Origin of the sequence: Ferrimicrobium sp. (genome assembly GCA_022690815.1) — a bacterium.
Lineage (GTDB): Bacteria > Actinomycetota > Acidimicrobiia > Acidimicrobiales > Acidimicrobiaceae > Ferrimicrobium.
Genome location: JALCZJ010000021.1, coordinates 1 through 48,016 on the forward strand (window position 1 = coordinate 1; position 48,016 = coordinate 48,016).

Here is a 48,016-nt window from a genome sequence, read left to right on the forward strand (position 1 = left end):
GCTTGTTGTGGATGCTTACCCGCCCCAGGTGCCGGCCCCTAGGACCCCACCAATGCCATGCAGTTTTGGTGTCCGCCACCGTGCAATTATTTGTCCGCCACTGTGCAGTTTTAGATGTCCGCTAACAAATGGTGAATGGAGCGACGTCCGTATCCCCCATCACCGGTTTACAATTGTTTGGTCACTACGAAGTCGATGCTTTTGTCGTCGGCATCCTCTTGACGTTTGATCCTATCCACGCCGATAGCTGACATGACACTCGTTTGGCCATGACCAAACCCACATAGCTCTTGACAGCGTCGCCTTACCCAATCAGGGTCTCCATGCCGGCCAACGGAGTACTCAGAGTGCGGGCGAACAATGGCAAGAATGGTTGCTCCGGGCCTGGCCTCATCAACGTCAAGATCACCCTCTGCCTGGGACCCCGCTCACTTCGCTACGAATCAATCACCGGGGGGCTGGCGAGAACCCTGCTATCTTGGGTCCGAGTCGCTAGTGTCCGAATGAAAGTGTCTACAAGCCAACTAGCAGGTGAGACTCATCATGTGACCCGACTAGGCCCCAATACTTCACGGATCGCCATACCCCCGGGCTCCATATGCCTCGGCCCCACTCTGTGGGTAACCCCTCCGAGACCGGCCTGCTGTCGGTGAAACGGGGATTCGATACCATCAGTTGGGCTAGGACAACGCACCGGCTCCGAAGGTTGCGAAGGCCTCAAAGACCTCCGCGCCATCACTGTTTGACGTCAAGGTCGGCCAGATCGGACGCATCACAGCGAATCCAAGCTCTCTGATCAGCAGAACAAGTGCGATGGGGTCCATCCAAAGTCCGGAGTCCATTGCACCAAATGACTCCGTTGGAAGCTCGGGAACCAGCTCCCGAAACACGGCGACACCGCATGAATACCCGACAGGTCCAGACGAAGGTTGCGACGGCACCATGGCAACCGAGCGATCATGTTGTGATCGCTCGACTACCGATCGTGTCTTTGGTTGTCCTGCCATCGTTTGGGTCAAGGGCTCTTGGATGCCCTTGACCCATGACATGAGCACCTCGGCAACGCTCATGTTCCTATGCCGGGCACAGAGCACAAGATAAGGAGTCAGAACGCTGTCACGCACGATCACATCGCTCGTGGTGAGTCCCAGAAGATGGGCGAAGTCCCTGGGCTCACCGACGCGCGCCACTCCTATGAGCGAGTCGATGCGATGTCGTTCCGCGTGCGCCGCGGTCGGCACCATCACGGTCGCCGAGAGAGATCCCACCTCCAGCGTACAAGCGTCATCCTTCCAGCTGATGGACTCGATCAGCGGAAACTCCAATCGAGTCTCGAGATCAAGCGAGGAGGAGGTCCTTATCTCAAGGTCAGAGAGCTTGTGACGCCGTTCCAGTTGGCTACTCATGACAAGTCTCGCAATCGCGTCCTCATCCGAAAGCGCGAGTTTGCAAAACCTCGCCCGCCACAGATCGGCTTCGACGGCCACCAACTCGATCACCGCCTTGATATCCCGATCGACAAGGCGAAACGAGATCATCCGGCGCTGCCCTGGCGACGGGTGCTGATCGGGGATCACGCTGATCGCGACGCCGCTCACGGAGAGATCGCGGATCTCCATCGGGATCCCAACGCTAGGAGGATGAAGATAATAGGTGCCCGCCAGTGAGACCTCGACCCGTGGCGCCGAACGAGCGTTTATCGGAACAAAACCGGTTTCGATCACTACCTCAGCACCACGAACCGCTGGTATCAGGTAAGCGCTGGCCACGAACCGCTCGCCAAAGAACACCACCATGGCCTCACAAGGACCAAATGAGCAAGCGCGCTCGCAAACTCCAACGCGGTTCCCATCGACCTGCGTCACCGTCGTCACCTCGAACGTGGCGTCCTGGTGCAACTCGATCCTTTTGCCCGGATAGCAAAGCGAGCTAGCTGGGCGAGACGCGTCACTCATGCGCTTGCTACGATCGAACTCAGATCTCGTGCCTGACGATCCCCTCGGCTTGCGCCTCCCGGGCCACGGCCTCTGCCACCGCCAGGGCAACACCCTTGTTGAAGACTGAGGGGATGATATAGCTCGGTGAAAGCTCGTCGTCGAGGACCGCCGATGAGATGGCATCTGCCGCTGCGAGCTTCATCCTCTCCGTGATCGCCATGGCGCGAGCATCGAGAGCCCCCCGGAAGATGCCGGGGAAGCACAAGACGTTGTTGATCTGATTCGGGAAGTCCGACCTTCCCGTCGCGATCACCGCGGCGATATCCTGGATCTCCTCGGGCATAACCTCAGGGGTGGGGTTTGCAAGCGCGAAGACGATCGGGTGAGCGTTCATGGTTGCGATTTCGGCGGCCGTCACGATCCCTGGCCCCGACACCCCAACGAAGACATCGGCGCCGACCAACGCGGTGGCAAGATCTCCCATCCTTCGATCCTGGTTGGTGTTCTCAGCTAGCCAGAGCTTTGCCCCGTCGAAGTTCTCCCGATCGGAGAAGATCAGCCCCTTTCGATCAGCGACCAAGATTCGACCCACGCCAGCGTTGGCAAGGATCTTGGCACAGGCCACACCCGCCGCACCGGCGCCAGCGATGACGACCGTCATGTCCGAGATCTTGCGATCGACGACCTTGGCGGCGTTGCGAAGGGCTGCGAGCACCACCACCGCCGTCCCGTGTTGATCGTCGTGGAAGACCGGGATGTCGAGCTTTGACTTCAACGCCTCTTCGATCGCAAAACAGGCGGGGGCGGCGATATCTTCGAGGTTGATCCCACCAAAAACCGGCTCCATCGCCTCGACCGCGGCAATGACCTCCTCGGGTCTGGTGACGTTGAGGCAGATTGGGAAAGCATCGATACCCGCGAACTCCTTGAACAGCTGGGCCTTGCCCTCCATCACCGGGATGGCGCCGTAAGGTCCAATGTTGCCAAGGCCCAGCACCGCCGAACCGTCGCTCACAATGGCCACCGAGTTGGCCTTGATGGTATAGGTGTGTACCGACGCGGGTCGCTCAGCGATCTCCATCGAAACCCGGGCCACCCCAGGGGTATAGGCCATCGAGAGATCGTCCCGGTCTTTGAGTGGTGACTTTCCACAGACCTCGATCTTCCCACCGAGGTGAAGCCTGAGCGTCCGGTCGAGCACGCTGCGCACATGGACACCGGATACCTCCTCCGCCTGCTCACGGATACGTTGAGCATGCTCCGGGTCAGCGGCGAGCACCGTGATGTCACGGACGATACGGTCGGCCTCAACCTCCACGAGGTCGATGCCCAGGATGTTACCGCCCGCATCACCGATCGCGGTGGTGAGTCGTCCAAGGGATCCAGGGGTATTGCTTAACTCGACACGAATCGTGACCGAGTGTGATACGTTAGGTTGTGCCATAGTGCAAGGCTAGTGGGCCAAATTGACGGGTTTGACCCTTCGATACGAAGCGTAGCTGTGTAACACCAAGGGGCACACGGCTCGTACAAGATGAGCGACAACGTTACAAAGCGGCGTTAGGGCAATCTTGGGCAACCTCTTTGATCAGAGCAGTCGATCAGAGCTATGACAACACATGGAGTCAGGCCTCGACGGGCCCCATCAACGATTAGGTCGTGAACCATGACGAACTTTGCGCCCGAACAAGGGCAAGAGCCGCGATCGTTTGCTGGTTCCAGTCCTAGAACCAGACACGACCACATGTCAGCATCGAGAACATGTCATCGCTTTGCCTTCGACAAGCTAGGGCGCTGGTGGTGTGTGGGTGCACAGCGTGTGCGCTGATTGCGTCAACCTGTTGACACCCTTACGACTAGAGCGATTCTCGTTCACCTCGTCGGACCTCGATGGCGATCAGTGACCCACGACACTCGTAATCCAAGGGGATCACTTTGTTCTTGCGGCACGCTCCTCACATCGAGAGCCATTGATCGCAAGCACACCTGTCGGCTGCGCCAACGGTCGGCCTTCAACCCGTCCCCCTGCTGCGAGCAATGGGCACGACTTTGGTGTTCGAGGCCTCAACGGGCCCTTCAAGCCCACCCTGTGAGCGAAGTCGACCATATCGTTGTCGACGAGTAGGGAGCAACTCGTCTGATTTCATCGGCTTGATCCATCCAAGACCTCGGTGTGCGCAGTCAAGTGCCAGATACTCGTCACATATCGGCCCAACAGCACGGGGTAAGCAGTTATGGTTGACCCCTAGAGGCCTCTCACGACACCCAACAGCCTCAACCGCAATCATGGCGAAATGAGATAGCTCCAAGCGAAGGGGTCACGATATGGAACGAGAACAGATCATCCTTCACGGACTCGATCTCGAGCGACCGGGACTTGAGATCGGACCAAGCCACCGGCCAGTGGTTCCAAAGCGCTCTGGCTACGACGTCACAACCCTCGACAGCTGTACCGCCGAGGAGTTACGGCGCAAATATCGCGATGACGTCGACATCTCCCAGATCGAAGAGGTGGACCTGGTCTGGCATGGCGAATCCTATATCGACCTCGTCGGGGATCGACGGTTCGCATGGATCATTGCTTCGCACGTGATCGAACACGTGCCTGATCTGATCGGGCTCTTACAAAGTTGTGAGTCGATCCTGACCGATGACGGAGTCATCTCACTCGTCATTCCCGACAAACGGTACTCGTTCGATTACTACAGACCGATCTCTTCCATTGGTTCAGTCATCGACGCCCATCTCGATCACCGGGTTGAGCCGAGCGTTGGTGATGCCATCGACTACTACCTCTCAACAGTGCGACGCAGCGGCGTCGGTGCGTGGTACAAAGGGTTCCATGGTGACGATGAGATCGTTCACGGTATCGACCAAGCCCGAATCGTTGCTAAACAACAGGACCCCTACGCCGTCTTCGATCAGTTCGACCCCCATCTTTGGATCTTTGTGCCCCAATCTCTCCGGCTGATGTTGGAGGATCTCTTTGACCTCGGTTACCTCGGGGTTAGAGAGTGCTATTTTCATCCCACCACGACGACCGAGTTCTACCTCCAACTGTCACGAGGTGGAGCAGGTAATCCAATGGAACGAATCGACGCTCTCAAACAGCAGCGTTACGAGCTCTTCGACGACTCCTATGTCCTGCCCGAGGGATTCGATCGCGAGCGGTATCTCGAACTGAACCCCGACGTCGCCGAGGCCCACCTTGACCCTACCTTTCACTGGCTCACCTACGGTGCCATCGAGGGACGACCCTATCGATGAACCGACCTCATCGATGAGTCAGCCCACCGATCGGCCAGCCGTCGCCGTTGACTCCAACGCTGGCAGTCAATGCGTTTCGGATCGCACCGGCGGGCTATCGAATGAGGCTGGCAGCCGTTTCCCGGCTAGCGTTGTGGCGCTGACCCAACTCCATGAAGGTCGAGACCCCACAACGTTCAATAGCCTCGTACGGTCGCCGAACTCCTGGATAAGAGAGCATACCAATCTATCTCGGGCGGGACGAGGCGACGCGGCGCTCAATCTTAGAGTGTGATCAATCGCTACGAAGGGGGCCCTTGACCCAGCTTCGATCGCTGCTCCTCGATCCGCTTCAACTGTGCTAGCACCTTCGCATTCTCGGGGTCACCAGCCAGTGCGCGCTGATAGAGGTCACGCGCCGTCACCAAGTCACCACCGACGCGAAACGCATCGGCTAAAGCCGCGTCAGCCTTCCACTCCCAAAGTGCACGATCAGTCGCGACAACGCCGCGATATCGCCCACTTGTCTCCTTCGCCTTGGCGAAGGAGACTCTGGCCGACTGCAGCTTCGCCAATACCTGTTCCAATTCGATCGCACCCACTTGGAACCAGTGGTCTGGGTAGTACGGATCGGCCTCGGTCCCACGCACCGCAACCTGTCGCGCCTCTTCGAGCATGCCGCTGCGCTGATAGGCGATGATAAGGTTTGTACGCACCTCTGGCATCCGTGCAAACCAAGTGTAGACCGCTGACAGCTCCTCTGCGCGCAACAGTGCCTCAATCGCCTCATCAATGCGCCCCAGTGTCAACAACTCACGCCCCAGAAAGCCCCAGGATGCGATGTCTTCAGGGCAGTCCTCGATGGCCTTGCGGAGGCGAACAACCTTGCGTTCAAGCTTGGCGGTCATGTCAACGACCGTCGAATCGTAACCATCGTGAAGAAGTCGGACATTCACCGGGTATTGAGGCAACCCCTTGGGGCTGGTAGCCGTTCCTCCCCGCTCTTCGAGCTGTTCGTGAGCCCTCCCCCGCCAGACGATGTCAGGGCGGACCGGGTGCATTCGCTTCATATCGGTATTGGCACGAAGGCGACCGTCCGCATCGCGGTTGAGGTGAACGATCCTTAAGACAAACGGTCCTTCGACCGTATCGAAGGCCCCCGGCGCGATTCGCAGCATCTCCTCGTTACCAGGCTCGAGCCACTCATCGCCATCGATCCATAGCACCCAATCGGTCTTTACATGACTAAGTGCAAAATTTCGAGCCTCAGCAAAGTGATCGGTCCATTCGAAGTGATGGAGACGTAGATCAAATTCGCTCGCTATCTCCACTGTGCGGTCCGTACTCCCCGTGTCGACTAAGACGATCTCATCGACCACCCCAGCAACGCTTGCAAGACAACGTCGGATGCTCCGTTCCTCGTTGCGTACCACGATCGCCGCGGTGAGGGTGCGCTTTGGCACCTCGAGCAACCTTGCCAGCCATGGAGCTGGTTCGGTAGGCGGCGTATCGATAAATCGTTGGCGCACCTGGTCAAACCAGATTCCAAGCGGGTCAAACAATGCTCCTCGCTGATAGGCAAGCCAGCTCTCCGCTTGACGATTGAGTCGGCTCAGTGCCTCACCGAGTAGGATCCACCCCTGGACAGAACGGGGCTCTTGGCGCACAAGTCGCTTCGCTAGCTCCAACGCCTGTTGGAGCTGCCTTTCATCAAGCAGTCTCCGGAACGCTGCGAGGTCCTCTTGGTTCACGCCAGTCACACACCCTTTCGCGTACGCTTATGCACAAAATAGCTGACCTACAGTGGAACTCATCTGTTGTGGAGCTAGGTCCTCACCCGGATCCACCTGGCTGTCCTTGCACCCTTGATACCGCTAGCTCCTCATTTGGTGCAGGCCACTCATTCTATCCTCCGACGCCACTTCGGCCCACCTCTTGAACAGCTGATTCTGGCAACCCCACGATCCGATCTGCGCCGCTTGCGGATGCGTCAGATTGATCGCCTACACCCCGTGAATCGCAGGCAGCACCCACCACAGCCACGCAATTCACGACCCAAGAAGCAAGGCAAGCGGCCGAATCGCAGGGCGCTTGGTGAGGGAACCAGGAGTGTGAGCGAGTCACATCGGCTCCAGTTAGGATATCTGCGTCACCAGAGGAGGAGCCGAACGCAGATGCCATCGTCGAACCGAGGGGTCCAGATGGACAAAGCCTGTTGGCGTGTCATTGGCTCAACGGCTGGCCAACGACACATGACGGAGATCGGCCTCGCTCAAGATCCGAGCCTCCCTCACATATGGTTTGATCGTTGGGTCCACAACTTGTGAGAGAACGGCTCCAGCACAGCGCCAAGAGGGTTCTTCCTGCTCGCTTGCGCCACCAACTCAGCGCGGCTCGCGAAGTGGCTCAAGACAACAGAGCACTCCTCGATCGGACGCTTGACTTTCTTCCCGGCGCCACTAAGGTCTGGACGCCGCTGGCCGATCGTCTCTTGCCAGGCAAAGCGACCGAGGCGAACGAGTACGAGCAATGGTGTCAACGGTTCGTCGACAGCGACAGCCCCGAGGCGATTCGGAACTACGTGTTAGGCCTTGACAACCAGCCAGTGATCTCAATCATCCTTCCGATCCATCAACCCAGTGCCTACGACCTCACGGCGGCCATCGATTCGGTCACGTCCCAGCTCTATCCCAACTGGCAGCTCTGTCTCATCGATGACGCATCCCACGACGACCGCATCAGTGCCATCATCGCTCGTGCGGCGCTTGACGACCCACGCATTGTGGTTCGGGTGCACGCCAAACGCAGGAACGTCGTCAGTGCGATCAACCACGGCATCGACGCTGCCTGGGGTGAGTACGTGACCTTTCTCGATCACGATGACCTGCTGACCCCCGATGCGCTGTGTTGGGTCGTCGCCTCCTTGAATCAGCACCCCAGCGCAAAGCTCCTCTACACCGATGACGACAAGCTAACTCCAGATGGAGAGAGGGTCGACCCTTACTTCAAACCCGATTGGGATCCGGTGCTGCTACTGGGTCAAAACTACCTAAATCATCTCCTCATCGTTGAACGCAACCTCCTCCTCGCCCATAACGGAGTGCGCACCGGTAGCGACGGTGTTCACGACTGGGACCTCGCCCTACGCCTCACCCACAACCTCGCTCCAGACGAGATCGTCCACATCCCAGCGGTCTGCTACCACTGGCGTGTCAAGGGATCCGCCCCAAGGCCTCTTATGGCCTATCCCTCGACGCTCGAGGCGGCCACTGAGATCCTCAGCGATGCGATGACACAACGTCAGCTGAACGGGACGATCGAACCCGTCGGTGCCCTCGATCGTCTCATCCACTACACCCACGAGCACTCACCCCCAACCGTGCTGATCATCGCCTACCTCGACGACCAGAGCCAGCCGATGGCGCCCGATGAGCTGTCGCGGGCCCTCGCCTTGATTCAGGCCATCGACTACCCGGAGCCCACCATCGTTTTGCTGCTCCCTTCAGAGTCTCGTGCGAGCATCGAAGGAAGAGGCGAGCACTCCTCGACACCCCTCGGGGGTTCAGACAGATCACCCAACGTCGGACGACTCCAGGGGGCCAGAGGGCTTCGCATCGTTGACTATGACACAACGCATGGGATTGGCGCACAACTCAACCAGATCGTTGCCGATTCCGATGCCGAATGCGTCTGTCTTTTCCCGCTCACTAGCATGGCCCGCACCACGACGTGGCTACGCGAGATGGTTGGCTTGACTCAACTCGCCGACGTTGGGGCGGTCGGTGGACTGGTTGTCACCCCCGAAGGCACCATCGATAACGCAGGAGTAGTCCTTGGTCTCGACGGCACTATTGAGCGTCGCTACCATGGCGACCCCGACCTGTCGACTGGACATCGGAACCGCCTTCGCGTCAACCAGAGCGTCACTGGCGTCACCGGTGGCCCCATCCTCACTCTACGTCAGCGCTTCATCGAGGTTGGGGGAGTAGATGATCGACTTGGTGGGGAACTCCGAGATGTCGATCTTTGTCTCAAACTCAAGGACCACGGGTACCGGTGCTGCCTGACACCAATGGCTAGCTTCGTTCTTTCGGCCACCAGCGCGACGCAGATCGGCGACCCAAAGGTGCCGTCAAGCCAAGAGGCCATGACGCAACAGGGGCGATTTCTTGCGCGTTGGTCATCAAGCATCGGTTACGACCGTTACTACAATCCGAACCTCGACATCGAAGCTGCGACCTTCTTTCCGAACCCTGCACCACCGCCCCATCGTCCGTGGTGTCCGACACCGCGATGGCAGGAGTTGCCAATGGCCCGGCCTGAGCGTTTCTTTCCCCTCCACTACGAGGCACTCGAGCCCAACGAATCGATCGCCTGTGAGCTCACCCTCGATGCGGCGAGCCAACTTACGATCTGGATCGAGGCCTCAACCCAGGGGGCATGTCGCATCGATCTGATCGACCCAGCGGATGAGGTGGTCGCCAGTTTTGCCGCCTCGATCTCGGGGTCTCGGGCCACACAACTCACCGGCGAGATCTGTAAGCCCCATCACGGGTCAACACGCTATCGCTTGGTGAACGCCTCGTCGATGACTGTGGCCATCGAGATGGTCCGCATTGGGGTCGAGGAGGTATCGCTTCACGCTCGACTTAAAAGACTGGAGTAGCCCGTGGACAACGACATGATCGACCTCTTCACCAGCGAACAACGTGCTCTCTTCGATGAAGTCATCAAGGCCAATCCACCCATCACCGCCATCATCACCGATGAGAGCCAACGCGTACTGGCCGATGTTTTGAGCGAGTACCTCCAGCTACCAACGCTCACACAGCCACCCAATGAACGTGACTCACACATCTTTGTCCTTGCGAGTTATCGATACCTCGGCCCTGGCCTCTACCTGGTCGCCGACCAGCAGCATCTTCTGGGCCAGGTGAGAGTACTGAGCGGCCCGAGCGGCTCTCTCTTCCAGTCACCGCATCCACCCTATCTCGAGTTAGCCCTCGAAGATGGTACCCGATGGCTCTGTGGGCTCGCCGCTGATGGAGAGCAACCACGTACCGATGTACGCGCAGCTATCAGCCTACGCGAGAAGATTCCATCGGCTGTGTCGATCGCACTCGTCGGTGATGACCGACTCTGGGGAGTGCGTCTCGAGAGAGTCGAGCTCGCCGCCGATTCACTGGTGATCTTTTCGTGGCGAGCCCGCGAGAATCTGGAGATCAGCTCTTGCGACGGGATCGAAGTCGGCAATGCGGCTGGCGACGGCCTGGGTCAGTGCTTTCGCTTCGTTGCACCACATGCGACGATGACCCTGGCGATCAGCTCCGACATAGTAGCTGCTGCCGACACCCTCTCAATCACCTACGAGCTGCTTGACCAAGCGATCGATTCACCAACACGATGGCCACTCATCCATCGCGGTCTCGGGGCCAAAACCCTCGCCAAGCTCGAAGCCTCACTGCGAGACGAGCCCGAACGTGCCCGTGGCTTTGACATCGAGCACGCCAACCAGCTCAAGCGCAGTGCGGCTACACTCGCCGAATCGGGATCACGCCTCGCACGTCTTGGCTCACTGGGCCTTCATCAGATCGGCGAGCGCATCGCCACACACCTTGCTCCGACGTCACCGACCCAATACGATGAGTGGCTTGCCCACTATGACCATTACGGCAAGACCGAGGTCCTCGGCTACCTCGCAGAGGCCGCCGACGTGCCGACCCTGAGCATCGTCATCCCAATCTTTGACCCCGACCTCGTCTATCTACAGGCCGCCATCAACTCGGTTGTCGAGCAACGCTGGCCCACAGCCGAGTTGATCCTCTCACTCGATGGCCCACAACCCGTTGACGTCATGGACTACCTCGATCACCTCACGCATACGATCCCCTACCTGAAAATCGTCACCTCCACCCAGCGCCACAACATCGCGATCGCCACCCAGTCGGGCATCGATGTCGCAACGGGGGACTTTCTCTGCTTCATGGACCAAGACGATACGCTAGCCCCTGACGCACTCGCATGGGTGGCTGCCTATCTCCATGCCCTTCCCGACACCGAGTTGCTCTACACCGACGAGGATAAGATCGACGACCACAAGCGTTGTGAACCCTTCTTCAAACCGGACTTTTCACCCGAATATCTGCTCTGTGTCAACTACATCAATCACCTGAGTGTCCTGCGTCGCGAGACCTGCAACCGAGCAGGTGGCCTCGTTGCCGGCACGGAGGGGGCCCAAGACTGGGACCTACTGCTCCGGGTAACCTCGATGATCGCAAGAGAGCAGGTGGTACACATCCCGAAGGTGCTCTATCACTGGCGCTCACACGCCGGCTCAACGGCACAGAGTTATGCCGCAAAGCCCCAAGTGATCGCGGCCCAAGAGCGCGCCGTCAGCTCCCACCTAGCGCGCCAGGACTACTCCGTGGCCTGGCTTGAGCGCCCGAGGAGCGCACCGATCTTCCTACTCCCTCACCTTCGTCCCACTCGTTCTCATCGCATCTCGATCATCATTCCTACCAAGGACCACCTCAAGGACCTTCGCACCTGTCTTGACTCGGTGATGGCAAGCTATTATGGCGACATCGAGGTCGTCGTCATCGACAACAACTCGACCGAGCCCGAGGTGCTTGACTATCTCGATGGTGTCTCGGATCCAATCAGAGTCATCCACTATCGAGCACCGTTCAACTTTGCGGCCATGGTCAACTATGGTGTCGCCAACGCCACCGGGGATCTGGTCGTCCTGCTCAACAACGACACCCGCGTGATCAGCCCAAACTGGCTTGCCGAGATGGCCGCCCTCGCTGAGCGTCCCGACATCGGTGCGGTCGGAGCCAAGCTTCTCTATCCTGATGGCAGCGTCCAACACAACGGCGTCTGTCTCGGCATCGCCGGTAGTGCTGGCCACTACGGATGGTCCAAGGACCACAGCGACCCTGGGGACCATGGTCGTGGCGTCGTCTTGACCAACTCCGCCGCCGTGACCGGTGCAGCGCTGATGGTGGAGCGGGACAAGTACCTCGAGGTGGGGGGACTGCATCCTGAGCTTGCGATCTCCTTCAACGATGTCGATCTCTGCCTCGCCCTCGGTGCAGCCGGTTATCGCTCGGTCGTCGTCCCTTCTGCGATGCTCTATCACTATGAATCCAAATCGCGCGGTTACAATGTCACCCGATCACAGCATTATCGCGAGGACCTGGAGTCATCACTCTTCTATCGGCGGTGGGCCAGCCTTATCCCCAATGATCCGTACTACTCGCCAAATTTGAGCCGCGAACTCTTGCATATGTTCGAACCCGACGAGGAGCCACCACGTCTTCGACTGCCATTTGGCGAACGAGAAGAGATTTTCGAGTATCCATCGCCGCACGTCTCTGCCCATGAATCCTGGTATGAGCTCGCTCCTGATCACCAGCTACAGATATTGATTCCCCTCACCGAAGACCAGCTCCAGCGTGCCACCTACCTCAGCCTCACCGCGGTGTCGCCTAACTCAGCGTCGCCCAACTGTAAGGTCGAGCTCATGGGACCCGACCCCCAGGGCAACCCAGTGACCACTTCGTTTGTCAACGATGTCATCATGATCGATCTCACACCTTATCGAGATCTGCGCCCACCACTGTGCCTGCGGCTGACAAACAAGGGCGCTCGCCCGCTGCTGCTTGGGTGCCTCGATCTACCATCGGGAATGGCAGCCCTGGGTTCGGCCAATGTCGTTGTACGGCTTTCGTACGCTCACGTCCGCTCGGCAACTGGTTCACACCGCTCAGTCGCCGAGCAGATCACCGACTAACTCCGGACGCGCTCGCCGAATCAGCTGGGAATGCGCACGACCCCTGGGGCTACCATCAGCTCAGTAGCCCCCATTCGAGGTGGGGGCACTCAGCTAGAGAGGTGGCGGTCCGTGGCACTGCACATGCCGTGACGCCCTTCTGATCGGCTCGCCCGTGGTCGATGGCTTAGGCAGGAATCGAAACGTCTACGACACAGAATAGAAGAAGGACGCCGCCCCCTCGCGACTGCCCAATGAGCTGTCGGACATGCATCCCCCCAAGAGGAGTCGTTGCCCCTGCGGGATGAGTCGAGTTTGCGGCAGAGTCACCAACTCATGAAGCTCGTTCCATTGAAGGCATCGCCACACCAAGAGGCGCTCTTCTGGCTGGCTTATGAACCTGAGCATTGCCTCGGCCCTCAGGCATCGACGAGCCTGCAAAGCCGCTGTCTGGTAGTGGTGGAGTACCCCATGAGGTCTGCAACCGTTCGAGCTAATGGAGCACCCCCCGATAGAAACGACCTCTGCTTCAGAGTCATGGGGATGCAGCGACAAGGGTTGGGTGTAAGAGATCATTACCTTTGGTGGCACGAGTCGTGACGATGCTTTGGCGTAGAAGTGGCGTCAACGGTAACTGTTGGAGGCAGACGCCGTCAATGCTTGGGGACACCAAAATTTAGCCCACGGCTTTGAGTCTCTGACTGGTATCGCGTTCAGCTGAGAAATGCGCACAGTCTTCTTGACGTAGGGGAGGCACACGTCACCGAGTACCAGGGAGGCCCTGTCACTGTTGTGTCGGAACAATCACTCATTGACGAGAAGGACCTGACGAGAACATGGGGGTGTGGTTCGCACTTTGGTGGGTTGCCCGTCAGGGTGCCACCCATTCGGGATGATCCTCCCATGCCGGTGATCTGGTACGCCGGGAGGGCTCGGTCTCGTGGAACAAGAGCAAAAGGGCGAATCCTGAAGCACCCATCAGCGCGGCAGCGGCCCAGAACGCGGCGGTGATCCCGCCTACGACGGCAATGCCGCCGAGCACCAGCGGCCCGACGGCGTAGCCACCGTCACGCCAGAGTCGGTAGACGCCAAGTGCCCCGCCGCGCCAGGAGGGATGGGCGGTGTCGCCGACCGTGGTGATGAGGTTCGGGTAGACGAGCGCCATCCCGAGACCCATAAGCGCGGCGCCGAGGAACCACACCCCGTGTGGGCCACTCGATACGATCACGACGATCCCGATACCGATGACGAAGGTACCCACGGTGATCGGCCCCTTACGACCGATCCGATCGGCGAGTGCTCCACTTGCGACCTGGCCGAGCCCCCACACCCAGGCGTACACGCCGACTAGGAGCCCCACCTCAAGAAGAGATATCCCCCGGCGGAGGAAGTACAGGGGGAAGAAGGCGGCCACCAGCGAGTCGGCGAACTTGTTGATGAACCCGGCCTGACAGACCGCCAGCATGCTGTGATCGTGAAAACTCATGTAGCTGGCGAGCCGGAAGAGCTTTGGCTTTGGCTCTGGGGTGGCGGTCGGCCAACGATGGCTGGCTGCTTCTGCCTGGGCGAAGGGGAGGGTCTCTTTCGCGACGCCGAAGGTGACTAGGGCCCCGAGGGCCACCACGCCGAGGGCAAGCAGGTACGGAGACGGGCGAAGCCCGTAGGAGGCGACGAGCAGACCGGTGACAAACCCACCGATGCCCACCCCGACATAGCCAGCGGACTCGTCGATCCCGACCGCGAGCCCCCGATTGACCGGTCCGACCAGGTCGATCTTGGCGGTGACGGCCATCGTCCAGGTGAGCGCCTGGTTGACGCCCAAGAACAGGTTGGCGACGATCACCCACCACCAGGCCTGGGCGAAGATGATGAGCAGGGCGTAGGGAACGGCGAACGCCCAGCCGACCAGGAGCAGGGTCTTTCGTCCGTGATGGTCTGAGAGCCGACCCGACACCAGGTTCATCACGGACTTCACCGCCCCGAACGCCGAGATGAACGCGACCGTGTAGAGCACCGAGGTGACGCCGAAGGCCTGCTTGGCCAGCGGTGGAAGTGCCACGCGCTCGACCCCGATGGTCATCCCGATCATGAGCGTAATGAAGGTGAAGACCGAGAACTGCCACCAGTTCTGGCGAAGCCCTAGGCGATGGTGGCCGAGTCCAGCCAGGTCAGCCGCTGGTGACGATTCGCCGGGATCTGGTGTTGATGACGTCGGGGTGGGGAGTTGCGAATCTGTGGGCTCGGACACCGCTAGCTCCAGTCGTCCAAATCAAGAGCGGCCCAGCCCTCCCAACCGTCTTCGAGGACCACGAGGTCTGGATGTCCGGCTCGCTCTGAGAGGCTGGCGCCGAGCGTGGCTCGGTAGTCGTGCCCACAGTGCACGGCGAGCGCCACGCCCCGAGGTAGCTTTAGGGATGCAGTCTCGATGTCGTGGGCCGGGAGGTTGACGCTGCCGGGGAGGTGGTCGGCGTACCACTCGAATGGCTCGCGCACGTCAATGACGGTCAGGAACCTTTCGGCGTCGAGGCGCTCGGCGAGGACCGCCGCGCTGATTGTCTCATAGCCGGTGAGTGTACGGCCAGACGTCTGCCAGATATCGATGCCACCGTCGAGCACTCCAACGACGCGTCCCGCTGGCCGCGACGAACTCACGGGTGCCGGAGACGAAGTCGTTGTGCACGTGGGTCTCGAGCGCCCAGGCGAGGTGACTGACTCGCTAGTTGTGACCTCGAAGTGCTGGTCAACGTCACGGACCGGGTCGATGACTACCGCTACTCCTGACTCGCGTTCGATCACGACGTGGGTGGCGTTGCCCAGCTCGGTGGTTTTCAGTGAACGGATTTCGATGGTCATCGTGCGCATCCCCCTCTTTAGCTCGTCAGACTTATCAACTAATCATATCAGCATTTGAATATATTGAATATAGCGCGGCGTTGCCTGAGATACTCGGTCACCGAGCGTTCTCAGTGGTCTCGCGGGGGAAGCGAGCCCGGCTCTTCACCCACCGCCACGGGGAGCCCAGCGCGACGCCACTCGGGGAAGCCGTCCTCTAGGCGGATTGCATGCAAACCTCGATGGCGCAAGACACGCACGGCGGCGGGGGCGAAGACACAGTAGCGGCCGCGACAGTAGGCGACGATCTCGGTATCGGAGGGGAGGTTCTCGATGGCCTCTTCCAGCGTGGCGATCGGTACCGAACTTGCTCCTGGAATGTGCCCCGCACGGTACTCAACCCCCGGTCGTACGTCGAGAACCGTCACCGCCCCTGTAGCGATGCGAGTCAGGAGTTCATCTCGTTCGATGACCTCAAGGTCCTCGGTTGGGCCGAGGTAGGTAGCCGCGAGGCGCCCGAGATCGTCACGGTTAACCTCTGCAACCGAGCGCAACGCCGCATATAGCTGCTCGACTTCATCGCTGGCGAGGCGGTAGTAGATCCGGGTGCCGTCTCGGCGCGAGCGCACGAGGCCAGCTCGGGCGAGGGTGCGCAAGTGGTGTGAGGCGTTGGCCAAGCTCTGGGCCGTCTCGGCGGCCACCTCCTCTACTGACCGCTCACCCTGGGCCAGCAGGTCGATGATCTCTACCCGCCGGCCAGCTGAGAGCGCTCCGGCTACCTCGGCCAAGGCGTCGAACAGCGCCGCCTTGGCGGCCCTTGAGCCCGGCCCGGTATCATCGCTGTCGTCATCAAGTATTCGCACGAAGACTGTATCTTAGAGTCGTGCACCGTAGCGCGGCTCACTCCTTGGGGGGTCTGAGGCCTAACCGTAGACACCACATCTCGTACCCCATGAATAACCTGCAAACCCTTTCAAAGTTAAACTCAGCATAACCTCGATTTCCCGGGGTCGGCGAAATACAAAGGCCTCATCGTCTGTAGGGCAACGGCATGAACCAGCGGGTGCGTTGGCAGTTGCTAACGTGACGTCCGCTCGCGTTCTCGTGAGAGTCGACCGGCACGGTTCATGGAGGCGGCTGGCGTGCGGATATCTCGCCTTGGGCTCGCGACCTTGCTTGAAGGAGCAACACCGTGCGTGTAGTTGAGGCGTATGCGAACGCGTACCCCGGGTGTAATCAGCGTGTCACCATCGTAAATGTGCGGTGCTACTCATGGCTCCACTGCATAGCCGCTAACAGCAGCGAACCCCGTGAACGCCTGGTTGACAGGCATGAGAGAGGTGAACACCCAGTTCAGTTCCCGCCGGACAAGGTAGACGCGAGCCGACGGTGTGGGGTGTTGATCACGGAACGGGCGAATCGCTAACGCATTTGCACGCTATCTTGTGCACATGCGATGACGAATAGATGACACCCAAATGAGTTGGCACCTAGTTTGCTTTCTCAGAAATTCCTTCGATAGGGAATTTTCAACCCTTACGCCTGGTTATCCCAGCTGGCATCTACTCTCTGGGGGTAATCAGTTGTCTGAGAGCAGGCAGAGTACATCACCGCAGTGGAGCCTATACCGAAGGTTGGTGGACGTAGGATCCTCGATCACGTGACGCTCGCGCAAAGAGGGACACTAGCCGCGCGGATCTAGGACCATTACCGCAACTACCGAGCGTATGAGGAGCCAACCCGCGCGCCTATCCCATCGCCTGCGCACAAGAATGTGTCGAGGCTGGTGGAAAGGCGCCGAATCCTGTCGTGCTTGAGCGCTTCTCCCTCTGGGCGGCGAGTGAGGCCGATCTTGGTATGTGGCCCACGACCTGGCCCGATGACTGAACCTTACAGTCGCCAGGTGGATAGACCCTCACGGCCGGTGCTACCGGTCGGCAATGGCTCCCGTTCTCCAGCGTGTCAGTCCCTACGTGAGACGTTGGGTGGGGAACAACTACCGGCGATGACGAACCGACGAGCGGTTCAAGCGGTGGCAAACCGGACTGTTCGAACGAGTACTCGGGCTGTTCGCCCAGTGGAAGTGGGTCCATGCCTGCATACTGACTGACCGACGGATGAGAAGAGCCTGGTGAATCGAGCGATTCACGCCAGAATCTGTGGGAGCCTGGGGGTGCGATTCCCACCGGCCACTTGACCACTACCTTTGCCGTGCTCAGCAGCGCTATCGTATCGAGAGCTCTTCTGGAACCCTTGGCGGCATCGGTTTTGCTGCCTCAGCATGGAGCTGTGCACTACGCGACACCCATATCAGCTGGGAAAAAGCGACCCGCGAAGCACGACTGTACCTCGTGGTGGGAAACACCCGCTTTCTCATTCTGCCCCAGTTGCGTGTCGTGAACCCCGCCTCGTACACCCTATTTCGTGTCGCTCGCCGTCCCCTTAGCGACTGGCAGCTCGTCTACGGTTACCAGCCTGTGCTCTTAGAGACCTTTGTCGGATCCGCCGCTTTGCCGGAGCGAGCTACCGGTTGAGCGAACTAGCTCCATGTCGGCCAGACCAAAGGCTGGGTCAAGCTTGACCACTACAAGCAATACGCTCTCCTGGTCATGGACATCTTTCCCTATCCCCTGCACCGTAACCACGGTCGCATCCTCGCTTTACCCAACTGAAAGCGCCGCGGGAGATCGGATTGGCCCGGGAGGATCGCACTCGCACGGGTTCGCCCCATGTCTCTACGGGTGGAGGGGCTCAGTACATGAGTCTGCTGCATCATTGCCCGCTCGAATGGGTTTCGCTCCGCCAAGGCTACCCTCGCACTCGTGATGTTGGCCTGTGGCCCGATTGACTTGAGGCTACCCATGAAAGAGCGAGTTGATCCACATGAATGTCAATGGAGCCCGGAACCTGCTAAGTAGGTATTAAGGTGTGCTGGATGCGAGTTTGTGTGGTTGGGCTGGGATATGTGGGACTAGTTGCCGCAGTAGGGATTGCGAGTTCCGGGCATCAAGTTGTCGGATGCGATATTGATTCGAGCAAATTGGACACCCTGTCCGCTGGTAAGGTTCCGTTTTATGAGCCGGGCCTCGCTGAAGTCCTGTCCAATGTTATGAGCCAGGGGACTCTGACTTTTATCCGCAATATAGAAGCCGCCGTTTCTGAGGTAGATATCGTTTTCTTAGCGGTTGGGACCCCATCTCAGGCGGATGGTAGTGCTGATCTCAGTTACTTAGATGCTGCATTTGCGAGTGTCTGCGACGCGGTTACTAGGGATATTATTCTGGTAGTGAGAAGTACTGTACCAGTCGGTACGAACAGAAGGCTGTCACAACTAGCAAGGGAGTTGACTAGCCAGAGAGGGGTTGAGCTAAATATTGAATTAGTTTCTAACCCGGAATTCTTGCGTGAAGGTAGAGCGGTGTATGACGTTTTCAATCCGGATCGTGTAGTTGTCGGCACTAGTGACGGGAAACCTGTCCCCTTGATGGAGGACCTTCTGAATTCTCTCGGATATTCATGTCCGGTTTTGACAATGAAGTTTGAGTCAGCAGAGATGGCTAAGTATGCTGCGAATGCGCTTCTCGCAACCCGAATCAGTTTTGCTAACGAACTTTCACGACTCTGTGATGTGGTTGCGGCTGACATTACTGAGGTCACTTATGCTGCTGGTTTGGACGAACGAATTGGGCCACATTTTTTGAATGCTGGTGTTGGTTACGGTGGGTCCTGTTTTCCAAAGGACACGGCATCGCTAACCGCAATGTACAGGAGCTACGGGTTGGACGCTCCGCTTATATCTGCGGTTCAAGAGATCAATGAGACTCAGCGGAAGTACCTGGTTGCCAAGGTTCTTCACCATTTTGGTGGGGACGTCTCAGGTCTTACCGTTACAGTGTGGGGTATCACGTTTAAGCCCGATACGGACGATACCCGAGAGGCTCCAAGTTTTGGAGTGATCGATGCTTTCCTCGCGGCAGATGCCAGAGTGCGCGTATATGACCCTGTTGCCAACTCGATAGCACGTGCCAGGTACGGGCATGAGCCGAGAGTCTCCGTGATGGATAATATGTATGACGCGCTAGATGCAAGCAACGGGCTTATTCTTGTGACTGAGTGGGATGAATTCAAGGAAGCCGACTTCGACAAGGCTGTCACGCTAATGACTACTCCAGTTGTGTTTGATGGACGGAACGCACTAGAACCAGAGTTGGTCAGGCGGGCGGGATTGGATTATTTTGGCATAGGTCGTTGACTGTTCTAAGCCTTTTGATCTGGAGGTATGGAGTGTGAGGATTCTGGTCACAGGTGGTGCGGGCTTCATCGGTTCAAACTTGATTCACCGGCTTCTCGCCGATGGACATGTTGTTGTGTGCATGGACAATTTAAGTACCGGTCGGCTCAACAACATCAAGGCGTTCCTTGATTCTCGGGACTTCGAATTTGTGGAGGGCGACGTCAGGACGCCGTATGCATTCGAGGTAGATCAGGTCTACAACCTCGCGTGCCCAGCGTCGCCTCCTCGATACCAGGCTGATCCTATTGGGACGACGATGACAAGTGTACTGGGGACAAAGCACGCGTTGGAGTTGGGCCAGGCTACCGGTGTGCGCGTCTTGCAGGCTTCCACTAGCGAGGTTTACGGCGATCCGGAGGTCCATCCCCAATCGGAAGAGTACGTTGGGGCAGTCAATCCAGTGGGGCAGAGAGCGTGCTATGACGAAGGTAAGCGCGTTGCCGAGTCCCTTTGCTTTGACTTTCATCGGCAGTTTGGGACTGATGTACGAGTTGCCCGCATATTCAATACCTACGGTCCAATGATGGATCCAGACGATGGGCGTGTGATCAGCAACATGGTAGTGGCAGCACTACAGGGTCTGAAGCTACCGGTGTATGGATCTGGAGAGCAGACGCGCAGTTTTTGTTTCGTGGATGATCTCGTGGATGGCTTGATAGCCATAATGAATCAAACGGTAGAGGTTGGGCCGTACAATGTCGGCAATCCTGAAGAGAGATCTATTGCAGAGGTGGGTCGGATTGTGGCCGAGGTAGTTGGTACTACGGTGTCTCTTGAGTTTACGGCACTGCCAGTGGATGACCCGAAGAGGCGGAGGCCAGATATTTCTCGGCTCACTGAGGCAACGGGCTGGAAGCCATCTAGGACTTTTCAGGAGGGCTTGGCTAGGACTGTCGACTATTTCAGAAGGGAGCTAGCTCGTGAAGCTTAGTGTGGTAATCCCGTGCTATAACGAAGAGCAGACCATTCTTGAGCTTTTGAGGCGTGTCAACACGGTAGACCTAGATTTAGAGATGGAGTTAGTTGTTGTTGATGATGGATCGACAGACGATACCCCTCGCATTCTCAAGAGCCACTCGGACCTGTATACGCGATTAATTCTTCACGGGGTGAACCAAGGTAAGGGGGCGGCACTACGTACCGGATTTCAGGAAGTGACCGGTGATATTGTTCTCATTCAGGACGCCGATTTGGAGTACGACCCGCAAGAGTACCCATCTCTGATTCAACCCATTTTAGATGGCAAGGCTGATGTCGTTTTTGGCTCCCGTTTTCAAGGTGGAAACTCTCGTCGCGTTCTGTACTACTGGCATACGTTAGGCAATCGGTTCTTGACGACTCTCTCCAATATGTGTACCAACCTCAATTTGACCGATATGGAGACTTGTTACAAGGTATTTCGGGCTGATGTCGCACGTCAACTCGACATCCAGGAGCGTGGTTTTGGTGTTGAGCCAGAAGTCACAGCTAAGGTGGCACGCATTCCGAAGATCCGGATCTATGAAGTAGGGATCGGCTACGATGGTAGGACTTATTCTGAAGGTAAGAAGATCGGCTGGCGCGATGGGGTCCACGCGCTGGTCTGTATCGCACGGTACAATCTTCAATAGTACAGTCTCCGATAGTACAATCTTGGATAATAGTCTCGCGATGAGCTACTGAGGTAATTTGTCGACTTCGCTTAGCTAAATAACGTAGGGTGGGGCCGAGACGATTGTTGCTATGGTTTGGCTTGAAGACTTGAAGGTGGAAGGTATGGGACGAAAGGGGAAAGGCAAGCGAGGTTTTAGCCGCGTTGTCAAAGACTCATCGCTTGGAGAGTGCCATAGGAAGTTGTCGTATAAGTGCCGGTGATCTGGATCATCGCTGTTCTTGGCCGACCGTTAACATCCACCATAGAAGTTATGCTCCAGATGTCATGCGACAAGGTCACGACTTCCTTTATCAGAGCGCATGTTTCGCTGCGAACTGTGCCTTGGTCGTCGACCGAGATCTCAACTGAGCAACAAATCTAGCGAACCACGTGAGTATCGCTATCTGGTACTTGACCATACAGGCGCTGAGCATAAAGCCGCGGTCGACTGGTCGAAACTCTCAATGCTGCTAGACGGGTACGAGATTGACAACAACACCTGTAGTTCGCGGGGGTGTGCCCGAACCGGTGGCTAAAGAGTCGTTGACGGAGGGGGAATGTGTTTCCCCGGCATTTGGCTGGGTACCACCCCAGTGATCTAGAAAGCGTTGCCGTCACTAGCCCCGAGAAGACTATGGCCTGATGTGCTTGGCATCTATCCGTGACAATGGCACATTTAATTTTAGGTGCCCATCACCTCCTGGAGTACAGGTAGGTGGTAGTCCATCAGCGAGATACCTAGTAAGAGTTTGAGGAACGGTTGCTGGTGGTCTCGATCAGTCGCCCGCGAGGATCGGTAAGCAGCGACGGAGCACAAAACGCAAAGAGATGACGATCCCGGGAGGAGCGAACCTGCACCCAATGGCGAGGTGATCTTGTTCATATCTTGATATTCGTTTGACGAATGCGAGTACACGAGAGATGTCCAAGGTGTGGCCGTTATCAACACGTGGTGAGGCCTGGTGCTGACCTCCATTGTGGGTGATGAGATAAGCATGCATCTCAGCTGAATTTCGCACCTTCGAGCAAGCCGCACTCATGATCTTGGTCGAAGTTGTCAATGCCCATGTGCATGGCTGACCGCCGTGCGGCGCGTATGCCAACTATGCTCAGTCTAGCGTTACCGATGGTCAGAGGATGGAAAGGTACCGGGTGGCACATACGAAAAACGATCGCCAAACACGAGACGTAGCCAGTGAGCGGGTCTCAGTCGGGCGGTTGCTACGAGAGGACTATCGGATCATCGCCTTGATTGTCGCGCTTCCTCTGGTGCTCTTGGTGCCTGCCCTCGCGCATCTAATCAACGAAGACCCTGTGATCACTCGTGGCCTGTTTGCCGAGCATGTGGTTCCGGGGCTCTCGTCCGGCTACGCCTACATCGATCCCAATGTTGGCTTCACGACCCAGGCGCTGGGCCACCTCGATGCGACCGATCTTCTCCACGGTATCATGCCGTGGTGGAATCCCTTTAGTGGTGCCGGTCTACCACTCGCCGCTGAGCTTCAAAACGCTCCGTTCTTCCCACTGACCCTGCTGATGGCTCTGCACGGAGGGGTTGGTGTCGAGCTCGAACACGCGCTTCTTGGGGCGATCGCCGGCGTGGGGACCTACCTGTTGCTGCGAAGTCTTGGACTCTCTCGTCTGGCTGCATTGACGGGTGGGCTCCTATTCACGCTCAATGGGACCTTCGCCTGGTTCGGTGATAATCCGAGTATCACCCTTGCCTTCATCCCCTGGGTCGTCCTTGGCGTTGAGGTAGCGATCCAGAAGACGCACCATCGTGAACGTGGGACGTGGCAGCTCCTGGCGGTCGCAACCGCGCTGATGTTTCTTGCCGGGTTTCCTGAGACGGCATATGTGGCGCTCATCCTTGCTGGTGTTTTTGCGCTCTTAAGGATGAGCTACCTGGCACGCGCCGAGTGGCTCGGTACCCTTTGGCACCTCGTGCTCGGTCTCGGGGTCGGTGTGTTGATCGCGGCTATCTCGCTTGGGCCGTTCGCCGAGGCGCTCCCACACGAATATCTCGGTGCCCACGTTGGGTCATTCTCGCAGGTGTCGCTGCCGCCAGCGGGCGCAATTCAAGGGTTACTGGCTCCCTATGTCGCTGGCCCGATCTTTCGAACCTTCAGCTTGCCGTGGCTGACCTTTACCTGGTCCAACATTGGCGGCTACGTCAGTATTGCCCTTTTGCTCGTTGCCGCCTACGGACTTGTGACGCGGTGGGATCGACTCTCGATCGGCCTCGGGATCTTTGGTCTGTTCTTTGTCGGCAGGACTTATGGGATTGCTCCCTTCTCGACCCTGGTCAACCTGTTGCCCGAGTCTCAGCGGGTCGCGGTCTTTCGCTACGCCAACCCATCGTGGGAGCTCGCACTCATCGTCTTGGCTGCCCGCGGGATCGATGCACTCTGTAACCCCACATCACGGCACCGTTGGGGTGTTCTAGCGGCTGCGATCACAGCCTTGTTGGCCTTCGCGGTCTTTGTCGTTAATCGAGTGGACCTGCGCGAGGTCTGGGACGACCCAGCGTTGCACTCCTGGATGTTGTGGTCACTGCTTGGCATTGTTGTGGTAACCGTGGCTATTGTGGCCGTGTTGTTCACCTCGCGTCGTGGGCGAGGGGGAGTGCTGCTCAGTTCGATCATGGTTGTCAACGCCCTCGTTCTCTTCTGCGTGCCGATTGCGGCGAATCCGCGATCAGGTAGTGTCGATCACCGTGTACTCTCCTTCTTGGAGGCACATCTCGGTGACTACCGCGTCTTCTCTCTGTCCGTGTTGCAACCCAACTACAGTGCCTTCTATCGCATCCCCTCCGTCGACTACAACTACCTGCCGATTCCAAGCGACACTGTCTCTTGGATCACGGACTATATCGAACCGGAGTTCGCTGCGAACCCGGTAAGCATGAATGGCGCAAACACGCCCTTGAGCACTGCTCAGCCCTGGTCGCAGTCGCTTGAGCTCAACCTCAGGAGTTATGAGGCGATGGGAGTTCGTGACGTCCTTGTTGCCAAGGGGGACAACCCGTTCCAGATGACTGCTGAGGTACCGGCGGGCTCGCCGGTACAGGCAGGCCGGGCCATACCGTCTGGACCAGGCCTCAAGATTGACGAACACACCAATCTCGAGGCGACCCTACCCACGCTTGAAACCTCAACGGCGTCGATTACCTCCTTGTCGGTGACGACCGTTGCGCCGGATTCACACGTCAAGGGCATCATGGATGCTCGGATCTGCTCTGGGTTGACCTGTGTGAACGCAGGCGCATCGCTAGCGGCGGGGGAGTTTAAGGTAGTGTTTCCGACCTCGCTTGTGCTCCGACCGGGTCGTCCGGTCAGCTTGGAGCTCTCGTGGCCATCTCTGTCGCATCCTGTCGCGTTGGTCGATGCTCCCAAGAGTGGGGCACCGTTCCCAATGGCGCTCGATCAGCGGCCGCTCCCATCGACCAACGTGGTGTTCGGCATTGGAATGTCGACGATGAGCCAAGTGCACTTGGTCTATAGCGACGCGGCCACTTCGGTATACCAGCTCAACAAGGCGGATCCGATTTTTTCGGTGGCCGGCCGTGGTTGCAAGATTCTCTCCTACGAAGGCAGCTCAGCGCGCTACTCCTGTCAGGGTGCTGGCTCCTTGACCTATCGCGAGACGTCGTTTCCTGGTTGGTCGGCCACGCTTGGAGGCCATTCGTTGGGGATTGCCACGGTGGATGGGCTGTTCCAGCGGGTGAGGGTTCCAGCCGGGATACACACGGTTCGCTTTCGGTATGCGCCTTTGCATGCGGGTCTCTTTGAGGGGCTTACTGCACTCGCGCTCATCGGGTTGATCATCAGCGTGATCGTCGACGCATCCGTCGGGCGCAGGCGGGCCAAGCGGGTGTGATCGCACCACGTCTGGTCCTGGTCGCTTCGGTGATCATACGCGATCACCACTCAAAAGCGCCCGCCGAAGGCGAGCGATGGCTGTGACGGGCTCGCTCGCTTGAAGGTTGCTCTGTGGTGCTCGTCCAGATCACGAGTTTTGACAGGCGCTTTTGTATCTGGTGGGTACTGAGCGGCACAACGAGCTGAGCGGCACAACGTGAGACGCGTGCGTGCAGTGTTCCTGTGGATGCCTGCACAACCACCATTGACGGAGTGCTATTGAACGCTTATTGGATCCGCTCCATCGAGATGATCTGGCGATCGCTGGGCCCGGCCACGTAACTTTGTCATGGCGTTCAAATCATCCCTGTCATCGTCTCTGTCATCGCCGATTGTTCCTGTGATCGTCGCGGTCAGCGTCAGTGCAGCCGCTGTTCGACCCGCAGCCGTAGGTTGAGGTCGCGATCGATGGTGACTGCCTCGATGAGTAGCGGCGTTGTCCCCTCGTGGCCTATGGTGATGGTGTCGCCTGGCTTCGAGGTTGGGTCGAGTGGGATTGTGATCGGATCGAGATGGAGCCAGGACGGGACGGTCGGTGCACTGGAGTCTTCGATCCAGATTCGATGAGGGGTGGTCGCATACGGCTCGGTCTCCATCGCCCAGATCACGACGCGGTCGATGGTGTGGTCGATGCCGTTGGGAAGGTCGAGTCGACATTCGATCTTGGCGCCGGGTTCGAGCACGATCGGGTTGGATGGGAAGTAACGCGCTGGCCGTGGGCATGGGAGTTCAACGCCCCGGTAGAACGGCAGCCAGGGGACGTCAACGCGCGGAGGCCATGCGGCACCACAGCCGACGTCGTCGATGGAGGCGTTCGGATTGTGATAGGGGTCGTTCAGGATCTGTGGCGCCCATTTGTGCCAGTAGCGGATCACCTCGGTGCCGTAACGACCCTTCTTGGTCGGCTCGGTGTCCATGCCACGGGACTTGGACTCGTGGTGAATGAGTTGAGCGGCTGGTGTGTAGCCAATGTGATAGCCCGCCTGGCTGAGCTTGAGGCAGAGGTCGATGTCGTTGAGCGAGACCGTGAACCCTTCGTCAAAGCCACCCACCTGTTCGTAGGCGGCCTTCGATGCGAGCATGGCGGCACCGGTGACCGCAGAGAGTCGCTGGGCCAGCATGATTCGGCCGCCATGGCCGTATTGATCGTCACTGCTGAGTTTGTAACGATGACCGGCTTCGCCGTTGATGCCCAACACGACTCCTGCATGTTGCACCGTATGATCCGGGAACCATAGCAATGCACCGACCGCCGCGATGTTGTCGTACATGCTCATCCCGACCATCTCGGTCAGCCATGAGGGGTTCATGGCCTCGGTATCGTTGTTAAGCATGCAGATCAGGTCGGCATTGATTTGACCAATGGCCCAGTTGTGCATCGCGGCATAGTTGAATGGATGTGGATAATCCAGGACGCGATGTCGTGGGCGAGTAGCAACCTCTTCGAGGAAGGAAAGCGTCTCGGGCTCGTCACTCTCATTGTTGATGATCACGACCTCGTAGTCGGGGTAGTCGGTTATCTCGAGGCTGCTGAGGCATTGGGCGAGGAGATCCACATGGTTGCGCGTGGGGATGATGATGGCGACGTGTGGGGTGGTTGCAGGGATGAAATGTACGAGGTGGTAGGCATCTTGTAGCACGGGCTCGAGTCGGGCTTGCATGCCGCGTCGCTCCAGTGCCTCCTCGACTGCCGTCATGCCTGCGCGCTGGGCTGCTGGTTTGAGTTGGACTCGAATAGCCGTCGAACCGGCGATCATTCTCCAGTGATACAGAATCACTGGGATGTGGATGATCTGATCCTCACGTACGGCTTCGGTGATACGCAGGGCAAGATCCCAGTCTTGGGACCCATCCAGACCGGTTCGTTGTCCACGCAGGGCCAGCAGCTCTGCCCTGCGGACGACAAAGAGGTGGGTCATGTAGTTCTGCGCCAGGAGTAGGATCGGGTCGAAGTCAGGCTTAAAGTACGGGCTAAAGCGTCGCCCATCACTGGTGAGTTTGTCCTCATCCGAGTAGAGAACGACGGCGTTCGGGTGTGCATTGATCGTAGCCACGACCCAGCTCAGGCTGTGGGGACGCAACAGGTCATCGTGGTCGAGGAAGGCGACATAGTCCCCGGTTGCCATCGCAATTCCGTCGTTGGTGGCGGTGGCGATGTTGCCGGTTTCGGGGCGTAGGTGGGCGACGATACGCGCATCTTTCGCGACATACTCGTTGATCACGTCGAGAACCTCTGGGGTGGTGGAGCCGTCGTCGACGATGCACAGCTCCCATTTGGGGTAGATCTGGGCTCGCACCGACTCAATGGCCTCACGGAGATAGACGATGGGCGAGTTGTAGGTTGGCATGACGATCGTGATCGTCGGCTGGAGGGTAAGCCGGTCCGTGAAGTTACGGATGGCGCCCTCGTCGATCTTGGTGTCGTATTCGCGCACCCATTTGAGGTAGGGTTCGATGTCGAGTTCATCGACCGCAGCCTCAGATGTGGTATCTGGGCCCGACTCTGCCACGGTGGCGTTGTCCCCCCCCTTGACGGGATCGACAGGCACTATTGAGGGGCGATACTTGCGCATGAGGGCACCGAGTTGCGGGTTTTGCTGTAAAGCCTTGACGAGTCGTGGTGCGATCTCTGTCGTGAGCGTGTGAGAGGCGAGGCGGAGTCCCTTGGTCACCCGCCAGCTGGTGGAGTCGTGCATCTGGGCGAGCTGAGTGTTACGCTCGGCGATTTGGCGAGCCAGGTCGTCGCGCTCGATCGCTCGATTATCGAGGACGAGGTGCAGGTAATCGACCTCGCTCAGGACCTCGGCGTCGCCAAGGTTGGTGATGGGGCTTGGGGCTTGGCTACGACGGCGCTTTGGGGGTGTCATCGGAGCTCACCTTCGTCTGATGGTCCAAGATCGAGGTGTAACCAGTCTTTGTAGACGAGCTGGTTGCCGCCGAGTACCCCGATGACGGCGGCCTCGAGACCCTCCTGATCGAGGTGGGAGCAGAGTGCCTCAGGGGTCTCGGTGGTGAGCAGGAAGCGGCTGGGATGCTCCCCGAGGAGCGCTATGGCCTCTGAGCTACCATCTTGTGCGCCTAGGTCGTGCATCGTGATCCCTTGGCGGGCGAGTCGAGCGAGCCGCATGGCACCACCGAGGAGGCCCCCAGAGCCGAGGTTGTGGGCAGCATTGACAAGCTCGTCACCCTCGACCAGCGACGCTACCACCTGGAGGAGATGACCGAGTCGCTCGATATCGATGGCTGGGAATGCCCCTGCATCATCACCGACGATCGATGCGAATACCGATCCTGTGAGTGTTGGCACCTCGCCGGTACCAACGAGAACCACCGTGCCATGGGCGCGTCGTGGATCGGGGACCGGGCGGTGTGGCTTTGGCCGAAAGCCGATGGTCGATACCACTGGGGTCGGGTCGATGTCGGATCCATGTGCTTCGTTGTAGAAGCTGACGTTGCCCCCGACGACCGGGACGCCAAGCGCGCTGCAGATCTCGGTAATACCATCGACGGCGAGTGAGAACTGCCACATGACCTCAGGATGCTCGGGGTTACCGAAATTGAGGCAATCGACGAGCGCGACCGGGGTGGCCCCAACACAGGTGAGGTTGGCGAGCGACTCTGCTACCACCGCTTGGGTCCCATATTGTGGATCAGCCCTGGACCAGCGTTGGTTGCCATCGACGGAAAGCGCCATCGCGAGGTCCGTTGATCCAATACCTGGCGCTTGGACGCGAAGCAGGGTGGCGTCAGCCCCAGGAGATACGAGGGTGTTGCGAAAGAGCATGTGATCGTAGCGTGAATAGATGGCCTTCGGGTCAAAGGAGAGGGCATCGAGGACACGATAAGCGATCTCGTGCCAGTCGCTTGGCACCGCAACTTCACGACGAGATCGCTCGCGAAACTCGATCGGCTCCTTGATAGCTCGCTCGTAGAGTGGAGCCTCGTCGGCGAGGGCTGATGCTGGTATCTCGGCCACCATTGCGTCCTTGAAGTAGGCTCGTAGCACTCCGCGCCCCGCGTATGACCCATCTTCGTCGGGGGGTGTGACCTCTCCGATGACGGTAGCGAGCACCTCTTGCGCCTCACAGATGGCGAGCACCGCCTCCAAGTTGGTCGGCGTGACGATGGCGAGCATGCGCTCTTGGGACTCGGAGCACAGGATCTCCATAGGACTCATTCCTTGCTCCCGTACCGGGACGCGATCGACCCAGACGCTGATGCCGTTACCGGCGTTCGCGGCGGTCTCGGAGGTTGCACAGGTCAGGCCAGCACCCCCAAGGTCCTGAATGCCGACGACTAGCTTTTTGTCGAGGAGCTCAAGACAAGCCTCGATGAGCTTCTTCTCCTCGAACGGGTCACCCACCTGCACGGATGGGCGTTTCTCAGCAGAGGTTGCATCGAACCCGCTCGAGGCAAGCACGGAGACACCTCCAATACCGTCACGGCCGGTTGTGGCCCCCAAGAGAACGACATGGTTGCCAGCACCGGAGGCCAGCGCTCTGACGAGCCGGTCGGTGTGGGCAATGCCGACTGCGACCACGTTGACCAGTGGATTGGCACCGTATGGTGCCGCGAAATGAATCTCACCCCCGACGGTTGGCACTCCGACGGCGTTGCCATAGGAGGAGATCCCCCCGACCACGCCGTCGAAGATCCAACGAGATTGGGGATCATCTTGGTTCCCCATCCAGAGTGAGTCCAGCAGCGCGATTGGCCGAGCGCCGACGGTGAAGATATCTCGGAGGATGCCCCCGACACCGGTTGCCGCTCCTTGGGTCGGTTCGATGGCGCTGGGGTGGTTGTGACTCTCCATCCGTAGTGCGACCGAGATCTCTTCAGTTGCGGCGACCACGCCGGCGTTCTCACCTGGCCCCATGATGACCCGCGGGCCTGAGGTCGGCAGTCTGCGAAGATGGAGTCGTGAAGACTTGTACGAACAGTGTTCGGACCACATGATGGAGAACATGGCAAGCTCAACGAGATTGGGCTCTCGGCCCAACTGATGAACGATGAGGTCAAATTCGTCGTCGGTAAGCCCTAGGGGCCGATAGATTTCGCTCTCCACGCTCATGGAGCTTACCCTTAGCACGCTTGCGCCTCTCTGCCTAGTCGGCATTTGATCGAAATTGCTCGATCGAGTAAACAGAGGCACTTGCGACGACTCGTCTAACACACCTGAGTGCGAACCCGTGCTTTGGTTGAACAGGACCGAAGGTTTGCGTGGGGAGCTCGCTTGATCGGTGTGGAGTGCAAGGAATCGAGAGCACGGTACAGTACCCCAGCCCAGTGCCCAGCCCAATGCCTCGCCGCCCCAATGCCTTGGCCAGATGCGGCACTGTGAGACCATTGGACGGCTCGGCTTGCATGTGAACACAGTTGAGCCTATGAGAGCGCAATCCCCGTTTATCCGCGATCAAGCAACCTTGGTCCCCATTGGCTGCTGGGTCGTTGCAGTAGTCGGCTTGGTGATTGTTGACTTTTAGTGTACGCCCTTACCATGGCCACAGGATCGCCACCACACGTGATACCAGGGCCTGTGACCGTGACCCGAGGTGGTCTCCGATGGATTCTCTGGTTATCGTGAGCACCCATGTGCCGCTCCAGAATACTTAATCAATGTTAAGCACTCCCTTTCTTTTCGCTCCCCAGCCGTCGAGTCTCCCCTGTCCCCACCACGGGAACAGGACTCATACGTTCGACACTGTTCATGTCTCTAACTGTCGTTGTTGGCGACTGTGGTGTGCTTGGGGTAATGGCGTGAGCGGTAGTCTTGGCATCTGGTTGGATGCCATGACTTTGGATTCGGCGTACAGAACCTCTCGTTAAGGATCTTCTTCACATCCTTGTACGGAGTGAACCGGCTGATCTCGCGATCTTTGATCCTTAATTTGAGGTTCATGGCAGCCACGTGATCTACATCGCCCCGCCGGTTGCAATCCCAGTGTGGATTACGACAATGAAACGCATCCCCATGTCGGTCGTCACGAGAGACATACCCACACGATGGCTTGGGACACGTTTGGCTGGTGTAGGCCGCGTTGACTGCTTTCATGTTGGAACCTCCAACATAGGCATGTACCGTCAGGCGTTCTTGATTCTCGTCTCTTGCCCATGACGCACAGAGTCGAGAGATCTTCTTGGATGTGGCCTTGCCACGTAAGTGGGAGAGGTCTTCGGTGATGATTGCTCGTGGTCGTTGACTGGGAAGTTGTTTGACTCTACCGTTTGCGCGGGTCCTGTTGCCATCACCGTATATCACTTCTTTGATGGTGGCACCTGATATCGTCTGAAGTTGGGCCTGAAAGCGTCGGAGTCTGGCTTGTTGCTTCTTGGTGCCGAGGTTGTTTCTCGCGATGCGTTTGGCACGCTTAGAGCCAACGTCCTTCTTGGAGAGCGCGCGAAGCTTGTTTCTCGCCTTGCCGGTCTTGGTCCGGCCTTCGGTCATGGATGTCAAAGCCTGGCCGTACTCCTTGCCATGATGCACTCCAGCGTCATCGGTGCAGACCTCGGTAATTCCCCAGTCAAGGGCGACTGGTTCTCCTGTTGCCCCATCGAGGGGCGTGATGTCATAGCTCACGTGGATAAAGGTGCGTCTTTGCTGGTCATCGAGCACGACACGGATGTTGCCAGATACCCGTGACCTACCCGCAAGCGGTAACACCATGCGCTTGGCCTGAGTTTTGCCAACTACCTTGACATAACGCCTGGTATCGTTGTCTGACACTGAGTAGAGCGTCGAGTCCAAAGACATCTGGCGAGACTCAATGACGGTGGGCCACGTGTCATCGAGTGCGTTTCGTATCACACGATGCAGATATGAGACAATCCTGGCTCGTACATCTGGGTCGAGCGTCACCGTGGGTATCTCGGGCACACCAGCGCACATGATCCGCCCGATGGCCGAGTATCGGGCGAGACAAGCGTAGGCATAATGCCTCTCCTTCTCGTTTATGAATCGCCGCCCAATCTTTGCCTTAACGTTACCGATAGCCAAACGAGACTGAATATGGCGGACGCAAGTATCGACGGCATCAAAGGCTGCCTGGTCTACGAGGTGAACATTGAGACCGGCTGGGTACAGGCCCTGCTGCTTGGCATGGTCACGAAAGCTTCTCCCTCGATCAAGGAGATGCCACAGGCGAGGCTGTCGAAGACGAGTGACAAAGACACGCTTGGCATCGGTATAGTTCGCAATCACCGAGCACAGCTCTTCGTACTTACCCTTGTTCAGGGGCAAAGTAGCCAGTCGTAGCGTTCGCTTCATGGTAAGAACCCCAGGACGAGGCTCTGACAACGTGTCATGCGCTGATATCCCTGGTTGCTTCTCGTAGTTGATCCATGACCTGTTTGTTCTGATGACTTTCCATATAGTCTGGCAGAAAATACCGTGACAATTTCAATCACGTCGCTAGCAAGGTCTTCTTCAAACGACGAATCTTCACTCGCGTTGATGATAATCACCTCGACGCCGAACTGTTCGCATAGTGCGAATACTAACTCTGAGCCAAAGCGTAGCAACCTGTCCTTGTGACTAAGGACTAGTCTTCCGACTTCGCCAGAGCAAATACGGTGAATGAGTTGTTTCAAGCCTCGCTTGTTATAGTTAAGGCCAGACCCAACGTCGGATATTACCTCATAGGTCCAATCTTGGGCGGCGCAGAAGCTCTCTAGTAGAGCTACTTGGCGAGTAAGGTCATCCTTTTGCCCACTGGTCGATACTCGAGCGTATGCTATCGTAGCACGTGATGATGGTGCCAGATGGGGCGCTAAGCGACGTAGTTGAGCCAAGTCATAGCGCCGATCTCCTCCTGTTGTCCTTTCTGGTGGATCAATGCGTCCTTCTTCTTCCCATCGCCTAAGAGTGGATGGATGAACGCCTAGCTCTCTAGCGGCTGCACCGATCGAGACTAACTGGCTGATATCTATAGATAAAATCAGTATTGATAAATATTAGATAAGAACATTGGAGCTGTTGTCAGCCCGCATTCTCATCGACGATATCGTCTTCAGTGACATCACGAAGCGGGACAGTGCGACATCTCGTGGCCTTGGTGACCATGAGGCGGACGGGGTCCCTACCGGTCCAAGGGGCATCAAGAGAGACGTCGAAGCTCACAGCAACCTCCTCGAACGACGGTTGGAGGTCGACAGATGTCGTTCATCAGCGATCAAGGAATTTTCCCTTGGCACACTGCCCCAACGGCGAGGGCAATGATTCGCGTGCTGGACTTTCACCAGGCAAGCACAAAGGGTTACCTCCATCACGACTCAAACCCGATTCCGATCTCAAGTTAGTGTCGAGAGCGTGTCTGTGAGGGTCTTGCGCCTTGTACCGCGATGGGGAGAGCCGCTTCGCGTTTGTGGGACACCGGATTGAGGTACGGCCTCACATGCGTGGTCCGCTTCTGCTCCGGTAACGTGATAACCCCGACCATCTGGCACGTCCAAGGTCTTGTCTGGTTGCGCCAGACGATGCGCCGGGTTCACACGCAAATACAATTCTCGAGGTTCACTGAGCGTCGAACCTTTGTACGAGATTCGATACTGCTGACATGAACCCAGCTTGCACTATCCTCGCCGGTGAGTTGGCGAACACAGGACGTGCGTGGGTGCTAACACCGGTTTCCGGTGAGCAAACCCACTGTGGCTCCATAGAGCGTCAGCCATCTGATGTGGTTAAGCCACAAGACGGATCACCGGGGGCCAGCCCTCTTCGCAAGGGCAGCCCCACCGGCAAATAATAATATAGGGGAGATCTCACGGTCGCCCTACGAGGGCGAAGTGTGAAACACTGATCCTTTGATCACCTGGTTCGTCAACAATTCCCGACCGCAGCCTCGCACGAGGATCGATCTCGTGGCTAGGCGTGAGGACGAATGCCGGCCTTGGCGAGCACGGCCGCGGGAACGCCGGCCTCGAGCCAGGTCTCGTAGCGGATGCCCTTGCGAGCAGAGTAGGAACCCGCGTACTCCACGAAGAGCTTCTCTAATTGTGTTCCATCGTTGGCCGACCCAAGCCGCTCAAGTTCGAGGTTGAGATCTGCCCTCTTCTGGAGCAGGTCGACGCGCCGGATGCCGGAGACCTCCGTCAGTCTCTTCTCAATTTCCTCAAGCTGTGAACGCACCTTACCAACGTCACGCTTACGACCGCGACGGGGCTTTGATGTCTCGAGGTGAGCAAGATAATCATTGATTGCCTTGTTCTCCAGTCGCAACGAACTTGTCGCTCCTCTTTCTGCCATGTTGTTCTCCCTGCCTTTCAGAGACTCATTCGATTCCAAGGTGATAGCCTGTAATCAACTTCTTGTACCTAACAGCTCATCGCTATCAGTTTGCGATTGTTATTGCTGTCCATCCATGACCATCTGTCGTAGTATATTAGCAATGTTGAAAGTAATAAACCAACCAAGCGTTCAGCTTGAAATCATTATATTGGCTCCTGGCTTTCAACCCTGCTTACCACAGTGGTACGAGTAGTGCAATTTTAGTGCACCTTGATCCTAGAGATGCGCGGACAACGACGGCCCCTTCCGTTACGAGACCTCCAACTCTGAAGTACTGTCGAGTTTTTGCTGTGATTTTCTTGAATTTGTAAAGGTCTCAGTTTGCGCGAACGTGATTTCGATCCTCATTCTTGCAACTACACCACTGCCATCGAGATGGCCTGGTAACACCATCATTGCCATTTATCTTCGCCACAGAAGAGGTTAGGCCCCTGTCGGATTGCAATCGAATTGGGTTGCACTCGGTCGACCAGGAATGGATGGGACGATGCCGGGTGTGCGAGACAAGGCGTCGCGCAACTACACCACCCCTGCATTGAAAACGTAATATGGTATTACCCAAGGGGAGACCACGTTTGTGTGTCAAGCTCCGAGCCGAGTGCCTACGTTCGGAGTCCTACAGTTGGAAACACCCCTGCCCCCTTGGCGTCGGATATGGTCCTCTCGGTGTCGGATGCGGTGCGCGTGTAAGCCTTTGATATTGAGTGAGGCTCAGCACCGCAGCATAGAGAACCCAAGAAACTCAACCGCAGAAACTGAACTCAAGCGTACTGAGGTCTGCGCACGTGAGTACGTGTCGTGCGTGAGCTAGAGCAGACGCAATAGCTCAATACGTCGAATCGCCGTTGATCTTGTCATCTCTTGGCATCAGCTTTGTTATACTAGCTCCAGATTGTCAACCAGTGCTGGTTCTTGGCTTTGGGCGTGGCATCTCATAGGTAACCGGCGTGTGACAGCTCGAACAAAACAGCTTCCAAAGGCGTGGGCCATATTGGACACCCGATCAGCGTGCGCCCGTCCAGATGGAGGCGGGGCACCGACAGAGACGGCAAGGCATGCCTTGTGCGGGGAGGTAAGCTAGTCACCGGCCACGGCCATCGTCGTGATGATCGCATAAGGGAGCAGATTTCGATGAGTACCACCGTTGTGTTGGGAACCCAGTGGGGCGACGAGGGAAAGGGCAAATTTACCGATCTCTTCGCCGCCGATATGGCGGCAGTCGTTCGCTATCAAGGTGGACACAATGCCGGCCATACCATCGTCGTCGGAGAAGAGACCTTCGCACTGCAGTTGGTGCCCAGTGGCATTCTCTATCCGCACGTTACCGCCGTCATTGCTAACGGCCTCGTGGTCGATCCTAAAGTTCTCTTTGAGGAGCTCGACCTACTTGAGAGTCGAGGGATAGATACGTCGAAACTGGTGGTCTCCGGTAGCGCCCATCTCGTGATGCCCTATCATCACGAGATCGATCGCCTCACAGAGCGTTTTCTCGGAAAGAATCAACTCGGTACCACCCGCCGGGGTATCGGTCCGGCTTATGCCGATAAGTCGACACGAATTGGGTTGCGGGTGCAGGACCTGCTCGATGAGAAGATTTTTGCCGAGAAGCTTGAGGTGGTACTCAAGGAGAAGAACCAGATCTTGGCCAAGATTTACAACCGGTTACCGGTCGATGCCGACCAGATTCTCGAGGATTACCTTGGCGAATATGCACCTCGCATGGCGCCACGCATCGTTGACACCGTAAAGTTGCTCCATGACCTGTATGACCAAGGGAAGGGAATTCTTCTTGAGGGCGCGCAGGCGACCTTTCTCGACCTCGATCACGGCACCTACCCGTATGTCACGTCATCGAACCCAACGGCCGGAGGCGCCTGTACCGGCACCGGGCTTGGACCCCGCCAGATCGACCGGGTGATGGGTGTCGCCAAGGCTTATATCACCCGAGTGGGCGCTGGCCCATTCCCGTCTGAACTGACCGACGAGATCGGTGATCTTCTTGTCGATCGCGGTCACGAATACGGGACCAACACCAAGCGCCGTCGCCGTGTTGGCTGGTTTGACCTACCGATGCTGCGCCACGCCGCGGCGATCAATTCGCTGACGGACTTGGCGATCACCAAGGCCGATGTTCTCGATGCTCTCGACACCGTCAAAGTCTGCATCGGTTACACCGTCAACGACGACTACACCGAGGATCTCCCGTATCATCAGTCTGATCTGCACAAGGCCCTGCCGGTCTATCAGGACTTTCCCGGATGGCGATGCGACATCGGGGACTGTCGCACGCGCTCCGATCTCCCGAAAGAGCTCATGAACTACCTTAGCTTCCTCGAAGACAAGGGACAGGTACCGATCTCCTGGCTTGGAGTTGGGCCAGGTCGCGACCAGGTCGTGGACCTTCGCGGATGAGAATTGTTGTCGTTGGTTCCGGGGCGCGAGAACACGCCTTGGCGCGAAACCTCTCGGCCGATCACGAGGTGATCGTCACCCCAGGAAACGCCGGCATGAGCCGCGATGTCGAGGTCTCTGACCGCGACCCGTCCGAGCTGGCGCCTGATCTGGTCGTCATAGGGCCGGAGGCTCCGTTGGTCGCTGGACTGGCCGATCGACTCAATGAGGGGGGCATCGTCACGCTTGGCCCGGGTGCTGAGGGTGCGCGACTCGAGGGTTCGAAGGCCTTTCTCAAACAGATCTGTGCCGAGGCCGGGGTGCCCACTGCCGCCTTTGGGGTCGCCACCTCCGTTGCGGAGGGCAGTGAGTTGTTGGATCGGTTCGGACCGCCCTATGTGATCAAAACCGACGGCTTGGCTGCTGGGAAGGGTGTCCTCGTCACCAACGATCGCCAGGAGGCATATCAAGACCTTGTTGCCAAACTGTCCGGCACGGCCTTCGGTGAGGCTGGTACCCGTGTCGTGATCGAGGAGCCGATGGTGGGACCAGAACTCTCCGTCTTTGCGCTGTGCAACGGACGTGACTTCGTCCTCCTACCGGAGGCGCGTGATTATAAGCGATTGCGCGATGGTGATCTTGGCCCCAACACTGGTGGTATGGGATCGATTTCGCCGGTTCCCGGGGTCAAGAGCGAGGTTGTCGACACGGTGGCCGCGACGATCATCGAGCCAACGCTTGCGCGCCTCGGCGAGCGCGGCATCGAGTATCGCGGGATCCTCTATGCCGGTGTCATGCTCACCACGAGAGGCCCTCGCCTCGTCGAATACAACGTCCGTCTCGGAGATCCAGAGGCTGAAGCCGTCCTGCCACGGATCACCCGAGGCCTTGGAGAAGCCATGCTGGCGGCCGCAGTTGGTGAGACGATACCACCCCTCGAGGTGTCCTCGCAGTGTTGCGCTACGGTCGTCGTAGCGACGCCCGGCTATCCTGAGCATCCCATCACCGGACAGGTGATTACCGGGATCGATGAGGCCAGGGCATTGCTCGGAGTCAGCGTCTTTGCCGCGAGTGTAAAGGGTCAACTCGAGGTGCCCGGGCCTGAGCGTCGTGATACGGTAGAGCTCGTCACCAACGGTGGGCGTGTTCTGGCGGTGACCGGTCTCGGTGCTGATCCACACGCAGCAAGAGAGCGAGCCTATCGGGGAATCGAACGTATTAACTTTGATGGGCTGGTCGTTCGCCGGGATATAGGGTCTTACGTAGGTTGATGTTGTCAATGCGGTGCCCGCGAGATGAGATGACTCCAACGACGAAGGAGCAGTAGATGATTCCACGGTACGAGTCAGCGGAGCTGACAGCGATCTTCTCCGACCGCAACCGTATGCGCCTCTGGCGCGACGTCGAGCTTGCGGTCGTGCGTGCAATGGCTGATGCCGGCGAACTCGATGCAGCCGAGGTGGCTCCGCTCTTTGCCCATGAGGTGGCGATCGACGATGCCTTTGTCGAGCAGGTGCTTGCCAGGGAGGCGATCACCAACCACGATTTGGCGGCCTTTGTCGACGTCTTGCAGGCTGCCTATGACGCCAAGGCCGCCCGGTTCATCCATTTCGGTCTGACCTCGTCTGACATCGTGGACACGGCGCTCTCGCTGCAGATCGTTGCCGCGATGGACCTGGTACTCGGCGCGGTGGATCACCTTTTGGCAACGCTGCGCACCCAGGCGTTGCGCTACCGGCGAACTCCGATGTTGGGTCGCACCCACGGGATGGCGGCCGAACCCACTACCTTTGGAGCCAAGCTTGCCCTTTGGACGCTGGCTTTGGATCGCGAGCGTACCCGGCTGGTGCGGGCTCGCCGCCAGATGGCCGTTGGCAAGCTCTCTGGAGCCGTTGGAACCTATTCGAACGTCTCCCCAGCGCTTGAGGCGATGGCGCTAGCGAGCCTCGATCTTGAACCCGCCCCTGCAACCCAGGTGATCGGGAGGGATCGACACTGTGAGGTCATCATGGCATTGGCCTCGACGGCAGCGATGATCGAGAGCGGTGCCCTCGAGATACGCCACCTCGCAAGGGGCGAGGTGATGGAGGTCCAGGAGCCATTCGCCCCAGGTCAGAAGGGATCCTCGGCCATGCCCCACAAGCGCAATCCGATCCTCTCGGAGCGTCTTTGTGGTATGGCACGCCTGGCGCGCAGCTTTGTCATCCCAGCCCTCGAGGACGTCTCCCTCTGGCACGAGCGCGATATCTCGCACTCGTCGGTGGAGCGCATGATGATCCCCGATGCTTTTCAGTTGGTCTACTACATGGTGACACGTTTTGATCGGCTTGTGGGGGACCTCGTCGTGCACGAGGAGTCGATGGCGCGTAACCTGGCCACAACGCACGGGCTGATCTTCTCACAGAGCCTGCTGCTCGCGATGGTGCGCACTGGACTCGAGCGCGACGTCGCCTACCGTATCGTTCAGGAGGCGACGACACGGGTGCTTGGCGGAGCCGGTGAGCTTGGCGAGGTGTTGATGGCCGATGAGCGATGCCCACTCAGTGGCGATGAGATCAACGCATTGACCTCACTCGATCGTCTTTTGGATAATCTTGATCCGCTGTTTCATCGTCTCAAAGGGTTGGAGGAAAGCCAATGGACCTCGATCTCATAGCGTCCGGGAAGGTCCGTGAGGTCTACGCGATCCGCGATGACCCCACGCAGTTGTTGATGGTGGCGACGGATCGTATCAGCGCCTATGATCGGGTCTTTGATGAGCCAGTCATCGATAAAGGGCGACTGCTCAGCGCGATCAGTGCCACCGCGTTTGCAGCGATCAGGAGTCGCTTTCGCACCCATTTCGTCGGGGTCGTAACCGATGTCAGTGAGGAATTTCTCGGACGGGCGACCCTGGTTGAGCGGGCAAACATGGTGCCCGTGGAGTGCGTGGCACGCGGCTATCTGGTCGGTAGTGCCTACGAGATGTACCGGAGAACCGGCGAGGTTCAGGGCGTAAGACTCCCAGCTGGCCTCTCGTTTGGCGATGAGCTAACCGAGCCCATCTTTACGCCGACCACCAAGGAGTCCACCGGACACGACCGCCCATTGACAGGTGCCGAGCTGCGCAACCTACACGGGAGTGAGTTGGCGAGCCAGCTCGAAGAGCGCACCAAGGAGATCTATCTCACCCTGGCTGCGTGGTTTCGAGACCATCACCTGACGCTTGTCGATTCGAAGTTCGAGTTTGGCTTCATCGGCGATGAGCTTGCGCTCGCTGACGAGATCGCCACCCCTGACTCGAGTCGTATCGTGCGAGGTCAGCCGGGGGTTGACCCGATGTGGCTCGATAAGCAGCTGCTTCGCGATTGGCTGAGCAAGCAGGGTTTTCGAGGTGATGGAGCCGCACCGACCTTAGACGATGCGATCGTCGAGCGCGTGCGTTCTGCCTACGTTGAGGTCTACGAAAGCCTCTCGGGTCAATTGTTTACTGCGTGGCCTGGTGTAAGTCGTGGCTATCGTGGGAGCGATGTCTCGTGATTTTGGGTCCGGGTCTCGGTGGATCGAGATGACCGTAGGCGCTGAGGTGCCATTACGAGCAATGACGAGTGACTCGCCGGCCCCAGTATCGATTGGTTCGCTGACGAGTCCTGTGAGAACGGCTTGCACGAGACAAGCGATGCAACCGGCAGCGAAGAGTAATTGCTGATGGACAACAGAAGGAGAGGGTGAGTGACGATGCGCTATCGCGTGAGTGTGCGGGTCATGCCAAAGACAGGCATCAGCGATCCAGAGGGAAAGGCGATCCATGATGCCGCGCACCAGCTCGGCTATCGCGAGGTTGACAGCGTGCATGCCGGGAAGTCCTTTGAGGTAGAAGGCGACTATGCGTCGGAGGCAGCGGCCCGTGATGCAATCGGGTCGTTGGCTGAACGCCTCCTGGCGAATCCGGTGATCGAAACCTTTGTCATCCTCGATGTCGAGGAGCTCAAGTGATTGGGATCATCGTCTTCCCGGGTACGAACTGTGAGTTCGATGTCCAAGGGGCGTACCATGAGCTTGGTGTCGAAAGTGTGCTCATCGGCCATCGTGAGCAGCGCCTTGACGACTACGATGCCGTCATCATCCCGGGGGGATTCTCCTATGGTGACTACCTCCGGACCGGTGCGATTGCGCGCTTTTCTCCTATCATGGAGGCCGTTGGACGTTACAGTGAGAGCGGTGGTAGGGTGCTTGGTATCTGCAATGGATTTCAAGTCCTTACCGAGGCTGGCCTGCTCCCAGGGGCACTCCAGCGCAATGCCGGGCTGCGTTTCGTCTGTGGTGAGACGAGGGTACGGGTGGAGCAGAATCGATCGGTGTTGACCAGCGAGATGACGGTTGGGGAGGAGTTGTCCCTCCCGATCAATCACTTTGAGGGCAACTACACAGCCGATGCTGCCACCCTCGAGCGACTTGAGGCCGAGGGACAGGTGGTCCTACGTTACCTACAGAATCCCAACGGTTCGGCCAACGATATCGCAGGTTTGGCCAACCTCGAGGGTAATGTTGTCGGGCTCATGCCGCACCCCGAGCGCGCAGGTCTCGGGTTTGGCTTGAGTCAGCAGGCTCGGTTGATGCTGCGATCGGTGCTGTCTTGGATGGGTAATTCCTTGGTGAGTTAGTTTTATCGGGACATCTGGTCCTTCGTTGGCTGCAAACGACCTACGACGTATCACCAGGTGGATAAGTCACTTCCTCGTTCTCTATCTCAACCGCATAGGTCGAGGCCCTAGTTTTCGTTCACGGTGGTCTCTGCCTTTGACGGGCGACCCTATTGCATGTCTCCTGTAGGCAATCAGTTTGGGCTGACAACAGCTCCAATTTGATTTCGGTCCCTCTGGTGCGATGGGTTCGGCCCTGTTCCGAGTGACGGCAAGCTTCGTTGCGATTGCCATTATCGAGTGCGCCCTCTCTGTGCTGTTTATGCTGCGGCGCGAACGACAGGCGACAGGCGATAGCGGTCCTGCTGAAGAAGGAGTGGTAATGGCGGAACCGGCCGACCACGTTGCCGCAATGACGGATGTCAGAAAGTCCTACGGGAGGCGCGGGGTGCTAGATCACTTCAACCTATCGGTCGGCCGCGGCGAAATGGTCGCGGTGACAGGGCCTAGCGGCTCGGGCAAGTCGACGATGCTCAACATCCTGGGCATGCTTGAGCAGCCCGATGCCGGGACTGTCGAGATCTGTGGTGTTCGCAACCCGGAGCTGCGGAGCCGGGTCGGGCGGCAGCTCCTGCGTAGCAAAGTGGCATACCTGTTCCAGAACTTCGCCCTCATAGACGAGGGTACGGCGCGCTCGAATCTCACGGCGCCCCTGTCCGCCACCGGCGCCGCTCGGAGAGGTTGGAAGGATGCGATGCGCTCAGCGCGGTCGATCTCGACGTTGCCTTGGAGCAGCCGGTCGCTACGCTCTCAGGTGGTGAGCAGCAACGCCTGGCGTGTGCCCGCGCGCTGCTGCGTCCTGTTGAACTGCTGCTGGCTGATGAGCCGACGGGCGCGCTGGACGCCGGGAACCGTGACGTGGTGCTCCGCCTGCTACAGGACCGGAATCAAGCGGGGGTCACCGTCGTCGTTGTCACGCACGATCCTGCGGTCGTCCGGGTATGCGGGCGAACGCTTCAGCTCGGGCAAACCACGATCGGTCTGGGTGCTCGGACTTCTAACATCTAGACTTGGTGACGACGATCGATGCAGGATCCTGAACGCGAAGCGAGGCTGCTTTACGTGATCGGGAGGGGTTGCCCACGAGAGGGTGTCCCGTATCCCCGGTGAAGATTCTCGCAAGGGTGCCCCTATACGGACACCTCCACCAAGAGGTTGGTCGCGCCCGGACCCCGGCCACCGACGGCGCGTTCCGAGGCAGGGCGCAGGGCCTGGTAGAGCGTCTCGCGGCTGACGCCGGGCTCACGAGCGAGCACCGCCTTCGGTACGCCGTCTTCGACCTGGCGGCGCAGCTCGGCCACCTGGTCGTCGTTCAGGGGCCTCTTGCGTCCCCGGTAGGCGCACCGCTTCTTGGCCAGCTCGATGCCCTCGCGTTGGCGCTCCCGGATCAAGGAGCGCTCGAACTCTGCGCAGGCGCCCATCACCGACAGCAGCAAGTTCGCCATCGCGGTGTCGTCGCCGGTGAAGGTGAGCTGCTCCTTGACGAAGTGGACCTGTACTCCCTTGGCGGTGAGCTTGCGCACGATCGATCGTAGGTCATCGAGGTTGCGGGCCAGGCGGTCCATGGAGTGCACGACCACGGTGTCGCCGTCGCGGACGAAGCCGACCATCGCCTCCAGCTCCGGCCGGCGTACGTCCATGCCCGATGCCGTGTCGGTGAAGGTCCGGTCGAGCGGCACGCCGTCGAGCTGGCGGTCGCTGCGCTGGTCGATGGCGCTCACCCTGATGTAGCCGACCTGCTGACCGCTCATCGTCTCCTCCCGACCCGAAGTGTCAGGTTGGACCCTAAGAGCGTGCGAGCGAAGTGTCAACCAAATACCAAACGGACCCCAAACTGACGGCCCCCGCCGCTCACTCCTAACGTCCGGCTGGGGTACACCCCACGTGTACAGCTTGTCGCCCGGCAGAGGAAGGAACAGGCTTGCTCGCCACCTGGTGCTGCCGTCAATCGGCCCAGGTGAGGCGGTGGAGCCGGTCTGTGAACGTATCAACCGCGGAGTCGTTCCTCTGGACGCTGGCGGGGACCAACGGCGAGGAACAGGGCGCAGCCGGCCGTGGCCGTCACTACAGCCACCCACCATCCGATGGGGTCCGTGGCAGGTCGGAGCGTCCAGGCCCAAGGCGCGATCTGGCCCGTTGGGCCCTCCCCCAGCGAGACGTTGACAACGACATCGCCAACTGGGAGGAACGCGGCGGCGCTCGAACCGACCAGCGGCGCAGCGATCAGGCCCAGTCCCGCGAGACCGACGAAGTTCCGAACGACGAGGAGGGCCTGGCCGTCGGGTTGAGTAGCGGGTGGGGCCCCCTCGGGAGTGCTTACCGTGGCTTTCCGTTTCATTGTTCCCGGAGAGCCGCAACCGAACGAACTACATCAGCCGGGGGAAGTCGGCGGCTGCTTGAGATGACCTGAGATTACGGTGACGTGGAGAGTGCTGGGCAGCAACACATGGGCGACATCCGCGGCCAGGCCAACCAGCAATGCGAAGACCAGGTACAAGACAAAGAGGTACCCGATCCAGCCGAAAGGTGTCCAGTGGCGAGGTTCACCAAGCTTACGGAGAGTTCTTATCCGCAGGCTGTCCTCCATGTCATCTCCAGTCAGTTGGGGGCAGTGCCCGAGAACGTGTAGTGCCGATGAGCGTACACGTTGATGGTGATGGTCGGGTACTGGTTTAACACGCAGAGCCCCGTCGCCGGTGTCGAAGCACGGGCATATCCCTATGAAAGGTCGTAGAACTGCGAGTTCACCCCAATGTAGTGCCTTGACTGAGCCACGAGGTTAGACACCACCTTCTCGGCGACGTCCGGAAGGCCGGTGAAATAGGTGGACATGTAGGGGTGCGCGTCCGACCCGGGTCGGTCACAACGCGCCCCGCTCGATAACGCGATTCGAACGACGACGCTTAGCCAATCGCCTGCTTTACGACCTGGGCTGCTCGTTCAGGATCGGCGAGCACCACTAGCTCGCCCCACTCGCTCTCTAGCTCCACGACCGCTGTGTGTTCGAGCTCGTGAGCGAGCCTGCTGGTCAATTCGAGCGCCGCAGCCCGCTGGTCTGCCTGCTTGCTCAGCACCGGCGCCAGCGTCACTGGGGTTGTCAGGTTACCGAGGCGGTTCGCAACCCTTATAGGTCGGTACTTCTGTAGATGTTTGGCACGCTTCTTGAAATCCGCGATCATGTCATCGGCGACGGCCTGCCAAGACAGTGCCTCGCTTGTGTCGGTAGCGTCCCATTGCAGGTCCCGGACACTCATGTTCCTGCCCCGACGCCGACGAGCCACGCTCCTCACCTCGAGTCCAACAAGTTTCAACATCGCGTTTCCCCTGGCACGATCCATCACATCCCCTACGTAACGTTCGCTTCGGGGGTCCACATACTCAGGAAGAGCGGGCTGGATGAGAACCACAGATCGAACCGGTACACCCCCGTCTAGAGCAATGGCCAACGCGGTAGCTGTCGAAGTGGAACTGGAGACGAGTGCGATCTCGTCCAGCTCGAGGTGCGCCACTAGCTCCATGACATCCTCTACCCTGTCCGCTTTAGCCTCGGACAGTGGCGACGCTCCGATACCGCGTTCATTCGGCAATACACACGTGTACGACGTTGCGAGTAACCGCACAACTCCCGACCACAGCCGCCGATCATACGATACTGGATGAAGAAATACTGTAGCCGGTCCCTTGCCATCAAGCTCGTAGTCAATCATACGACGCGCCTCCTCGTGTCGGTGGACTGTCGAAGCCCTGCGTGGGGCTAGAACCCGAGTGTACATTGAAGCGCACAGATACCTAAATCGATTCCCGCACACGCGGCGCAAGCTGCACAAGTGATGGGATCTTCGCACAATTCACAGATTTCGAGACAGTCCTCAGTGACCCTGGCGGCAAGACACAAGATAACGCAGCGAAAGAATCCCCTCCGTGCATCGGGAAGGGCTTCAGCGGATGGCGACATCTCGGCCACGAAGCGGCCACCGACTAGATGGAGCGTACCAACAGGGTCACCCGAGACAGTAGACACTTGTAGTCCAAGCGGGTCAGAGTGGGCCGTGACGACGAGAGAAGGAACCGCAGGGCTGCTTTCAGGAACCGCAACCACGAGGACACTTGGCGCGGCAGGAACCACAGGCCTCAATGATAACGCATACAGCGTAGCGGATCGGGTGGTCCCAGGCTCTTCGGACTCAGACACAACCTGGCTCGTGGCTCCTGACCAGTTTGGAGGCCCGAAGACGGCACTCGCACGAACCACGTCAGGATGGCTCTCCAAGGCCGCACGGGCAGTTAACGACAGTGGCAAGGGTCTGCTTACCCGGACGCGACGAGGGGCGAGGATTGGGATGACACGCAATGGTAGGATGCCGGCGGCTGCGGCGAGAGCTGCGAAAGAAGACGCTTTACCAAGTAGTTCGCGACGGCTTCAGGTCCGACCGCTCACCCCGGTTATCTGATCAGCTTGACGGGGAGGTTCCTTAATGGTGTACCCCGTGTACCCCCACACGTCTCTCAGCAGACGAGTGGAGCGCACTGGTCCGACGAGACGGGCAAGCTGCAAGCGTAATCGCAAACCGCGCCAGGTTGGTAGCTTCTGGCCGGTGCCCCGGCAGAGAATCGGCTCGAACCGGGACTGCAACAGAACTTGAATTGCTTCAGGCAGAGTTGGATCCTCATGACTGCGGATTGTGAGTTGTCCCTCGCAGATGGACTGTAGCGTTCGAGCGAGCTGGCTGCACGGAACGCAGTTGAGATCCGCGACGAGCATGTAGTTCGCTGTGGGTTGAGGAGCGGGGTCTTCGTCAGTGTTCGGCATGGGGTGGTACCTCGATCTCAAACGGTGTGGTGTCCTGGTTACTGAGTGCTTTGGTGCTTCTGCATCATAGATGTGTTACTGCGTCAAGGACTGGTTATCCGCAGGTTTATGAGGTGAGACGCGGTGGGAAGAGGCAGAACGCTCACTATGCTGCCAGCCAACCAGCCCAGTCGACGCGGTGAGTGCTCGGTATCATGCGGGCCGGTCGGTCAGTAGTCATGCAGTCGAGGGCCGACACAAGGGAAACTCCTGCAGGTTTCTTTCGCCCGGCGATACGGCATCGAAGACGACCGGAGAGCGTCAGCGCACCAACGGGACCATATCAATGACATTCGACCGGGGGTGGCCGAAGCTTCTGAAGTTGCATAGTCGTGCCATGTGTGCGTACGGCCTTCCCCACCGGGACGGTTCTCTAGCAGTAGGCTTGTCTCTACAGGGGTCCAGGCGGTTCAAGGTCATCCCCAGGGCCACCACCACATGTCGTGCACCTCCTTTCGGGTTGTAGTGTCTGGGTGGTGAGGGTATGTGGGCGTCGGGTGCCGGCAGATCTGTCATTCCGCGTATTTTTCGGTCGGGTTGGGGGGCGGTGGCTGCGGGTGATCGACGGCGTACCTGGACGGCGAGCGGTCTTGCCTGTCGGGGTGGTTGTGGGCTTGGGGTGGCGGGCTGGCCGGGTTCCCTTCGACCCCGGCGGGTTACGCCGGTCTGGTGGCGACGGGGGAGGCACGCCGGGATCTGTGGCGTTACAGCTGTCTGGCGGTGGCCGGGACGGGAGTGGTCGCGATCGGCGTGGCCCGGGGGAGGCCGGCGAGCGGGCCGGCGATCTTGGCCAACTCGCTGCTGGTGGTAATCGCCTGGGCCGCGGGTTGGGCGGTCCGCTCAACCCGCCAGCTGGCCGCTTCCCGGGTGTCGCTCGAACACGAGCAGGCCGCCAGGCGGCTCTCTGAGAACCGTTTGGCGATGAGCGACGTCCTCCACGACCGGGTCGGTCACACCCTGGTCGGGGTGCTCCGCCAGCTCGAGGCCGCCCAGGCGCTCTTCGAGGTCGACCCGGTCGGCGCCGGAACACTCATCGAGCGGGTAACCGGACGGGTGGGAGAAGCCATGGGGGAGGTGAGCGCCATGGTCGTCCAGAACCAAGAGCTGCCGGCAGCGAGAGCAGAGCTAGCCCCGACACCAGGTGGTGGTGGGGTGTTGGGAGACACCCTGGGCCG

The 48,016-nt window shown here is 58.7% G+C and carries 29 protein-coding genes and 2 pseudogenes; 16 read left to right on the forward strand and 15 right to left on the reverse strand.

Going from position 1 to position 48,016, the window contains the following annotated elements:
- Positions 1-680: 680 nt before the first annotated feature.
- Together MP439_07500 and MP439_07505 are read right to left on the reverse strand one after the other, a co-directional pair.
- Positions 681-1,955 carry a PilZ domain-containing protein gene (locus MP439_07500; protein ID MCI2975908.1) on the reverse strand — a complete coding sequence of 425 codons (1,275 nt, stop codon included), beginning with the start codon at positions 1,953-1,955 and terminating at the stop codon, positions 681-683.
- Between the two features lie 19 nt (positions 1,956-1,974).
- A complete protein-coding gene (locus MP439_07505; protein MCI2975909.1) occupies positions 1,975-3,381 on the reverse strand; it encodes an NAD-dependent malic enzyme in 1,407 nt (468 codons plus the stop codon).
- A gap of 881 nt (positions 3,382-4,262) precedes the next feature.
- Between MP439_07505 and MP439_07510 the strand changes: the two genes are divergently transcribed.
- Positions 4,263-5,204 (forward strand): class I SAM-dependent methyltransferase, encoded by a 942-nt coding sequence (locus tag MP439_07510; protein ID MCI2975910.1) that lies wholly within the window; start codon positions 4,263-4,265, stop codon positions 5,202-5,204.
- A 281-nt stretch (positions 5,205-5,485) separates the two neighbouring features.
- Here the strand turns inward: MP439_07510 and MP439_07515 are convergent, their stop codons facing one another.
- The gene (locus MP439_07515; protein ID MCI2975911.1) at positions 5,486-6,934 is read right to left on the reverse strand and encodes a glycosyltransferase; all 1,449 of its coding nucleotides are present in this window, start codon (positions 6,932-6,934) and stop codon (positions 5,486-5,488) included.
- A 557-nt stretch (positions 6,935-7,491) separates the two neighbouring features.
- Here MP439_07515 and MP439_07520 point away from each other — a divergent pair.
- Positions 7,492-9,849, forward strand: coding sequence for a glycosyltransferase (locus tag MP439_07520; protein ID MCI2975912.1), 2,358 nt, complete (start codon positions 7,492-7,494; stop codon positions 9,847-9,849).
- Between the two features lie 3 nt (positions 9,850-9,852).
- Positions 9,853-12,978 carry a glycosyltransferase family 2 protein gene (locus tag MP439_07525; protein ID MCI2975913.1) on the forward strand — a complete coding sequence of 1,042 codons (3,126 nt, stop codon included), beginning with the start codon at positions 9,853-9,855 and terminating at the stop codon, positions 12,976-12,978.
- An 850-nt stretch (positions 12,979-13,828) separates the two neighbouring features.
- Here the strand turns inward: MP439_07525 and MP439_07530 are convergent.
- The 3 genes from MP439_07530 to MP439_07540 form a co-directional block, all read right to left on the reverse strand.
- A complete protein-coding gene (locus MP439_07530) occupies positions 13,829-15,205 on the reverse strand; it encodes an MFS transporter (protein ID MCI2975914.1) in 1,377 nt (458 codons plus the stop codon).
- A 2-nt stretch (positions 15,206-15,207) separates the two neighbouring features.
- The gene (locus MP439_07535) at positions 15,208-15,810 is read right to left on the reverse strand and encodes a hypothetical protein (GenBank protein ID MCI2975915.1); all 603 of its coding nucleotides are present in this window, start codon (positions 15,808-15,810) and stop codon (positions 15,208-15,210) included.
- Positions 15,811-15,920: 110 nt separating this feature from the next.
- Positions 15,921-16,652 carry a metalloregulator ArsR/SmtB family transcription factor gene (locus MP439_07540; protein MCI2975916.1) on the reverse strand — a complete coding sequence of 244 codons (732 nt, stop codon included), beginning with the start codon at positions 16,650-16,652 and terminating at the stop codon, positions 15,921-15,923.
- Positions 16,653-17,948: 1,296 nt separating this feature from the next.
- On the opposite strand from MP439_07540, the gene MP439_07545 reads away from it, so the two are divergent.
- The 5 genes from MP439_07545 to MP439_07565 all read left to right on the forward strand — a co-directional run bounded on the left by MP439_07545 (position 17,949) and on the right by MP439_07565 (position 25,595).
- A complete protein-coding gene (locus MP439_07545; protein MCI2975917.1) occupies positions 17,949-18,323 on the forward strand; it encodes a DUF4338 domain-containing protein in 375 nt (124 codons plus the stop codon).
- A gap of 401 nt (positions 18,324-18,724) precedes the next feature.
- Entirely contained in the window at positions 18,725-20,041 is a 1,317-nt protein-coding gene (locus tag MP439_07550; protein ID MCI2975918.1) for a UDP-glucose/GDP-mannose dehydrogenase family protein, read from the forward strand.
- Between the two features lie 34 nt (positions 20,042-20,075).
- Complete coding sequence (locus tag MP439_07555; protein ID MCI2975919.1) at positions 20,076-21,014, forward strand: SDR family oxidoreductase; 939 nt, start codon at positions 20,076-20,078, stop codon at positions 21,012-21,014.
- On the forward strand, positions 21,004-21,693 hold the full coding sequence (locus MP439_07560) for a glycosyltransferase family 2 protein (protein ID MCI2975920.1): 690 nt from the start codon (positions 21,004-21,006) through the stop codon (positions 21,691-21,693). The genes MP439_07555 and MP439_07560 overlap by 11 nt, the downstream gene beginning before the upstream one ends.
- A 1,175-nt stretch (positions 21,694-22,868) precedes the next feature.
- Positions 22,869-25,595 carry a hypothetical protein gene (locus tag MP439_07565; protein MCI2975921.1) on the forward strand — a complete coding sequence of 909 codons (2,727 nt, stop codon included), beginning with the start codon at positions 22,869-22,871 and terminating at the stop codon, positions 25,593-25,595.
- A 400-nt stretch (positions 25,596-25,995) separates the two neighbouring features.
- On the opposite strand, the gene MP439_07570 is transcribed toward MP439_07565, so the two are convergent.
- The 6 genes and pseudogenes from MP439_07570 to MP439_07595 all read right to left on the reverse strand — a co-directional run bounded on the left by MP439_07570 (position 25,996) and on the right by MP439_07595 (position 34,877).
- Positions 25,996-28,503: a glycosyltransferase gene (locus MP439_07570; protein ID MCI2975922.1), complete on the reverse strand. Its 2,508-nt coding sequence runs from the start codon at positions 28,501-28,503 to the stop codon at positions 25,996-25,998.
- The gene (gene purL / locus MP439_07575) at positions 28,500-30,707 is read right to left on the reverse strand and encodes a phosphoribosylformylglycinamidine synthase subunit PurL (GenBank protein ID MCI2975923.1); all 2,208 of its coding nucleotides are present in this window, start codon (positions 30,705-30,707) and stop codon (positions 28,500-28,502) included. The genes MP439_07570 and purL overlap by 4 nt, the downstream gene beginning before the upstream one ends.
- Before the next feature lie 642 nt (positions 30,708-31,349).
- Positions 31,350-32,900 (reverse strand): transposase, encoded by a 1,551-nt coding sequence (locus MP439_07580; protein ID MCI2975924.1) that lies wholly within the window; start codon positions 32,898-32,900, stop codon positions 31,350-31,352.
- Between the two features lie 34 nt (positions 32,901-32,934).
- Positions 32,935-33,556, reverse strand: a pseudogene (locus tag MP439_07585) (IS607 family transposase).
- A gap of 55 nt (positions 33,557-33,611) precedes the next feature.
- Positions 33,612-33,752, reverse strand: a complete 141-nt coding sequence (locus tag MP439_07590; protein ID MCI2975925.1) for a hypothetical protein — start codon at positions 33,750-33,752, stop codon at positions 33,612-33,614.
- A gap of 744 nt (positions 33,753-34,496) precedes the next feature.
- Positions 34,497-34,877, reverse strand: coding sequence for a hypothetical protein (locus MP439_07595; GenBank protein ID MCI2975926.1), 381 nt, complete (start codon positions 34,875-34,877; stop codon positions 34,497-34,499).
- A gap of 1,173 nt (positions 34,878-36,050) precedes the next feature.
- Between MP439_07595 and MP439_07600 the strand changes: the two genes are divergently transcribed.
- The 7 genes and pseudogenes from MP439_07600 (at position 36,051) to MP439_07630 (ending at position 42,913) form a co-directional block, all read left to right on the forward strand.
- Positions 36,051-37,331: an adenylosuccinate synthase gene (locus MP439_07600; GenBank protein MCI2975927.1), complete on the forward strand. Its 1,281-nt coding sequence runs from the start codon at positions 36,051-36,053 to the stop codon at positions 37,329-37,331.
- Positions 37,328-38,581 (forward strand): phosphoribosylamine--glycine ligase, encoded by a 1,254-nt coding sequence (gene purD / locus MP439_07605; protein ID MCI2975928.1) that lies wholly within the window; start codon positions 37,328-37,330, stop codon positions 38,579-38,581. The genes MP439_07600 and purD overlap by 4 nt, the downstream gene beginning before the upstream one ends.
- 56 nt (positions 38,582-38,637) lie before the next feature.
- A complete protein-coding gene (gene purB, locus MP439_07610; GenBank protein MCI2975929.1) occupies positions 38,638-39,966 on the forward strand; it encodes an adenylosuccinate lyase in 1,329 nt (442 codons plus the stop codon).
- Complete coding sequence (locus MP439_07615; GenBank protein MCI2975930.1) at positions 39,948-40,829, forward strand: phosphoribosylaminoimidazolesuccinocarboxamide synthase; 882 nt, start codon at positions 39,948-39,950, stop codon at positions 40,827-40,829. Before purB ends, MP439_07615 begins: the two co-directional genes overlap by 19 nt.
- Before the next feature lie 198 nt (positions 40,830-41,027).
- Positions 41,028-41,285, forward strand: a complete 258-nt coding sequence (gene purS / locus MP439_07620) for a phosphoribosylformylglycinamidine synthase subunit PurS (protein ID MCI2975931.1) — start codon at positions 41,028-41,030, stop codon at positions 41,283-41,285.
- Positions 41,282-41,953 (forward strand): phosphoribosylformylglycinamidine synthase subunit PurQ, encoded by a 672-nt coding sequence (purQ, locus tag MP439_07625; protein ID MCI2975932.1) that lies wholly within the window; start codon positions 41,282-41,284, stop codon positions 41,951-41,953. Before purS ends, purQ begins: the two co-directional genes overlap by 4 nt.
- A 466-nt stretch (positions 41,954-42,419) precedes the next feature.
- Positions 42,420-42,913, forward strand: a pseudogene (locus tag MP439_07630) (ATP-binding cassette domain-containing protein).
- Positions 42,914-43,122: 209 nt separating this feature from the next.
- On the opposite strand, the gene MP439_07635 reads toward MP439_07630, so the two are convergent.
- The 3 genes from MP439_07635 to MP439_07645 form a co-directional block, all read right to left on the reverse strand.
- Positions 43,123-43,743, reverse strand: coding sequence for a recombinase family protein (locus MP439_07635; GenBank protein ID MCI2975933.1), 621 nt, complete (start codon positions 43,741-43,743; stop codon positions 43,123-43,125).
- Positions 43,744-43,979: 236 nt separating this feature from the next.
- Positions 43,980-44,330 (reverse strand): hypothetical protein, encoded by a 351-nt coding sequence (locus MP439_07640; GenBank protein MCI2975934.1) that lies wholly within the window; start codon positions 44,328-44,330, stop codon positions 43,980-43,982.
- A 565-nt stretch (positions 44,331-44,895) separates the two neighbouring features.
- Positions 44,896-45,699 carry an alpha/beta hydrolase gene (locus tag MP439_07645; protein MCI2975935.1) on the reverse strand — a complete coding sequence of 268 codons (804 nt, stop codon included), beginning with the start codon at positions 45,697-45,699 and terminating at the stop codon, positions 44,896-44,898.
- 1,811 nt (positions 45,700-47,510) lie between these two features.
- Between MP439_07645 and MP439_07650 the strand changes: the two genes are divergently transcribed.
- A partial coding sequence (locus tag MP439_07650; protein ID MCI2975936.1) for a histidine kinase occupies positions 47,511-48,016 on the forward strand: 506 nt, incomplete at its 3' end.

What these genes read in the sequence shown, in the direction of transcription:
- MP439_07595 (MCI2975926.1), bottom strand. Translation starts at nt 34,877, where the DNA reads ATGGCAGAAAGAGGAGCGACAAGTTCGTTGCGACTGGAGAACAAGGCA.
- purS (MCI2975931.1), top strand. Translation starts at nt 41,028, where the DNA reads ATGCGCTATCGCGTGAGTGTGCGGGTCATGCCAAAGACAGGCATCAGC.
- MP439_07645 (MCI2975935.1), bottom strand. Translation starts at nt 45,699, where the DNA reads ATGATTGACTACGAGCTTGATGGCAAGGGACCGGCTACAGTATTTCTT.
- MP439_07580 (MCI2975924.1), bottom strand. Translation starts at nt 32,900, where the DNA reads ATGAAGCGAACGCTACGACTGGCTACTTTGCCCCTGAACAAGGGTAAG.
- MP439_07615 (MCI2975930.1), top strand. Translation starts at nt 39,948, where the DNA reads ATGGACCTCGATCTCATAGCGTCCGGGAAGGTCCGTGAGGTCTACGCG.
- MP439_07570 (MCI2975922.1), bottom strand. Translation starts at nt 28,503, where the DNA reads ATGACACCCCCAAAGCGCCGTCGTAGCCAAGCCCCAAGCCCCATCACC.
- MP439_07500 (MCI2975908.1), bottom strand. Translation starts at nt 1,955, where the DNA reads ATGAGTGACGCGTCTCGCCCAGCTAGCTCGCTTTGCTATCCGGGCAAA.
- purB (MCI2975929.1), top strand. Translation starts at nt 38,638, where the DNA reads ATGATTCCACGGTACGAGTCAGCGGAGCTGACAGCGATCTTCTCCGAC.
- MP439_07505 (MCI2975909.1), bottom strand. Translation starts at nt 3,381, where the DNA reads ATGGCACAACCTAACGTATCACACTCGGTCACGATTCGTGTCGAGTTA.
- purD (MCI2975928.1), top strand. Translation starts at nt 37,328, where the DNA reads ATGAGAATTGTTGTCGTTGGTTCCGGGGCGCGAGAACACGCCTTGGCG.
- MP439_07550 (MCI2975918.1), top strand. Translation starts at nt 18,725, where the DNA reads ATGCGAGTTTGTGTGGTTGGGCTGGGATATGTGGGACTAGTTGCCGCA.
- MP439_07600 (MCI2975927.1), top strand. Translation starts at nt 36,051, where the DNA reads ATGAGTACCACCGTTGTGTTGGGAACCCAGTGGGGCGACGAGGGAAAG.
- purL (MCI2975923.1), bottom strand. Translation starts at nt 30,707, where the DNA reads ATGAGCGTGGAGAGCGAAATCTATCGGCCCCTAGGGCTTACCGACGAC.
- MP439_07535 (MCI2975915.1), bottom strand. Translation starts at nt 15,810, where the DNA reads ATGACCATCGAAATCCGTTCACTGAAAACCACCGAGCTGGGCAACGCC.
- MP439_07640 (MCI2975934.1), bottom strand. Translation starts at nt 44,330, where the DNA reads ATGAAACGGAAAGCCACGGTAAGCACTCCCGAGGGGGCCCCACCCGCT.
- MP439_07510 (MCI2975910.1), top strand. Translation starts at nt 4,263, where the DNA reads ATGGAACGAGAACAGATCATCCTTCACGGACTCGATCTCGAGCGACCG.
- MP439_07635 (MCI2975933.1), bottom strand. Translation starts at nt 43,743, where the DNA reads ATGAGCGGTCAGCAGGTCGGCTACATCAGGGTGAGCGCCATCGACCAG.